Raw genomic sequence first — 56,914 nt, 5'->3', positions numbered from 1 at the left:
TCGACAGCGGCGACGCAGTGGCCCTGCCCCATCAGCCAGCTGCGGGTGCGGCCGGTCAGATTGTTCAGCGCCAGGTAGGCGGCGTAGGCCGGCACCATGTTCAGGGCGCCGCCGGTGTGGCCTTCCGGGTTGGTCTTGAAGTCCTGGGGTGTCAACGGTTGTCCGGACATGTCTACGCGTCGGGCGTAAGTCATGTGCACTACCAGCCACAGGCCGGCACTGGTCAGGCGATCCAGGTCGGCGAGCCGGGCAAAAACGGTGGCGGTGTCTGGCTGGTGGCCGGCCGCCACCAGTCGCTCGGCGAGGAGACGCACCTGATGCCGGGTGGCATCGCTGTGCTGGATGACGCCATAGCCGTCACTCCAGTGCCGGTACTCCGGGCATTCCGGCGCCCGGGGATCTTCCGGTGCCGATTCGGTGGGTGAGGACATGAGTGCCTCCGTGGCGTCAGTGTATGAATGAATTCTAGGACGGCCCCGACGCAGCGCCATTGATGCAGGTCATATGGACATAAAACTGTGTAGGCCCGTGGCAAGAGGCGTCAATGCCCGTTGCTGAGGGTGCCGGTTTCTGAGAGGCTAAAGCGATAACACGCTGACAGAGGAGAGAGCCCCGTGACGCAGGACCAGAACCAGGACAAGCGCCGCAAATACTCCGCACCGGTGGTGGACGGCATCGGCAAATCGGCCAGTCGGGCCATGCTCCGGGCAGTCGGGTTCACCGACGAGGATTTCAGGAAGCCGCAGGTCGGTATTGCGTCAACGTGGAGCAACCTTACCCCCTGCAACATGCACATCAACCAGCTGGCGGAGGAATCCGCTGCCGGTGCCGACGAGGCCGGGGGCAAATCGCTGATCTTCAACACCATTACCATATCCGATGGCATCGCCAATGGCACCGAGGGGATGAAGTACTCGCTGGTGTCCAGGGAGGTGATCGCCGATTCCATCGAGACGGTTGCCGGTTGCGAGGGTTTTGACGGGCTGGTGGCCATTGGCGGCTGCGACAAGAACATGCCCGGGTGCATGATGGGACTGGCACGCCTGAACCGACCGTCGGTGTTTGTCTATGGCGGCACCATCCAGCCCGGCGAAAACCACACCGACATTATTTCGGTGTTTGAAGCGGTGGGCGCCCACGCCCGGGGCGATCTGGATCTGATCGAGGTGAAACAGATCGAGGAGACCGCCATTCCGGGGCCCGGCTCCTGTGGCGGTATGTACACGGCCAACACCATGGCCTCCGCCATTGAAGCCATGGGCATGAGCCTGCCGGGCAGCTCGGCCCAGAATGCCGTTTCCGACACCAAGGCCGCGGACTGTCGGGGCGCCGGGGCAGCGGTGCTTAATCTGCTGGAGAAGGACATCAAGCCCAGCGACATCATGACCCGCAAGGCGTTCGAGAATGCCATTACCGTGGTGATTGCCCTGGGTGGCTCCACCAACGCCGTGCTGCACCTCCTGGCCATGGCCAGTACCGTGGGCGTCGAGCTTGAGCTGGAAGACTTTGTCGAGATTGGCAAGCGGGTGCCGGTGCTGGCTGACCTGCGACCCAGTGGCCATTACATGATGTCCGAGCTGGTCGCCATAGGCGGCATCCAGCCGCTGATGAAAATGCTGCTGGACCGTGGCCTGCTGCACGGTGACTGCCTGACCGTTACCGGCCAGACGCTGGCAGAGAATCTGGCGGACGTGGCGCCCTACCCGGAAGGGCAGGACATCATTCATGCCTTCGATAACCCCATCAAGGCCGACAGTCACCTGCGCATTCTGTTCGGCAATCTTGCGCCCACGGGCGCCGTGGCCAAGATCACCGGCAAGGAAGGCACCCATTTCACGGGCCGCGCCCGGGTGTTTCATTCCGAGGAGGAAGCCCAGGAACGGATCCTGGATGGCACCGTGGTGGCCGGAGATGTGCTGGTGATCCGCTACGAGGGCCCGAAAGGTGGTCCGGGCATGCGTGAAATGCTCAGCCCCACCTCCGCGATCATGGGCAAGGGGCTGGGCAGCGACGTGGCGCTGATCACCGATGGCCGTTTCTCCGGGGGCAGCCACGGCTTCGTAGTGGGCCACGTGACGCCCGAAGCCGCCGAAGGCGGGCCGATCGCCCTGGTCGAGAATGGTGACACCATCACCATCGACGCGGTCAATAACCGTATCGAACTGGACATTTCCGAGCAGGAAATGGAACGCCGCCGGAAGGCCTGGCAGGCCCCTGCTCCGCGGTTTACCCGGGGCGTGCTGGCGAAGTATGCCCGTACCGTCAGTTCAGCCTCGAAGGGCGCCATTACCGATCTGCCATGAAGGTCGCCGGCCCGGAAAACGCTGTTACAATGCGGCATGAATGGGCAGTGCTTGCTGTCTGTACCAACAAGTCAACAAGAAGATGCTGGGGCGTTTGATGATGCAGAACCGAAGTTGGGTGGTGTTGTGGGTGTGCCTGTTGGGGCTGCTGCCCTGGGGGACTCAGGCCCACCAACAGAACTCGTCCTCAGCTGCTGCAACGGCCAGCGAGGCCGCAGGTCCCAATCTGGCATCGGTGAACGCCGCGGTTGCCGTTGTCGGGCAGGAAGAGCTGATGTACGGCAAGAACGCCCATCGCTCGGTGCCCATTGCCTCCATCACCAAGTTGATGACCGCCCTGGTGGTGCTCGAATCCGGGGAGCCCCTGGATGCCTGGCTGACCTTTCACGAGCGCCACACCCCCGCCGCTGCCAACGCCTACAGCCGGATCCGCATTGATTCGCAGATGCGCAGGGCGGATGTGCTGCGTATTGCCCTGATGTCGTCGGAGAACTTCGCCGCCTACACCCTGGCCCGCAGCCATCCCGGCGGTTTCGATGCCTTCATCGAGGCAATGAATAGCAAGGCGGCAGATCTGGGTATGACCGGTACCCGGTTTGTGGATCCCACTGGCCTTTCGGCCGACAACGTATCCACTGCCGCCGATCTGGTGCGTCTGGTGAATGCTGCGGCCCGTCATCCCGAGATCCGGGAATACTCCACCACCGGCTATTTCCGGGGCCAGTTCCGCAACCCCCGTTACAGCCTGTCCTTTGGTAACACCAACGCCCTGGTGCACCGGGACAGCTGGGGTGTCGCCCTGAGCAAGACCGGCTACCTGTCCGAGGCGGGGCGATGCCTGGTGATGGTTTCCCGCATGGACGGCAAGGACGTGGTTACCGTGTTGCTGGATTCCCTGGGCACCCGTTCGCCCATGGGCGATGCCGGCCGCATCAAACGCTGGCTGGATACCGGTGCGCCGGGCTCGGTAGCCGCTGCTGCCCGCCGCTATGAACAGAAAAAGAACGCGGCCTACGCCGATTCCGGCCAGCAGTCAGCCAGCGTGAACTGAGCGCAGAGGAACCCAGCCATGATCCAGATCTTTACCACCGGCGGCACCATCGACAAGGTGTATTTTGACGCCAACAGCCAGTTCGAGGTGGGCCACAGCCTGCTGCCTGAATTGCTCTCCGAGTCCAACATTCACGAGGGCTACCGACTGAACGAACTGCTGCGCAAGGACAGCCTGGAGATGGACGATGCTGACCGTCAGCAGGTGCTTGAGGCGGTGCAGTCGTGTGATTGTGATCGGGTCGTGATTACCCACGGCACCGATACCATGGCCGATACTGCGGCGGTACTGTCGTCCCTCAAGGATAAAACCATCGTATTGACGGGCGCCATGCAGCCGGCCCGGATGCGGCGAACCGATGCGGTGTTCAACATCGGTTTTGCCTGGGCGGCGGTACAGCTGCTGCCCGCGGGCGTCTACATTGCGATGAACGGCGAGGTATTCGAAGCCAGTTCGGTGCGCAAGAACCTCCAGGCCCAGCGATTCGAACGTACCTGAGCTCAGCCCAGGCTTGCCTGCTCCCTCTCGGTCAGTGGCCGGTAATCGCCGGGCTTGAGCGCCGGATCCAGCCGTACCGGCCCAATCTGCATCCGGTGCAAGGCCTCCACATGATGGCCCACGGCAGCGATCATGCGTTTGACCTGATGGTATCGACCCTCGGAAATGGTCAGCTCGATCACCGCATCCCCGGTGACCCGAACCCGGGCCGGCCGGGTTGGTTTCGGATCGTCCCTCAGGTGGACACCTGCCTCCAGTTGCCGTACCGCCTCGTCGGTAAGCGGTGCATCCAGCGTGACCTGATAGGTTTTGGGACACTCCGTGCGAGGAGACGTCACCCTGTGGGACCACTGGCCATCAGTGGTGAGCAACAGCAACCCGGTCGTATCGGCATCCAGGCGTCCGGCTATGTGCAGATCGCGCGCCAGATCCGATGGCAGCAGATCAAGGGCCGTAGGGTGGTCGCTGTCGGTGGTGGCGCTGACCACACCAGCGGGCTTGTACATCATCAGGTAGCGCTCACCCGGTAGTTGCAACGCCCGGCCATCGAGGGCAATCCGGGCCTGCGCGGACAGTTTCTGGTTGGCCGAGACACCGCTTTCGCCATCCACTGTCACCCGTCCCTGACCGATTGCCCGCTTGGCGTCCTTGCGGGAGAGCCCGGCGCTTTGGGCGACGAACTGATCCAGTCGCATGGCCATTAACAGTGTGTCCCGGGCGCCGGCGCGCTCAGGCTTGCCAGGCAGAGCACGGGCGTCTCGCCCGTGGTTCGTGCCCACAGCAGGGCCAGCGCATCGGTGTTCATCGGTGGTCTGGGCATGCGGGTGCTTGCCACCGGTTCTATCTGGCCCTGCTGCTCCCGGGCCAGGACAAAGGTAAATGGATGCGCCCCGGGCAGGCCCAGCCGGATGTCGGTGGCCAGGATCTGATTGTCCGACTGGCGGTAGGCCAGAAATCCCCGGGTGAACCATTCCAGGCGCTGGGCCTGGGGCAGGTGCGCCACCGATTCCGCCAGATCCAGCCGGCGCGGGAACCGCTCGAGGTTCAAGGGGCCATTGCCGTCCAGGAATCCGGTAACGATTTCTATGCGCTGGTCGCCTTCAATCGCCGTGGCGCGCCACAGCAGCGTGGTAAACGGCATCGGTTGAACCAGCAGGGCAGGCGCCTTCATGCCGGCTTCGGCCAGGGCCGGATGTACCCGCTGGCTGATGACCTGTTGCGCCGCCAGGCTCCAGCCCAGGTACAGGGTCGACAGGGCCAGGCCTGTGACCAGTGCGGTTTTTGCCGGTGGCCGTGCCAGGAAGGCGATACACCCTGCCAGCAGCGGCAGCGTGTACAGCGGATCAATAATAAAGATGCTGCTGACCGCGATGGGCCGGCCGAACGGCCAGAACAGCTGGGTGCCATAGGTGGTCAGCGAATCCAGCAGCGGATGGGTGATCAGGATCAGGCCGGTCAGCGCCAGCCAGCGATTGAAGCTCAGCTGCGGTTTCCAGCGCCAGAGCAGCCAGGCCAGCAGTACGGCCAGGGGTGCCAGTATGAACAGCGAGTGGCTGAAGCCCCGATGCTGGGTAAAGTTGGCCACGGCGTTGCCGTAGTCGATGACCACGTCCAGATCGGGCAGGGTGCCCAGTACCGCACCGGTCAGCAGCACTGACCGGCCCAGGGTCTTGCCGGCAACCGCACCGGCCAGGGAGGCGCCGAGGGCTGCCTGGGTAACTGAATCCATAGTCGTTGGTTCCCGCCTTACACCAAGTCGCCTGGAGTCATAGGTTGCCCTTGCGGGATCGGATCACTGGCCGGCATTCACGCCCAGTTCGGCGAGCACGGTTTCGCCTGGATAGCCGTCCGCAACCAGCCCGTTGGCGGACTGGAACTGGCGGATGGCAGCCCGGGTAGCCGGCCCCATAATGCCGTCCGGTTCGCCAGCGTCGAAGCCTCGTTTCTGCAATGCCTCCTGGAGCTGGAGAATGTTGTTACGGGATAGTGCCGGCGCATCCTCCGGGGGCGGGTTCTGGAGCTTGCCGGCGCCGGCGATGCGGTCGGCCAGGTGCCCGACGGCGATGGCATAGAACTCCGAGCGGTTCCAGCCCATGATCACCCGGAAGTTATGGTAGGCCAGGAACGCCGGACCTTCGTGGCCCGCCGGCACCACCAGGGAAGCCTCGATGGGCTCCTGCGGCAGCACGCGGCCAAAGGCGTCGGTGATGCCCATTTCCCGCCACTGCGCCAGCGGCAGGCGACGACCGTCCGCCAGGGCGTAATTGAAGTTCTTCGGCAGCAGCACCTCTCGGCCCCAGCGGTAATCGCCGTCCCAGTTCATGGATTCGAGAAAACGACCCGCAGACATCATGGCGTCGGGCAGGCTGTTCCAGAGGTCGCGCCTGCCGTCGCCATCGGCGTCTACGGCGTGCTGCAGGAACACCGTGGGCATGAACTGCACGTGGCCCATGGCGCCGGCCCAGGAGCCCTCCATTTTGTCCGCCGGTATGGCGCCCTCGTCGATGATACGCAGGGCGGCAATCAACTGCTGGGTGAAGAAATTGCTGCGTCGTGGGTCGCAGGCGAGTGTGGTCAGTGAACTGGGCACCGGCATTTTGCCAAAATAGCTGCCAAAGTTCGTTTCCAGCCCCCAGAACGACACCAGGTAGGGCGCTGGCACCCCCGTTTCCCGGGTCACCCGGTCCAGCAGCTCCTGGTGTTCCTGCAGTAGCTCCCGCCCCCTGGTAACGCGGGCCTCGTTCACCCGCCGGTTCAGGTAGTCGGCAAAGGTGGTGGTGAACTCCGGCTGTCGACGGTCCAGCTCGATCACCCGCTCGAGGTGTTCGGCGCTTGCCATGACGGTGCTGGCGGTTTCACGGCTGACACCGGCGGCAACCGCCTGTTCTTCAAGCCGCGCTTTGCATTCGGCAAAGCCGTCGGGCGCCGGTGACGGGTTTTCCCGGGCCAGGGCTGGCATGGACAGCAGGGACAGAAAACCGGAAATCAGAAGGCCGCGATAAGCGCCACGGATGCGCAGAATCCTTGCAGGTGTGGTCAGCACACAGTACCTCGATCAGGGCAGTGGTGTAGTCAAAACTCCAGGCTCCATGGTAGCGCGTTTTTCCCCGGGGGAAACACCGCTTCGGGCCAGTGGGAGTGACAATTCTTTAACGCTGCGGTTCCCGGAAGCGGCTTTGTGGTCTTTTTGTAGCCGGGAGGTTTCCGGGAACCGGCTTTGTTCTATAGTTGTCCTTGAATCTCGGAAGGCTGAGTGGAAGGTCGGATTTATGGCAATGCTGAAAGCGCTGGTGGTTGACGATGCCAGCTTCGTGCGGGATCTGGTCAAGCGAACGGTGCGTCAGCGCTTCCCGGTGATTGAAACCACCGATGCCCAGAATGGGCGCCGGGCCCAGTCGCTGATGTCGCGCACCGCCTTTGATCTGGTGCTGTGTGACTGGGAAATGCCGGAAATGTCCGGTCTCGAACTGCTCCAGTGGATGCGCCAGCAGCCCCAGTATCAAAAGGTGCCGTTCATCATGATCACCAGTCGGGGCGACAAGGATCATGTGATTGAAGCCGTCAAGGAAGGTGTTTCGGAATACCTCGGCAAGCCATTCAGCCCGGACGGCCTGAGCAAGAAGATCATCAAGGTTATGGGGCGCAGCCTGAAAGACGCCATGGACCGCAGCGGCAAGTCCATGGCCAGCCCGGCGGACGCCTTCATGGAGTCGGCCTCGCTGCTGACACGCAAGCCGGAGGCGGCAGCGGAAGCGCCGGAGCGGGCCGATTCGCCAAAAGCGCCCCCATCGCCATCGGCCGGTGGCAACCGCGCGGCCGCCCCCCGGGGCAGCATGAGTCTTGCCTCGGTGCGGTTTGCCGAGAGCACCCTCAAGTCCGTGGTCAAGGACATCAACCTGACCGAGGTACGGGTGATCGCCAAACGGGACCAGATGTTTCCCGGAATCCTGGATCAGGCAGTGGTGGACATCGAGATCGGGGAAAACCAGATGGCACGGCTTAACGGCTACGTGCATCAGCTCCAGGCAGTGGACAAGCGCCAGGATACGGATTTTGTCAGTGTCACCATCCGCTTTGTGGACGAGGATCCCAAGAAACTGGAGGATCTGTCCCGGTTCATCGCCCGTTTCCGGTCCGGACGTTAATGGTCCGCGTGCTCGGGTAGCCGTTCCACCAGCCGTTCCCGTGGGAAGTGACAGATAAACTCGCTGCCCTCGCCGATGCGGCTGCGGATTTCGAGATTGCCATCGTGGTTGAGCAGCACGTGCTTGACGATCGCCAGGCCCAGGCCGGTGCCGCCGGTGTCCTTGTGCCGGCTGGGGTCGGCCCGGTAGAAACGCTCGGTCAGCCGGGGAATGTGCACCGGATCTATGCCGATGCCGGTGTCCTTCACCGACAGATGGGCGCCGTCGCGGTCGGTACTCCAGCGCACCGTGATCCGGCCTCCCGCCGGCGTGTATTTCACCGCGTTGAAGATCAGGTTGGAGAAAGCGCTGCGCAGCTGGCTCTCGTCTCCCTTGAGCAGACGCCTGTCGCCAATATCCACGGAAATATCATGTTTCCTGTCGCCACTCAGGGCCCGGGCATCGTGGCCAATCTGGGCCAGTAGCTGCTCGACATCGGTGAGCGTGTCGTTCACCGTCTGTTCACCGGTTTCAATTCTCGAGAGCAGGATGAGGTCAGTGATCAGGGCCTCCATCCGTGACGATTGCGCAGCCATGGTATGAATGGCCCGCCGCCACTTGGGCGGAAGCTCGTCGGCACTGTCCACCAGGGTTTCCAGGTAGCCGCTGATTACCGTGAGCGGCGTTCGCATCTCGTGGGAGACATTGCCCACGAAATCCCGTCGCATCTGTTCCAGCTGGTAGAGGCGGGTTACGTCCTTGGCCACGATCAGGCGGTCGTCATCGCCGAACAGGCTGATCTGGATCTGCAGATGGATATGGGGCTTGGCCGGGGAGTGGATCTCCAGTGGCTCCCGGTAGTCCCGGGAGTCGAAGTAGGTCTTGAATGCCGGCGTGCGGATCAGGTTGTGTATGTACTGGCCCCGGTCAGTCCTGCGTCGGAAGCCCAGCAGGTATTCCGCGGAGCCGTTCCACCACTCCATGGCGCCCCGGGAGTCGGTCATGATCACGCCATCGCGCATGGCGTTGGTGGACTCCTGGACCCTGTTGATCTGGGCCCGCAGGCGATCCTGGGTGCGCAGGTGGTTCTGGTGCAGCTTGTGGAGGTTGTCGAAGATATCGCCCCACAGGCCGACACTCTGAGGAGCTTCATCGGTGGCGCTGGGGTTGCCCAGCCACTGATAAAGGCGCCGGGCCTGACGCAGGGTCCACCACAGGTAGACGATCAGCCCGAAGGTGAGACCATAGAGAGGCTCACCGAAGAAAAGCCCTACCAGCAAAGAGCCGAGCAGGCCACCGATGATAAGGCGCAGGTACCGTGACCAGTTGTGCTGCATCCACTACTGCCTTGTGTCGATTCCGGGGCTGATCGCTGCCCAGCTGGCCGGAGTTGCTTACGCGGCTTTGGTCGAGAACCGGTAGCCGGTTCCCCGAACGGTCTGGATCAGGTGGTCGTATTCGTCGCCCAGGGCCTTGCGCAGCCGTCGGATATGGACGTCCACGGTGCGTTCCTCCACATAGACGTTACCGCCCCAGACCTGGTCCAGCAATTGGGACCGAGTATATACCCGTTCCTGGTGTGTCATGAAGAATTGCAGCAGCCGGTATTCCGTTGGCCCCATGGTAAGCGCGCCGTCACGCGTCGTAACCCGATGGCCAACCGGATCCAGGGTCAGGCCCTCCACCTCGATCGGGGTGTCGACCCCCGGCGGAGTGGCCCGGCGCAGGACCGCTTTCAGTCGGGCCACCAGTTCCCGGGGGCTGAACGGCTTGGTGATGTAGTCATCGGCGCCCACCTCCAGGCCCTGGATCTTGTTGTCTTCCTCCACCTTTGCGGTGAGCATGATGATGGGGATATCGGCAGTGGCTTCCTCTTTTTTCAGGCGTCGGGCCAGTTCCACGCCGCTGGTGCCGGGGAGCATCCAGTCCAGAAGCACCAGATCGGGGTTCTTGTCGACAATCAGGGCATGGGCTTCCCGGGCATCCGCTGCCTCCAGATAGTCATAATCCGCCATTTCGAGGGCCACAGCGATCATCTCGCGGATCGGCGCCTCGTCGTCGACGATCAGGACGGTTTTTCCGTTCATGGGCGTTAACCTGTGTCAGACCTTGATTTGTTGCTGGTGTCCCGCCTGGCTATTTTCTTAAGCTACTGCTTGCCTCTGAGGGCTCTGAGCTAGGCACCAGTCTGCAGGTGTGGTGGCCCCACATCAAAGACTGGTAACGCGGTCTAAGAGCCCTCAGAGGCAAGCCCTTCGGGAGCTTCTGAAAAACCGAATAGCGTCGTTGCGCTGCTTTGATTTGGAACCACCAAATCTTCATCAGCACGCCTAGCTCTTCGGTTTTTCAGTAGCTCAGTAGCTTAAGAAAATAGCCAGGCGGGACACTCTCATTACAGCGTTCAAGTGTTACAAGTATATGACAGGTTCAGCCAATGATGAGGTCAATTAAGAGGCCTGCAAAAACCGCGAAACCGGCCCAGTTGTTATTGAGAAACGCCTTGAAGCAGCCCTCACGTTCGCGTTCCCGGGCCAGGTACTGGTGGTAGACGAACAGGCTGGCCATGCCAACCACGCCCAGGTAATAGAAACTGCCGAGTTCGGCCTGCTGACCCACCATCACCAGGATTACAACGACCATGGCCTGCAGAACGCCGATGATGACCCGGTCGGCGTCGCCGAACAGGATAGCGGTGGACTTGATGCCCACCTTCAGGTCGTCGTCGCGATCAACCATGGCGTACAGGGTGTCGTAGGCCACCGTCCACAGCACGTTGGCAGTGAACAGCAGCCAGGTCAGTTGGCTCAGTTCCCCGGCTTCGGCAGCCCAGGCCATGGGAATGGCCCAGGAGAAGGCAGCCCCGAGGAATAGCTGGGGCAGGTGGGTGTAGCGCTTCATGAACGGGTAGATGAACGCCAGCAGGGCACCACCAAAGGATAGGTACAGCGTGAGCCGGTTGGTGAACAGCACCACCATCAGGAACGACACCAGGCAGAGGCCGGCGAACAGCGCCACCGCTTCCCAGGGCTTGACCCGGCCGGCCGTCAGTGGGCGGTCCTTGGTGCGTTTGACGTGCCGGTCCCAGTCCCGGTCGGCAAAATCGTTGATGGCGCAGCCGGCGGCGCGCATGAAGAATACCCCGAGGGTGAATACCAGCAGGTTTCCCAGGCCAGGGCTGCCGTCACTGGCCAGCCAGAGCGCCCAGTAAGTGGGCCAGAGCAGCAGCAGAGTTCCGATCGGTCGGTCAATCCGCAGCAGGCTGGCATAGTCGGCCAGCCGGCGCTGGAGAGGTTCTGGCACAGCATCGGGCAACATGGCACGGGTCCTGTCTGGTAGTCGGCAAATGGAGTCGGTGCGGGGATTATAGCCAGTGGCCAGGGGTCGGTTAAAGCGCGGCGGGGCCAAGCAGGGCTGGCAACAGGTATTCGCCGACCAGCAGTGCGCTGTTGTGTCCGGTGAACAGGGAACGGCGGGCGAGTCGGGGCTGGCTGGGGCTTTCCGGCTGGCAGAGCCCGGTTTCCAGGGGGCCCCGCTGCCAGTGGGGGCTGCTGAACAGGTAAGCACCGAGGGGCCGGTTGCCCAGATGCAGGAGCCGGCGGCCTTCGCCTTCCAGGCAGTCCAGGGGAATCACGGTGCGCGCGAGCACCCAGGGCTGGCCGTCGCCGCACAGGGTCACCTCCCGGATCCAGGCGTACTGGCGGTGCGGGATGGTCAGGCGTAGGGCCTCTTCACGGGTGGGGGTGGCGAACCCCTCCTGGCGCACCTCAACGTGGAACGATTGCGCGCACCGTTTCTGGAGGGCCTTCGTAAACGAGCCTTCAACCTGCAGCCAGTGCCGGGCCGGGCCGTGTACGGCCGGCTCCCGGAGGCCCGCGGCCGTCAGCGAACGATACCAGTCCGTAGGCGGGATGTTGGGGCGGTGATTGATGTCAGAGTCCCTTGACCGCATAGATGCCGGGAGCGTTGCGCCAGTATCCCTTGTAGTCCATGCCGAAGCCGAACAGGAACCGGTCTTCCACCTCCAGGCCGGTGAAGTCCGCCTTCAGGTTGGGCCGGGCCTTGCGGTCGTGCTGTTTGTCGACCAGCACGGCTGTGAGGACCTCGCGGGCGCCATGGGCGCGGCAGTAATCGGCTATGGCGCAGAGCGTGGTGCCTTCGTCCAGAATGTCGTCGACAATGAGCACGGTGCGGCCGTTCATGTCGGCTTCCGGCTGTAGCTTCCACTCCAGGATGCCGCCGGTGGTTTCCTGCCGGTAGCGGGTGGCATGCAGGTACTCTGCCTGAACCGGAAACCGCAGCCGGGTCAGCAGTTGCCCGGTCAGGATCAGCCCGCCGTTCATCACGCAAAACAACAGGGGATTGCTGTCGCTCAGGCGTTGGGTAATATCGTCGGCCAGGGCGGCAATGGCGGCGTGCACCTGTTCTTCAGTGACCAGGCAGTCCGCTTCGGCCATTACCTGGTTCATTTCGGCGACGGTATCGGTCATATCGGTCGGTCCTGTCGTAAAACCGGCGATTATACCGAAGAGGGGCGTCGGAAGGGAGGGGCGAGGTTGTCCCGGGCGTCTGTATTTGTGGCTATTGGCAGAAAAACCCGGGGCCGGCCGTCGGCACTGGCATTGGTCAATGTCGGGCCGATGGGTATGATGGCCCGAATTGAATGCTGTTCGTATCTGTTCGCGGGACAAACGACTTGCGTGCAATATTGTCGGACAATTAATATTGCCCCGATTCACAATGGGAGAGATGGTATGAAAAAGTGGCAGTGCGTTGTATGCGGCCTGATTTATGACGAAGCCGAGGGCTGGCCCGAGGATGGCATTGAGCCGGGCACCAAATGGGAAGATGTGCCCGAGGACTGGGTGTGCCCGGACTGCGGCGTTGGCAAGGAAGACTTCGAGATGATTGAAATCGGCTGAGACCGGCCTGGAACCTCAACAGGAGTATGTGAATGACTGATCAGGCCCCGATCGTGATCGTTGGTACCGGTCTTTCCGGCTATTCATTGGCGCGTGAGATTCGCAAGCTCGACAAGGAGGTGCCGGTGCTGATGCTGACCGCCGATGATGGCGTCAGCTATTCCAAGCCGATGCTGTCCACCGGCTTTACCAAGGGCAAGGACGCCGAAGGCCTGGCGCAGGGAAGCACCGAGGCCATGGCCGAGCAGCTCAACCTGGAAATCCGCACCTTTGCCACGGTTACCGGTATCGATACCGGCGCCCACGAGCTGCATTTGGGTGATGAGTGCGTGCGCTACAGCAAGCTGATACTGGCCTGGGGTGCGGATGTGATTCGCCTCGATCTGGCCGGGGATGGCCAGGAGCATGTGTTCTCGATCAACGATCTGATGGACTATCGTGCCTTCCGCAAGGCCCTGGGCCAGGGACGGCGCATCGCCATCATGGGCGCCGGCCTGATTGGCTGTGAGTTTGCCAATGATCTGCGCAATGGCGACTACGAGGTGGAGGTGATTGCCCCCTCTGAGGTGGTGATGCCGGGCCTGTTGCCGGAGGTGGCAGCGAACGCCGTCCAGCAGGAGCTGGAAGCGCTGGGTGTCCGGTTCCATCTGGGTACGGTGGTGGACCGGATCGACCGCAAGGGCGACGGCGTCAGTCTCACGCTTGCCAACGGCGAGGTGATCGAGGCCGACCTGGTGTTGTCCGCCGTGGGCCTGCGCCCCCGCACCGAACTGGCGAGCGCCGCTGGCCTGGCCACCGAGCGGGGCATTGTGGTGAATCGGGCGCTGGAGACATCGGCGCCGGATGTCTATGCCCTCGGGGACTGCGCCGAGGTGGATGGCCATGTGCTGCTTTATGTGCTGCCGTTGATGGCGTGCGCCCGCGCGCTGGCAAAAACCCTGACCGGAGAGCGTACCGAAGTCAGCTACGGCACCATGCCGGTGATGATCAAAACGCCGTGCTGTCCGACCGCGGTTTGCCCGCCGCCTTCCGGGGCCGAGGGCGACTGGGAGGTGGAGCAGGATGGCACCCACGTCAAGGCTCTGTTCAAGGCGCCGGACGGCTCCACCCTGGGGTTTGCCGTCACTGGCCGCTTTGCGGTCGAGAAACAGACCCTGTCCCGGGAAGTCCCGCCCATTCACAGCTGACCTGGCCCCTGATGCCCGCCGGTGGCAGGGGTCGCTGGCGGGCGCCCGATTCGATGTTTGCGATTGCCAATTTGCCGCGCTTGCGGTAGAAACTCTGTCGTGTGCTAACTAAATCACAGGAGCAGGCATGCTTGAAGTAACCAAGAAGCTGGTGGAATTGCTGGACCTGGTGCCCATCGGCGACGACCACTTCCAGGGTGACAGCGAGGATCTGGGCTTTCCCAATGTCTTTGGCGGGCAGGTGCTTGGCCAGGCGTTGATGGCTGCCAGCCGCACCGTGCAGGGTCGCCTGTGCCATTCCCTGCATGCTTATTTCCTGCGCCCGGGCAACCACAGCATGCCAATCGACTACGAGGTCCAGCGGGTTCGTGACGGCGGCAGTTTTTCCGTGCGTCGGGTGATTGCCCGACAGGATGGCAAGGAGATTCTGACCGGGTCCATGTCGTTTCAGGTTGAAGAGGCCGGCTTCGAACATCAGCTAAGCATGCCCTCGGCACCGGCGCCGGACACCCTGCGTTCCGAGGAGGACTGGGGGCGTATCCTGTCGGACACCCTGGGTGACAAGGTGCCCGAGCGCATGCGCGCCAACCTGAAGCGGGAGCGGCCGATCGAGATTCGCCCGGTGGATCCGGTTAACCCGCTGAAGCCGGAAAAACGTCCGCCCCACAAGCAGGGCTGGTTCCGGGCCCAGGGCCCTCTGCCGGACGACCCGGTGCTGCACCGGTGCCTGTTGACCTATGCCTCCGACTTCCAGTTCCTGGGCACGTCACTGAACCCCCACGGCGTCACCTTCATGAGCAAGAATCTCCAGGTGGCCAGCCTGGACCATGCGATCTGGTTTCACCGGGATTTCCGGATGGACGAGTGGCTGCTGTACGACAAGGACAGCCCGAGCGCTTCCGGAGGCCGGGGCTTCAACCGGGGTAACTTCTTCAATCAGGATGGCGTGCTGGTGGCCTCGACCACGCAGGAAGCGCTGATTCGCCAGCGCTGATTGCCGTCGGGTCTGACTACCCGAGCTTGCGCTGGGCCTGCAGGTCGCTGTTGGCCAGCCACTCCAGCAGCTCATCAAAGGGCAGCGGCGGGGTCAGCAGGTAACCCTGAATCATGTCGCAGCCCATGTCCCTCAGCAGATCGGCGGTTTCCTGGTCTTCCACACCCTCCGCCACCACGTGGTAGCCGAGGCTCTGGCACATGTCGATGGTGGTCTGCACAATCACGCGGTCCTCGGCCTCGGTGGCGAGGTCGGTCACCAGTGACCGGTCGATCTTTACCTCGCTGGCCGGCAGCTGCTTGATGTAGGACAGTGACGAGTAGCCCGAGCCGAAATCATCGATGGACACCGGAATGCCGGTCGTGTTCAGCGAATTGAGCGCTTTCAGCGAGTTTTCCGGGTCCTGCATCATAGAGGTTTCGGTCACTTCGAAGATGATGCTTCCCCGGTGGCTGTAGTGGCTGTTCATGAGCCGCTGGACAAAAATGGGGAAGTCCGGCTCCCGCAGGTTATTCGGGGAAATGTTGATCGATATGTTCAGCGGCCAGCCATGCTCCAGCAACCGGGAACGCAGTGCCAGGGACTGCTCCAGCACCCAGCGCGTCAACGGCTTGATCAGCCCCGTCTGCTCGGCCAGCTGGATAATCTCATCGGGCCGGATCGGCGTGGCCCGCCCCGGCCAGCGGATCAGAACTTCCACGCCCACAATCCGGTTGGTTTTCAGGCTCTGTTTGGGCTGCATGAACAGGGCCAGTTCGTCGTTGCTGAGGGCGTGCCGGAGCTCTGACACCAGGGTCAGTCGGTCGGCGCTGTAGGAATCCCGGGTGGGCTTGTAATAGGCGATGCCCCGCTCTCTGGCGGCCTCGGATCCCTCGGCGATCACTGCACGCCGGATCAGGGTGTTGGCGTCCGTGCCGTGCTCCGGGAAGATGGCAACCCCCAGCCTGGGGTCCAGGGGGATCTGCATACCCAGGTAATCAATCGGGTAGCGAATGCCTTCGAGGCACTTGAGGATGGCCCTCGGGGCAGCGCCGGTGATGTCCGCATCCACGATGAATGCGAAGGTCTGCGGGTCCAGGGATGCCATGAAGAAATTACGGGCATCGCTCTGCTCCACCGGCAGCGCGCCGGGCAGTTCCCGGGCCACGGCGTTGTAGTGCTTGCTGGCCAGTTCCAGGATGCGGTCGCTGTTGCGGTGGCCCAGGGTCTTGGTGACCGACTGCAGGTTGTTGAGGTGGATGATGGCAATGGCGTAGCGTCGTTCCGGGCTGCGCATCATCAGGTCGTTCAGCATCATTTCGTAGCTGCTGCGATTGGGCAGCCCGGTCAGCGGATTGTGCAGGGCATGATCCATCAGTTTCAGCTCCGCCGAGCGCCTTGCCGCCATGGCATTGAGCTCGGCCTCCCGGGCTTCGACCTTGTCCTGGCGCTCCTGGTAGAGGCGCGCGGCCAGGGCGAGAGTGAGCAGTATGGCCTCCAGCGCCGAACCGATCTGCATGCCGTAGCTGGTAATGAAATTGTTGGGTAACAGCCCGTATTTGTTGGCTGCGGTAATGGCACTGCCCAGGGTCAGAGCGGCCCAGGCAATCGTGTAGTAGCCGGCCTGGGGATTACCTTTCCACCACTGCAGCGGCCCCAGCACTGTTAAAAGCAGGGTGCTGGGAATCGCCAGGGCGACGGTCAGGCGGCTGCCGGTACTGTAGTCCAGGAAAAACGTCATCAGTGCCACGGACGCGTTCAGTATGATGGCAAGCATCACCAACCGGTTGAGCAGTGGCCCGGTCCGGGGCAACTTGAGGAACGACCGTGAGAACAGCAGGGTGAAGAGTACCGCCAGGGGCACCGACAGCAGCATGATCTGGTTCTGCAGGGCGGGGCTGGTGGGCCACAGGAACTGAAAGGCGGTGCCGTTGAGGCTGCTCACCAGCACAAGGTAGCCCAGGGTGGACAGCACGTAGAGCAGGTACACCGGCTCCCTCAGGGCGGAAAAGATGAACAGGTTGAAGAAGATCACTGTGATCAGGATGCCGTAGTACACCGCATGCATCTGGTCTTCGGCATTGGTGTGCTCGAAGAACGCCTGGTCGTTCCAGAGCCGCACTGGAATCTGCATGGCGCCCCGGGTATCGACCCTGAGCAGGATCTGGTAGTCGCTGGCGATGCTCTGCTCGAAGGGAAACAGGAAGTGCCGATGGCGGATGGGCCGCTCGGCAAAGGGCTGGAAATCACCGGTTTCGACACGCTTGGCAACCCGGCCGTTTTCTATCAGGAAGAATGAAATGTGGTCGAGCTGGGAGTAACGGACTTCCAGCAGGTTGATGGTTGCCGGCTGGCTGACTGGAAAACGCAGCCAGATGGTGTCGTTGATGTAGCCGAAGTTCGGGCTTGAATCTGCGAGTGACTGCCAGCGGTCCGACGACAGCGCTTCGTCGACGGTAAGGTTGGTATCCGGGGCAATGCGCAGGTACTCGATGGGCGGTACGTAAGAGGTTTCCGCCCCTTGGACGGGGACAGCCAGAACCACCAGCAGCGAGAGCGCTGTGAAAAACCGGAGCCAGTTGTTGGGTGCCACGTTAATCCGTTTTGTTGTCGTTGTTGACCCGAGTATGGCGTGTCGCCGTTAACGGCTCAAGTCATCCAGGGGCCAACACTGGTAACTTTTCCCGGCAGATCCGTGTAAAGCGGTTCACACCTGTTCGAGCCAGGCCCTGACCCAGGGCAGAGCCTCGGTTTCCGGCTCCAGCGTCTCCAGGGCGTCGATGCGCAGGGTCTCCCCGACTTTGCGGGCGGCGGTTTCGTAGAGGGCCTCTTCCATCAGGTCGCCGGCGCCGCAGAAGGTGTCCCCATAGGAGCTGTCGCCGAGCACGATTACACCGAAGGGCCGCCCGGGCTGTTGCGGCAGCTGTTCACGCAGGGCGAGGTAGAAGGGCAGCAGGTTGGCGGGGAGCTCGCCCTGGCCGGTGGTGGACGTGCACACCAGAAGCGCATCCCCGTTGCTGGTGATGTCCTCCAGTTCCGGGTTTTCCAGAACCGTTACCTTGTGTCCCTCGGGTTCCAGCGATTTCTTGATTGCCCTGGCGGTCAGGAGTGCGCCACCGTAGACGCTTCCCACCAGTATCCGGATCTGTGCCATGGGTCTCCCGCAATCTGAGAAAATGTTGTTGATGCCCGGGGTGCCGGGTCCGGAGGTGATCATAGCGATCAGGGCGGGCGCCCTCAAGGCGTGGGGGATGCCCCCTCTTCTTCCTGCGTGCGCACCCGGGGCGCTATCCGGTTCCGGCCGGCTTCCTTGGCTGCATAGAGGTTCAGATCGGCCTGTTTGAGCAGGTCATCGAGTGAGCCGGCTTTGGCGATTGAGCAGACACCGGCGCTGATGGTCACCGGCAGCGCCTGTTCCCTGAACCGGAAGGGATGCCGCGCCACTTCCGAGCGTAACCTTTCGGCCAGGGTCAGGGCCTGCAGCAAGGATGTGTCGGGCAGCAGTATCAGGAATTCCTCACCACCCCAGCGACCGGCCACATCGGTCTGGCGGATCACGGACTGCATCAGCGCTGAAAACTCGCGAAGCACCTGGTCGCCGGCGTCGTGTCCGAACCGATCGTTGATTTTCTTGAACAGGTCAAGATCGATCAGGGCAATCGAAAAGTGATGGCCGGACCGCTGATAGCGGGAGAACTCTCCAGCCAGGCGGTTGTGCATATCCCGACGGTTGGCCAGGCCGGTCAGTTCGTCGGTACGGGCTGCCCGTTCGTGGGTTTCAGCGAGGGTCAGAAGTTCATGGCGGGCCTTCAGGCGGCTGGCCTCCAGAACGAAGCAGAAAATCGACTCGAAGGTCAGGGTAGAGAAGAACCGGATCTTGAAGTCGGTGCTGTACTCGGCCGTCACCAGGGGCAGGCCGGGAAACTGGAAGGCCACCACCGCGACCAGATAACAGAACAGCAGGACAGCCGTGCCGGTCTTCAGGTCGGTCAGGTAGAACAGCAGCGGTGGAAACACATAGAACCACAGCGGACCGGTATTGCTTTCGCCCCCGGATGCGATCAGATAGGCGAACAGCAGCCCCACCACCACGATGAGTCCGGCCTTCTGTCGAGCCTGATTGCCGGTACGGGCGAAATGCGCCATGTTCAGCGCAATGAGCCCAATGAACGACCAGAGCACCCACGCATGGGTGGTGTGACTGGCGAACCAGGCCTTGGCGCCAATGCCTGCGAGCATGGCTATGGCACTGGCAGAGAGCCAGGTCAGTAGACGCGATACCTGAGCGTCTTCCCGTTCGCTCGCCGAGAGCGGGCCTGGGGTCGTGAATTTGGGCATGGTGGCCTTCGGTGTTGTTGTCGTTGTTGGCGCAGCTGGGAGTGGCTGGTAACACGTTAGAGAATTTTTGCGGTGCCGTCTGTGATTTGTTTACCCTGTTTCAAACATGGCCATTTTATTTCAATTCCGTGTCAAAAATTTTATAGTTTGCGCGCGGCAGAGGCTGCGATCCACAAGTCACAGATCATCGACAATCCACCGACACACGAGACCTCATCTGCTATGGCCCGTTCGAGCGGACTCCTGGATACCCTTCTTACCAGCCCTGCCACGGAACGATACAGGGTCGGCATCAGCCTGCTTTTCCTGCTGGGAATCTGGCTGACTGTCGGAGCATTCAGCCAGGGAATGCCCAACGCCATGCTGCTGATGGCGGCAGCGGTCATTGGCGGTTACATGGCCATCAACATCGGGGCCAATGACGTAGCCAACAACGTAGGACCGGCCGTAGGCTCGGGCGCATTGTCGCTGGGTGCTGCGGTGATCCTGGCGGCAATCTTCGAAGCCGGCGGCGCCCTGATCGCCGGTGGCGACGTGGTTTCCACCATCAAGGGCGGCATCATTGATCCCTCCAGCCTTGGTGACAGTCGGGCGTTCGTCTGGCTGATGACGGCTGCGCTCCTGGCCGGCGCCCTCTGGCTGAACCTGGCCACCTGGATGGGCGCGCCAGTTTCCACTACGCACTCCATCGTCGGTGGTGTGCTGGGCGCTGGCATTGCGGCCGGGGGCTGGGGAATCGCCGACTGGGCGGTGATGGGCAAGATTGCCGCCAGCTGGGTGATCTCCCCGGTTCTTGGCGGTGCCCTGGCGGCCCTGTTCCTGTATCTGATCAAAAAATCGGTGCTGTACCGGAAGGATGTGGTGCCGGCGGCCCGTACCTTCGTACCCTGGCTGGTGGCCATCATGGCCTGGGCCTTTGGCACCTACCTGATGGTGAAGGGTGTCAAAAAGGTAGTGAAGGTCGATTTCATGGAAGCCACCCTGATTGGTCTTGCTGCTGCCGCCCTGGTTTTCTTCGCCATGCGCACCCTGGTGGGCCGCAAGGCCGCCACCATGGAAAACAGCTCGGCGGGTGTGAACAGCCTGTTCACCTGGCCCCTCATTTTTGCCGCGGCTCTGCTCAGCTTCGCTCACGGTGCCAACGACGTGGCTAACGCCATTGGTCCGCTGGCGGCGATCAACGACGCGCTGGCGGCGGATTCGGTGGTTACGTCCGCAAGCATCCCGCTCTGGGTCATGATGGTGGGTGCCCTGGGTCTGGCGGTGGGGCTAATGTTGTTCGGCCCGCGCCTGATCAAGACCGTGGGCAGTGAGATCACCGAGCTCGACAAAACCCGGGCGTTCTGTATTGCCCTGTCGGCGGCCCTGACCGTAATTCTCGCATCTCAGCTGGGCCTGCCGGTGAGTTCCACTCACATTGCCATCGGTGGCGTGTTCGGCGTCGGTTTCCTGCGAGAGTACCTGAAGTCCAATTACGCGACCCAGCTGCACAAGATCATGGAACACCACGATCCTGCCGAGCAGGAACGTCTGAAGCCGTTCCTCGATGATTTCCGCAATGCCTCTGTCGAGCAGATGGAGAAGCTGCTCAAACAGGCCAAAAAGAAAAAGCAGGTGCCCCTGGCAAAATCCGAGCGCAAGCGTCTGAAAAAGATTTACCGGGAGGAGATGGTCAAGCGGTCGCACCTGGTACGCATCGCAGCTGCCTGGATCATTACCGTGCCGGCCTCTGCCATCATGGCCGCGATCCTGTTCTACACGCTGCGCGGCATGATGATCTGACCGGGCTGGTTGTATAAACCGAGTTTGGTCATACTATTCTTCAGGGGGTGATTCACCCCTTGAGTCTATTTGTCCGTGGAGCGAAGTATGAGTTCTTCTGTAGAGAGTCGTCAGGCCAAGATGATTGACGAGCTGAGGACCTTCATCAAGAAGGTGCTGAGCGATCCGACCATTGCCGTAAAATCCATGGAGATCGCCCGCAAGCATCGCGGACAGCCGAACGCCGAGGAGTTGATTGCCCGGGAGATCAGTGCCAGCACCAATATCCGGATTCCCGAGAACTGGAGCGAGGCAGACAAGATGTTCCTGGAGATCATCCACGACGTGCTGGATGATGAAGAGGCGCTTTACTGATTGGGTCCCGAACTCGGAGCGATTGGGCCAGAGCCCTTCCCAAAACCGTGCGGAGCCAGGGATGGCGGAGCCGAGCGTACAGGGAGGTATTCACAGCTTGTTTTGGGAAGGGCTCTGGCCCAATTGCGGTCTGGGAAAGAAACGCCATCCATGGCTCTGCACAGTTTTTGAAACGTCCCCCACCCGGCTCACCCTGGCGACGAGTTATCCGCGAAAACGAGCCGACCAGGCTTATAGGATCTTGCCTGATCAGGCTTGCCTGACGTTCGGCTCCCGCTGCTTCAGAACGGCATCCGCCATCTGATGCAGGATGCTCATCTCATCTTCGATACCCTCGTCCCGTGACAGTTCCCTCTGCTCCGCCAGAATGTCTGCCAGGATCTCTTTGGTCGTCAACGGGTTGGCCAGGACCACCCGGAACACGATGCAGGGGAAGTTAAAGTAGCGGGCCGGCTCCAGGCGGGTCCGGGAGACGAACGCCTTGCCCCGTTCCCGCTGGGTTTTCTGGATGAATTTGGTGATGCGGTTCAGGCAGGTGTTGAGCTTTTCTGCCTGCAACGGGTCCGCCACCGCCAGCGCCTGCTGAACGTCTTCCGGGCAGTAACGGTAGGTGAGGATGTTCAGTTCCGGCTTGGTCACCAGTTCGAAATCTGCCTCGGCGTCGATCATCTCGGCGAAGGTTTTCGCTTTCTCGATACCCTGGTCGATCAGGATCTCGTAGCCCTCCCGGGCAAGGATTTTCAAACCCGAGTGGATCAACATGGACATGCCGGGGCGGGAGCCTTCAAGGGTGGTGCTGCCCAGGTCCCGTGAGCCCTTACGGATGATGTACTGGGCGTGGTGTTCCACGGCGCTGGCCAGGCTCGGGTCGCGGAACACCACCAGGCCAACGCCCATGGGCACGTACAGCTGTTTGTGGGCGTCGAAGGTGACCGAATCCGCTTTTTCGATGCCGCGCAGCAGATGTTTATAGGTGCGGGAGAACAGGGTGGGCCCGCCCCAGGCGGCGTCCACGTGGAAATGGGCGCCGAATTCCCGGGCAATATCGGCCATGGCGTCCAGCGGGTCGACGTTGCCGGTTTCGGTGGTGCCGGCCACGCCGCAGATGGCCATGACCTTGATTTTTTGGCGCTGAAGCTCAAGGCACTTGTCGCGCAGGGCATCGGTCTGGATGCGGTTGTCCTCGTCGGTGTCCACTGGCACCAGGGCTTCGCGGCCGAGGCCGAGCACGTCCGCTGCCTTGCGCAGCGAGTAATGGCCACGGCGTGAGACAACAATGGCGGCGCCTTCGTATCCGTAGTACTTCAGCGCCCGGAACAGGCCTTCCTGGTGCAGGCCGCGGAAGCTGCCCTCGGCGGGGAAGGCCCGGTTGCGGGCGACCCACAGGGCAGTGAGGTTGGCCACGGTGCCGCCGGAGCACATGGCCCCCAGGGAATAGCGGGGGTCGTGCATCCACTTGCGGTAAAACGCCCCGTCTTCCTGGTACACCAGGCGATGGATCATACCCAGCACCTGGCGCTCCATGGGCGTAAACGCCTTGGAGGTTTCGGTCTTCACCAGGTTCTGGTTGAGGGCAATCATGATCTTCGACAGCGGCAGCATGAAGTAGGGCAGCGCCGAGGTCATGTGTCCGATAAAGGCGGGTGAGGCGGTATGAACGGAGTTGGCCACCAGCTTGTCGAGCAGGAACTGGGCCTGCTCGGAGACAAACACGGGTTTTTCGGGAATGTTGTAGTCGGAGAAGTCTTTCTCAACGTCCGACAGATCCCGTTCCACCGCAACAATGTGCTCCTGCAGGAAGCCTGCAAGGTTGCGGGAGATGTTCTGGTCGATCCGGCTCAACGTGGATTCCGGCGCCTCGGGCACCGTGAACACGCGATACATCGCCTCTACCGAGGCCTGGGCCGACTTTTTCTTTCCGGTCATAGGCGCCACACACTTTCAGTGGTCATCCGAAGGGCCGGTTCCGGATGCCCTGCGGATACGGCCGGTACGGGTGTCCGGCATTGGTTTCTGGTCGCCTGCCAGGGGCAGGCGCACTGGCATCCCTGAGGGGGCGTAGTATACGGCGTGGCGACAGGTTACGCCACACGGCCCACCCCGGCTGGCGAGGCTCGGTAATGCTCAGAGAATTTCCCGATGTATGTCCAGTATGGCAGCATCCACCCGTTCTGCGATGGCTTTTTCCACCTGGTCGAGGCGCTGGGTGATCTGCTGTGAGGAGGTGCCGAGGGCGGCGATGGTCCAGGTTGCGCAGTCCAGGGCCTCCTGGTCGGCGGTTTCTGCCACTGCCAGGTCGGGTTCTTTGCCCCAGACGGCCTTGAGGGCGGTGAAGACCTTGCGTTTGGCTTTCAGGTCGTCGCAGCCGTAGAGCTGGAAGTGCAGGGTGAGTACGCCCACGTGGGGGGTGATCACGGGCTGCTGGGGCGCTTGGCCTTCTTTGAGAAGTTTTCTGAGTGCTTCAGACATAGGTTTGGGCGAAGGAACCGACGAGGGCGCCCGCTCCAAAACACGCTGTGAATACGTCCCTGTACGCTCTGCTCCGCCATCCATGGCTCCGCAAGGTTTTGGAGCGGGCGCCCCCGCCGGTTCCCTGATCTCTCAGTGGAATTCAGTTGACTCTAGCCTACTACAGGCGTTGCCCGTTTGATAATGGCCGCCGGGTTGGTGCCTGAGGGCAGATTGCCGAAGTTCATGCCGCCATTGGACTGCAGGCGGGAAGCGCAGAAGGCGTCGGCCACGGCGGCATCGGAATGGCGCAGCAGTAGCGAGGCCTGCAGGGCCAGGGCCATGCGGTCGACCAGGTTGCGGGCCCGGTACTGGAAATCGCTGATGTCGGCGAAGTCGTGCTGTAGCTGGGCCAGGAACTGGTCGAAGCGACGGTCGGCGCCCTTGGCTTCGGCGGCTTCGGCGAAGAAGGCATCGAGGGTGTCCGGTTCTTTTTGCAGGGCGCGCAGGGTATCCAGGCACTGGACGTTGCCGCTGCCTTCCCAGATGGCGTTGACGGGAGATTCCCGGAACAGTCGGGGCATGATGCAGTCTTCCATCACGCCGCTGCCGCCGATGCACTCCATGGCCTCATAGGCGTGGTTCGGGGTGCGCTTACAGATCCAGTACTTACCGACAGGCGTGGCCAGGCGGGCCAGCAGACGTTCATGTTCTTTGTCCTGATTGTCCAGGGCGCGGGCGATGCGCAGGGTGTAGGCCAGCGCCGCTTCGCTTTCCAGGGCCAGGTCGGCCAGTACGTTCTGCATCAGGGGCTGGTCGCTCAGGCGGGCGCCGAAGGCGCTGCGGTGGCGGCAGTGGTGGCTGGCCTGGGCCACGGCCTGGCGCATGCCGGCGGAGCTGCCGATCATGCAGTCGAATCGGGTCATGGCCACCATTTCGATGATGGTGGGCACGCCGCGGCCTTCCTCGCCCACCATCCATGCCAGAGCACCGCGCAGCTCCGCCTCGCTGGAGGCGTTGGCGACGTTGCCCATCTTGTTCTTCAGGCGCTGGATCTGCCAGGGGTTCTTGCTGCCGTCCGGGCGCCAGCGGGGCATCAGGAAGCAGGACAGGCCACCCGGCGCCTGGGCCAGTACCAGGAAGGCGTCGCACATGGGTGCGGAGACAAACCACTTGTGGCCCACCAGCTCATAGGCCTGGCCCGGGCCCTGGGCGCCCACCGGGTAGGCCCGGGTGCTGTTGGCACGTACGTCGCTGCCGCCCTGTTTCTCGGTCATCGCCATGCCGATGGTCACCGAGCTTTTCTGGCTGTCCGGAAGGTTGCGAGGGTCGTAGCTGTTGGCCAGGATCCGGGCTTCCCAGTCGGCTGCCAGTTCGGGCTGCTTGCGGATGGACGGGATGGCGGCAAAGGTCATGGTCACCGGGCAGCAATGGGCCGCCTCTACCTGGGAGTGCATGTAGTACTTGGCTGCGCGGGCAACGTGGGCGCCCTGGCCTGGATGGGTCCAGGGACTGCTGTGCAGGCCGTTTTCCATGGCGATTCGCATCAACTCGTGATACGCCGGGTGAAAGTCCACCTCGTCGATCCGGTGCCCGAACCGGTCGTGGGTGTTGAAGGCCGGCTTGTTGGCGTTGGCGCGGAAGCCCAGGTCGATCGTCTGTGCGGCACCGGCAAGGTCTCCGAACGCTTTCAGGTCTGCCGTGGCGCTACCGGCGCCTTCCCGCAGGGTGCCCTCCTGCAGCGCAATGTCCTGCTCGAACAGATTGTAATTCTCCAGCGCCGGCGGCTGGTTGAGTACTTCGTGTGTGGTGGCCAGATAGCGATCTTCGTTCTCGCCGGCTGTCGTTGCTGTTCGGGGTTGATGCGCGTTCATGGCTACCTCCTGATGCCAGTCAACCCCTGCATGCAAAAGCGGATGATGGAATTGACCAGCAGGTCATTGTTGTCGTCTTTCGTTCTCGCCGACTGATGGGCCTGTGTCGGTGACAGCGGGCCAACCAGGCTTTCTGCAATGGCGCCCACCAGGCAGGTACTGCTCTGGCGTGCGTCCTGATCCGGGAAGCAGCCTTCGTCGATGCCCTCCCGGATCGCTGTCTCGAACAGGTTGGCGTAGGCCTTGCGGTAGGCCAGTCGCTCCTCTTCCACTTTTGGATCCACCGGTTCGGCAATCAGCGACCAGGCCATCATCGGGCCCTTGAGTGCACGCTCTGCAAATTGTCGCAGGGCGCGCTCCAGTCGCTCGCTGGCGTTGCCAGTGGTGGCGAGTGCCTCGGCTACCTTGTCCACCTCCCGCTGGGTGGCGAGCCGGAAAATCTCGGCAAACAGGTCTTCTCTGGACTCGAAATGCCGGTAAATGGTTCCGGTGGCGACGCCGGCGAGGCCTGCAATCCGGGTAATCCGTGCGCTCCGGAAACCGCCCTCCGCAACGCATTGGTAGGTGCAGTCCACAATCCGCTTGCGCGCCTGTGCCTTGCGCTGGCGCATTTTCTCGGTTTCGCGATAGGCCATGCCGGCTCCTATAAGTAGTGAATCACTATTCATTCTTTGTGTCAATTCGATCAGGATCTGACGATTATAGAATTCGCTGAGCAAATTCAAATGTTTATTGTGGGTTACAAAAATTTACAAAAAAGGCGTTGCCATTAAATAGCGCCGGCAGAAAAAGCGGATTATAAAGACGCCAAGATGTGGTCGCCGATGGCGTCCCGTCGATACGGAGTGGGCTTCCCCGCGGGGGTGCAGCACTCGGCCCTCTGTTTTCGTTGATGGAGAAAAGACCATGAGTGAATTCGACGAAAGCAACCTGGAGCAGTCCGGAAGCTGGACCAGCGACAACGACGACAACCATTCCATAGCCGGTCGCGCCCGGGTGCGCGCCCAGCTGCAGGCCGACATTGAGGCATTCCTGAGCCAGGGCGGCAAAATCCAGGAAGTGGATACCTCTTTTCGCTCTGATACGCCGCGCAAAGTGGAAGTGGGATTTAACAACCGCTCCCTCTGAGTGCTCGCAGGACCGACCGGGGCCCGGTGCCCCGGTCTGTTTTTGATGCCGGTCTCGGTATCGTTTGCCCCCTTGTCTTATCCTCCTGCATTATTTCCTCTGCCTTGCCACCAAAACCGCAAGGTGCAACCCATTGCTGGCTCGGGAATCGAAAAGTGGCCATGAAAACCCTGACCCGGCTGACCGTCGGCCTGCTGGTGATCAGTGCCGGTGTTGTACTGTTCGGCCTGCTGCTGACGCCCGAGGACACGGCGTCAGACCAGATTGCAGCAAACTCTGAGCCACTGGTCCAGGCGCCGGCGCCACCGGCGGTGTCGCCGGGCAGTCCCAAGAAACCGTCCGCCCTGGTCAGTGACAGTGTGGCTCCCGAGGTGCCCGAGACCCTGCCCGCGTCCCTTCGGGGCACCTCTGTGCCTGATGGCTGGGCGCGAACAGATCGCCTGGGCAATCTCATCCCGAGCGCCGAGCTGAGGGCGTTGTTCGAGTACTTCCTGTCGGCGCTGGGCGAGGAGACGCTGCCACAGCTGGTGGCGCGCATTGAGTCGGCACTCGACACCCTGCCAGAGCCGGCCCGATCCCAGGCCCGATCGGTTCTGGGTGCCTATCTCGATTACAAGCTGGCGGTCTCTGAGCTTGAGCAATCCTATGGCAGCGCCGCTGCCGATGACATCGGCGAAATGCAGCGCCGGATGACCGAGGTTCACGGGTTGCGCCGGACCTGGCTGGATGCGGCTACCGTCGACGCCTTTTTCGCCGATGAGGAAGCCAACGACCGGTTCCAGCTGGAGCTGCGACGTATTGCGACCAATGACACCCTCTCGCCCGATGAGCGGCGTGAGGCCCAGCGCGAGGCCGAACGTCTGTTGCCGGAGCCCCTGCGCGAGGCCCGTGAGCAGACCCGGCGTTTCTCCGACTACGAGCAGGCTCGACAGGCGCTGGCTGATGATCCAAAGGCGCTGCAGGCCTGGCGCGAACAGGCCTTTGGTGCAGAGGCAGCCGATCGGCTTGCCCGGGTAGAGCAGGAGCAGAATGCCTGGCACAGGCGCTGGCAGGCGTACGCCACGGAACGGGACCGGTTACTCGCGTCGGGACTGGCCGAACCGGAACTGGCGGATGCACTTGAACGACTGCGTGGTCGTCATTTCAACGAAACGGAACAGGTTCGGGCCGAGGCCCTGGATTCCATCCGGTAACCGTCCGGTCATGATCACCGGTTAACCTGTTCCGGGAGTCTGCAACCGGCCCCCATGGCCGTGTATGATGGGGGCTCGGGCGTCACTGCGGCGCCGCCACTTTCCATCAGAGTTTCTGTTCAGCCATTCAGGAGGTTGTTCGTGCCGAATCCGATACCCCGAGCGTTCCCGGCGACGCGTCTGCGCCGTAACCGGGCCAGTGAGTTTTCCCGGCGGCTGGTGCGCGAGAACCAGCTTACCGCGGATAATCTCATCTACCCGGTCTTCGTGCTGGAAGGGGAAAACCAGCGAGAGCCGGTGCCGTCCATGCCGGGGGTGGAGCGGTTGAGTATTGACCTTCTGGTGGAGCAGGCCGCCGAGGTGGTGGCACTCGGCATTCCGGCGATTGCCCTGTTCCCGGTCGTGCCGGCGGAGCAGAAGAACCTCTCAGGTTCGGGCGCCTGGGATGCCGACGGGCTGGCCCAGCGCGCAGTGCGTGCCCTGAAAAAACAGTTCCCGGAGCTCGGCGTGATTACCGACGTCGCCCTGGATCCTTTCACGACCCACGGCCAGGACGGCATCATCGACAACGACGGCTACGTGCTCAATGACGTGACTGTCGAGGCCCTGGTTAACCAGGCCCTGTCGCACGCGGATGCCGGGGCCGATGTGGTGGCGCCGTCGGACATGATGGATGGCCGGGTGGCCGCCATCCGGGAGGCGCTGGAGAACGCGGGCCATGTGAACACCCGCATTCTGGCCTATTCTGCCAAGTATGCGTCCGCCTACTACGGACCGTTCCGTGATGCCGTGGGCTCCGCCGCCAACCTGGGCAAGGGCAACAAGGCCACCTACCAGATGGATCCGGCCAACAGTAACGAGGCTCTGCACGAGGTGGCCATGGATCTGGCGGAGGGCGCCGACATGGTGATGATCAAGCCGGGCATGCCGTACCTGGACATTGTGCGCAGGGTGAAAGCCGAACTGCAGGTGCCGACCTTTGTGTATCAGGTCAGCGGCGAATACGCCATGCACATGGCGGCGGCCGAGAACGGCTGGCTGGATGGCGATGCGGTGATGATGGAGAGCCTGATGGCCATGCGCCGGGCCGGTGCCGACGGCATCCTGACCTACTTCGCCGTGCGTGCGGCCCGTCTGCTGCGGGATCGTCGGGGCGGGTAGCGAAATGTATGTATCGCCACTGAAGGCGATCTGACTGGAATCGAGGAATCATGACGACGGAAACGGCGAAGCAACAGGTGGCAACGGAGGAGCGAAGTGTTCCGGCACCGGTGGACGTGCCCCCGGTGGGCGAAGAGGTCAATCTCGACGCCCCGGAAAACTACTTCAACCGGGAGCTGAGCCAGCTCCAGTTCAATTACCGGGTGCTCAAGCAGGCCCTGGATACCACCCATCCGCTGATCAATCGCCTGATCTACTGCTGCATTTTCAGCAGCAACATGGACGAGTTCTTCGAGATCCGGGTCGCCGGCCTGCGCCAGCAGATGAAGTACGGCCGGGAAACGGTGGGTGCCGACGGCATGATGCCGGAACAGGCACTGTCGGAAATCAGCCGGGTGGCCCACGATTACATCCGCGAACAGTACGACATTCTCAACAACGTGCTGATTCCGGAAATGGAACAGCAGAACATCCATTTTGTAAGGCGCCGGGAATGGACGCCGGCGCAGGCCGAGTGGGTACGGACCTATTTCGAGGAAGAAATCCTGCCGGTGGTCAGTCCGATCGGGCTGGACCCGTCGCACCCGTTCCCGCGCCTGGTCAACAAGAGCCTGAACTTTATCGTCGAGCTGGATGGCAAGGATGCGTTCGGTCGGGAAACCGGCATGGCTATCGTGCCGGCGCCGCGCTCGTTGCCCCGCCTGGTAAGACTGCCGGATGACGTGTGCAGCGGCGGCGATAACCTGGTGTTCCTGTCCTCGATGATCCACGCCCATGCGGACGAACTATTCCCGGGCATGGAAGTGAAGGGCTGTTACCAGTTCCGCCTGACCCGCAACGCCGACCTTGAGCTTGAGGATGACCTGGAAGATCTGGCCTCGGCCCTGCGGGGCGAGCTGCTGAGCCGGCGTTTCGGTGACGGTGTGCGTCTGGAGGTCGCCGACAACTGCCCCGAGGAACTGGTGCATTTCCTGTTGAAGGAATTCGGCCTGACCGAGCGCGACCTGTATCAGGTCCACGGCCCGGTGAACCTGACGCGCCTGATGGCCGTGGGCAGCCTGGTGGACCGGCCGGATCTGACCTATTCAGGCTTCTCGCCCTCGATTCCAAAGCAGATCCGCAGCAAGGAGTCGATGTTCGATGCCATTCGAAAACAGCCCATCCTGCTGCTGCACCCCTTCGAGAACTTCAGTCCGGTGGTGGATCTGTTGCGTCAGGCGGCGAAGGACCCCCAGGTGCTGGCCATTCGTCAGACCTTGTACCGGACCGGCGCCGATTCCGAGATCGTCGAAGCCCTGGCTGATGCCGCACGCCGGGGCAAGGAAGTAACGGCGGTCATTGAGCTGCGGGCCCGCTTCAGTGAGGCCGAGAACCTGGAGTTGGCCAGCCGCCTGCAGGAGGCGGGGGTGATTGTGGTGTACGGCGTGGTGGGCTACAAAACCCACGCCAAGATGATACTGATCGTCCGCCGGGAGGAAGGCCGGCTTCGCCGTTATGTACATCTGGGGACCGGCAACTACCACGCCGGCAATGCCCGTCTGTACACCGACTACAGTTTCATGACCTGCGACGAGTCCATTGGTGACGACGTCAACAAACTGTTCCAGCAGCTGACCGGCATGGGCAAGGCCCTGAAGATCAAGAAGCTGTTCCACTCGCCGTTTACCCTGCATTCGCGCCTGCTCAGCCTGATTGAGCGTGAAGCCGGCCTTGGCGAAAAAGGCCGCATCATCCTCAAGTTTAATGCGCTGACGGAATTGCAACTGATCAAGGCCCTGTACAAGGCGTCCCAGGCGGGGGTGAAAATCGACCTGATTGTCCGGGGCATCTGTTGCCTGCGTCCGGAAGTGCCGGGCCTGTCCGAGAACATTCGGGTTCGGTCCATCATTGGCCGGTTCCTGGAGCATACCCGGGTCTATTACTTCGGCAATAACGGACGGCCGGATATCTACTGCACCAGCGCCGATGGCATGGAGCGAAACCTTCTGAGCCGTGTCGAGACCGCGTTCCCGATTGACGACGCCGACCTGGCGGCCAGGGTACGTGAGGACCTGGACACCTACCTGGCCGATAACTGCCAGTCCTGGATGCTGCAGCCCGACGGCAGCTACCTCCAGAACCAGCCAGCCGAGGGCGAGGAGCGCATGGCCTCGCAGCTGGTCCTGCTTGAACGATTGACCAGCAAGCCCTGACCTCAATCCCCAACGGAGAACGCAGTTTGAATGCCAAATGGATGATTGCCGGCGCGGGTGTGCTGGTGCTGGCCGGAGCCCTGCCCTGGGGGGTGGGGTATCTCACCCAGCAGCAGTGGCAGCAGGCAACGAAAGAAGTAAACAGCAACCAGCCCTTTGTCCGGCTGGAAACGGGGGATTACCAGCGGGGAATCCTGAGTTCCGACGTTACTGGCACTGTCAGCGTGATCAATCCGGATACCGGTGAGTCGCGACGTTTCGACTTCCAGGCCGATGTTACCCATGGTGTGACCGGCAGCCTGATGGATTTCGAGCCACTGGGTGGCTGGTCGCCAAGTGGCGAGGACTGGTTTCCTGATCAGGAACCGCAGCTGACGCTGGAAACCCGACTCTGGGGTACCGCAGTGTTGGAGTTCGAGGCGCCGAGCATGGAGATGGTGGACGTCGACACCGGCGAGTCGCTTTCAACCAGCGGCGGTCTGGTTCGGGTCGAAATCAGCGACGCCGGGGGCAGTGCCGATGCCCTGGTGGTCTGGCCCGCGCTTGCACTCACGGGGCCGGACATCAATCTGCGGCTGGCCGATCTCCGGGTAGAGCAGACCATGAACCACCTTACCGGCGAGGTATGGACCGGTTCGGGTGAAATGGCCGTCAACTCCCTGAGCCTCAATGCGGCCCAGGAACCGCCCGTGACGCTTGATCGCATTTCGGTTCGCAGCCGCACCGAGGCAGGTGATTCGGGGCAGCGCCTGGATTCGCGGGTGGCGTTCGAGGTGGAGGGTGTCTCCCTGGCCGATGACACGTACGGTCCGCAACGCCTGGTGTTTGCCCTGGAAGACCTCGAAGTCGAGGCCTGGAATGCCCTGATGACGGGATTTACTGAGCTGCAGAGCGCGGCATTGGCCTCCTCCGGGGCCGGGCCAGAGGCGTTCGAGCAGCAGATGGGGGCCATGCAACAGGTGAATGAGGCGGTCCGTGACCTGGCGGCCGCCGGCTTCAGCCTCGGGGTTCCCGAGTTGCTGGTGACCACGCCAGAGGGGCAGGTGACCGGCAGCGCCGAGATTCGGCACCCGGAGCTGACCGCCGATGAAAAAGCCGAGATGCTGATGGTGATGCAGCGGCTGACCGGCGACCTGAACCTGAGCCTGCCTATGGCCCTGGTGGAGAAGTATCCGGAGGTCCAGCTTCAGTTGGCCCCCCTGATCAAGCAGGGGTTGCTGGTACAGCAGGGCGATCGTCTGGTCATGAACGCCGCCCTTCAGGATCTTGTGCTGGATGTGAATGGCGAGGAGATTCCCCTGCCGCCGCTGCTATAGCAGCAAGCAGCCTTCATGGAACAGAAAGCCCCGGATCCGGGGCTTTTTCTTTTCAGGCCTTTTCGAATTTCTGCTTGAGGGCTGCGGCGACCGCCGGATCCACGAATTCCGAGACGTCGCCACCGAGGGAGGCGATCTCGCGAATGAGGGTAGAGGAGATGTAGGACAGGTGGTTGGCCGGGGTCAGGAACAGGCTCTCGACTTCCGGGGCCAGGCGGCGGTTCATGTCGGCCAGCTGGAATTCGTATTCGAAGTCGGAGACGGCGCGCAGGCCCCGGAGGATGACCGTGGCGCCCTGTTCCCGGACAAAATCCGCCAGCAGGTTGCTGAAGCCGGTCACGCTGACGTTGGGGATGTGCGCGGTGGCCTGGCGGACCAGTTCGCAGCGCTCTTCCAGGTTCAACAGTGGCTGTTTCTTGGGGTTGTAGGCGACGGCGACGACGATGTGATCGAACATGCGACCGGCCCGTTCTATGAGGTCGGTGTGGCCGTTGGTGATGGGGTCGAAGGTGCCCGGGTAGATGACTTTCGGCATGCACAGCTCCTTATAAATCAGGAACACAGGATAGCAGGATCAGGGGGTGTGCTGTAGTCCGGGGTCCCGGCGAATGCTGTCAGAGTTCGGTGCCCTGCATCGGGGCCGGCTGCTCTGCCGGGAACCGCTACAAGCACATCCCTGTGCGCTTGTCTCAGGCCATCCATGGCCTTCGACATTCCCGGCAGAGCAGCTGGCCCCGACGCGAGCGAACTTTTGGAGTGGCCGCCCCGCGGCTACCTCGCGCCCCTTAAGCCCTGCTCAATCTTTGCGCCAATCTGGTGCTGTTTCTCGCGGCCAGTGCATACACAGACAATTGCGGGTTGGCGCCGATGCTGGTGGGGAAGATCGAGGCGTCGTGGATGCTGAGGTTGCTGACGTGGTGGTGTTCGCCGAAGCCGTTGACCACCGAGCTTGCCGGGTCGCTGCCCATGGCGCAGCCGCCCATCTGGTGGGCGGTGAACAGGCGTACCCGGTGGGGTTCCATGGGTAGCTCGTTGATGGCGGCTTTGGCTTCCGCCCAGCTGCTGTACCAGCCGGAGTCCAGGTGCATCAGGCGGACTTTTTCGGCGCCGGCGGCGAACTGGATTTCAGCCATGGTGTGGAAGGCCTGGCGCAGGCCGGTCCAGAGGTAGTCGGTGATCGGGTAGTCCAGCACCGGGCTGCCATCGTCGCGCAGGGAGACGGTGCCGCCGGGGCTGTCCGGGTGGAAGCCGTCCCGCAGCAGGGCGATGACCGACTGCATGTGCGGCAGGCCGGCCATGTTGTTGAGCTGGGCTTCGCCATGGCCGGGAATCACGCCGCTGGACATTCCGGGATGCAGTGGCGGTACTTCAAGCTTGTACCCGACCGGACCGTCGACGCCGTTGCGGAAGTTGAATTCGTCGGAGTAAATGGATTGGGGCGCGCCGTAATAGGGCTCCACCTTCTGAGGCATCTGGGCGACCGTGGCGTTGACCGGATGGATGAACGAGCGCTTGCCAACGCGTCCATTCGGGTCCGGAATGTCGGATCGCAGCAGCAGCCCCGGGCTGCCGATGGCGCTGGCGGCGACCACGAAGTGGCGGGCTTTCAAAGTCACCCGGATGCCGGTTGGCGTGATGCCGTCAGTGGCGAAGGCCGAGGCTTCCAGGTGATCAATCCGGTCCTGCTTCATGACCAGCCGGTCCGCCCGCAGGCTGTGGAACAGTTGCGCGTTATTGTCCAGCGCTCCGGGGATGGTGGTCAGCAGTGCGCCCTGCTTGGCGTTGGTCGGACAGCCCACGCCGCAGTAGCCCAGGTTCCAGCAGCCCTTGACGTTGCGCGGGATGATTTTCCAGCTGTAGCCGAGCTTCTCGCAGCCCTGGCGCAGGATGTCGTTGTTGACGTTCGGGTCCACTTGCCATGGCGCCATGTTGTGGCGTTCTTCGCGCCCCGCAAACCAGGGAGCGAGGGTGGCCGGGCGGAGATCCTCCAGGCCAAACCGGTCGGCCCAGTGGTTCAGGGTTGGGGCCGGCGTGCGGAAGCTGCTGGTCCAGTTCACCGTGGTGGATCCGCCCACGCACCGGCCCTGCAGGATGGCAATGGCGCCGTCGGCGGTGACCCGGCTCATACCTTCCTGGTACAGGCTGGCGTAAGCCGATTGCTCGTCCATCTTGAAATCTTTCTGGTAATACAGCCGGCCTTCCTCCACCAGGATTACCGACAACCCGCTGCGGGCGAGGATCTCGGCGGTGGTGCCGCCGCCGGCACCGGTGCCAATAACCACCACGTCTGCTTCTAAGGTCAGGTTTTCCGTGAGTTGGGCGCCGTCGGTGACATTCCAGCCTGATGCCAGGCCCTGGGCAATACGATCGGTTAAAGACATGCTTGGCTCCGTCAGATCAGCTGGCGATCAGGCGTTTTTAAATTGGGGCAGGGCATTCACGGCATACTGCGGAGGGCCGGGGTAGCCCGACAGGTGCCAGAAATCGGGGTAGCCATAGAAGGCGACATTGCTGATCTTGGTCAGCGCAATGTAGCCGTTGTTGAACAGCCCGATGCCGCTGGTGCGCCAGCGTTCGAGGAAGGCATCTGCTTCCGCCGTGGTTACATTGGGCCAGCCCGACCACACCCGGGCAACGGTCACCCGGGTGGGCGCAAAGTTGAGCAGATCGAACAGCCGGCGCAGTTCTTTCTGGTTGGCAGGCCCGAAGTGGTGAATACCGGCATCAATCCGTTCGATGGTTCCGGCAATGGCCCGTTTCCGAGCCTGCGGCTGCTCCGGCAGGCCGGGCCCGACCATGGCCGGCAGCAGGGCCTCGAACAGCACAATGTCGTCCCGGGTCAGGAACTGGAATTCGTAGCGGGCGTCCGTCCGGGAACCCACGGCATCGAGCCGCCCGGCCGGCTGCGTGGCACATCCGCCAAGGCCGGCGGTCACACTGACGGTGCCGAGGAACAGGGCACCGCCAAGGCCTGTTTTCAGGAAGCTGCGGCGGTCGAGATCGGTCGCATTAGACCGATCCGCTGACGTGAAGGTCGAACTCTTCATGGGGGGCTTAGGCTCTTTATTGTTTTATGGAAGGCCTGAGTATCAGCGAATAAACAGCTTATAAACCATCTTGTGCGCCGCCGTGCCGTGGGGCGCATAGACAAACTTGCCGCTGTTGAACTTCTGCTTGGTGAAAATAGCCCGGTGATGGGAGAAGGTGAGGAACCCTTCCTTGCCATGGTAATGGCCCATACCCGAATCGCCGATGCCACCGAACGGCAGGTCATCCTGGGCTACGTGCATCAGGGAGTCGTTGATGCACATGCCGCCGGAGTGGGTCTGATCCACAACCTGCTGCTGCTGATCCTTGTCGTAGCCGAAGAAATACAGGGCCAGGGGCCGCGGACGGTCATTGATGTAGTGGATGGCCTCATCCAGATTACCGTAACTCACCACCGGCAGGATCGGCCCGAAGATCTCATCCTGCATCAGCTTCATGTCCGGCGTGGTTTTCAGGGCCAGTGTCAGCGGAATCTTCCGGGTGCCGTCGTTCAGGTTCTCCCGAGCGGGGTTGATCTCTACAAGCTCGGCGCCCTTGGCTTCGGCATCATCCAGATACCCTTTCAGGCGGTCGTACTGGCGCTCGTTGATGATGGCGGTGTAGTCGTCGTTGTCCCGGAGGCTCGGGTACATCTCCGAGAACTGCTTGCGGAACTCATCAACAAAGGCCTGGACCCGGTCGGCGGGGCACAGTACGTAATCCGGTGCCACGCAGGTCTGGCCGGCGTTGAAGGCCTTGCCGAAAGCGAGGCGCTGGGCGGCGTCCTCCATCGGTACGTCCGGCGACACAATGGCCGGAGACTTGCCGCCCAGCTCCAGGGTGACCGGTGTCAGATTTTCCGCGGCGGCACGCATGACCAGCTTGCCCACGGAGGTAGAGCCGGTGAACAGGAGATGGTCGAACGGGCGAGAGGAGAAATCCGCGGCCACATCGGCCTCACCGGTGATCACCGACACCAGGTCCTCAGCGAAGCTGCTTTCGATCAGTTCCTTGAACAGGGCCGAGGTGTGGGGTGTAAATTCTGACATCTTGATCATGGTGCGATTGCCGGCGGCCAGCGAGGCAACGAGCGGACCCACCGCCAGGTACAGAGGGTAATTCCAGGGCACGATCACGCCGACGACGCCCTTGGGCTGATAATGCACCTTGTTGCTGGCCGGCTGGAAGAGGACGGACACATGCCTCCTGGACGGCTTCATCCAGCCGGACAGGTTCTTCAGGGTGTAGTTGATGCCCTGGATCGAGGGCATGACCTCGGCAATCAGGGACTCGTCCCGGGAGCGGCAACTGAAATCGCGATCGATGGCGTCCAGCAGGCGATCCTGGTTGTTCAGCAGCACCCGCTTGAGTCGCTTCAGGTTTTCCTGTCGCTCGGTCAGTGAGGGCATGGGGTTGTTGCGAAACGCCTTCTTCTGGTCGTCGAACACCCGGTGGGTGTGCTGGATCTGCTTCTTGCTCTCGGTGAGCTGAACAACGGTGGCTCCCATGATGCTCTCTCCTGTGTCGCGCGCTCGCGGGTGGCGCTTTTGTCTGGCGCCGCCGGATTGGCGAAAAAGTGTGCAATTTGCGTCTGACCGTATTATTAGAGTATATACTCTAGTGAGTCAAGCAACGTCGGGTGGCGAATCGGGCCATCTGTGAACGACACAACAACGCGTGCCGAAACCTCTATGAAAACCAGAGACAAGATACTGCTCGCCAGCCTCGATCTCTTTAACGACCGGGGCGAGCGCAATGTCACCACCAACCATATTGCGGCGCACCTGGCGATTTCGCCCGGCAACCTCTATTACCACTTCCGTAACAAGTCCGACATCATCTACGAGATCTTTCTCGAGTATGAAAAGCTGGTGGATTTTTACCTGGACATTCCGGAAGAGCGGGCCATGACCCTGGATGACATGACCTTCTATCTGGAATCGGTGTTTGATGGCCTCTGGAGCTACCGCTTTTTCCACCGGGACCTCGAGTACCTGCTCGACAGCGACCAGCGGCTGCGCAACGACTATCGGGACTTCACCAACCGCTGCCTGGCGGCCATCAGCCGGATTTTCGAGAAGCTGGCCGAGGCGGGAATCATCGAGCCGCAGGAGGAGGATCTGCGTTCGGCCATGTCCCTGAACGTGTGGCTGGTGATCACCAACTGGATGGCGTTCCTGAAAACCGCCCATGCTGCGGAAGAGCCGGCCAGCCTGTCACTGACCGAGCTCAAGCAGGGCATCTACCAGGTATTGACCCTGGAGCTGCCCTACCTGACGCCGGCCTATCGTTCTCAGGTACTGGCGCTGCGGGAGAAATACCGGCCGTCGTTGCCCGAGGCCGGATTGATAACATGTACGTGAAAACCGAAATAACGGTCAAAAAATGAACATTTCCGGAACTTTTGAGGACTGGGCGACTCAAAGGAGTGACGTTGGGAATTCGGACATTCCTTGCGTCTCCTGAGTGAGTTCTCAGGTTTTAGCACGTCGCAAACCCTGACGTTTCACCGGTCTGTCCTATGGCAGGCCGGTTTTTTTTGAGCCGGGTTATCCCGCGCCTCTCTCCGTAATCTCCCCGGGCTTGTAAGTGGTTTGCGAATTCGATAGTCTGCAGATGTTACCGGTAACATACGCCGGCAAAACAACAATCAGGAGATCCGACCATGTTTCTGACCCGAGTTGCCGCAGGCCTGCTGTCTGCGACCTTCGCAGTGAGCGCCGTTGCGGCCGATTACACCTTCAAGTTCCAGTCATCCGACCCCTCCGGCGTCAAGAATTTCCAGATCCAGCAGGAATGGGCCGACCGCGTCGAAGAAATGACCGGTGGTCGCGTAGCTATCGACCTGTTGCCCGTGGGTAGCGTTGTCAGCCATACCGAAACTCTCGGCGCCATGAACATGGGTGTTCTGGACGGCCATGTGTCCGTGACTGGCTACTTTTCCGGTAAGGATCCCGCATTCGGTCTGATTGGCAACACCGTCGGGGCGTGGTCAAGCCCGGATCAACTGATCGATTACATCAACTATGGCGGTGGCTATGAGCTGATGAACGAGCTTTACGCCCCTTATGGCGTGAAGTTTGTGGGTGGCGGCGGCACCGGGCTGGAGTCCTTCGTTTCGAAGAAGCCGCTGAATGGCGTCGATGATTTGCAGGGCCTGAAGATGCGCGCCCCGGAAGGCCTTGTGCAGTCGGTGTTTGCCGCCGCTGGTGCCGCACCGGTGAACCTGCCGGGCTCGGAAGTGTACACGGCCCTCAGCAAAGGGGTGATTGATGCCGCGGACTACACCGTGTTCTCCACCAACCACGAGGCGGGCCTGCATGAAATCGCGCCACACCCGGTCTACCCCGGTTTCCATTCGCTGCCGCTGATCGAGATTGCCATGAACCTGGAGGAGTGGGAGAAGCTTCCGGAGGATATCCAGGCCATCATGACGGTATCAGCCCGTGACTTTGCCCAGGATATCAGCACCCAGCTGGCCATGGCCGATAAGAAAGCGGTCAAGGAGGCCCGGGCCAATCCCGACATCACGGTTCATGACTGGTCGGCGGAGGAGCGTCGCAAATTTCGCACCATTGCCCGGGACCAGTGGAAGAAATACGCCGAACAGTCTCCCAACGCCCAGAAGGTCTATCAGTCGGTAACCAGCTACCTGGAATCCCAGGGTCTGCTCTGACAACCGAAACACGTCATCAGGCGCCGACCGGTATCCGTTGGTCTGGTTGGCGCTCGGAGTAGCCTATGTCTTCTGCACAAAGTACGGCCCGCCCGGAGCCGGGTCCGGACCGTCAGGATCTGCTGCCCGAATCCGATGAGGATGTCGGTTTCACCGGTCTCGACCGGGCCATTGTCTGGCTCGGCAAGAAACTGAGCCTGGTGTTCGCGCTGATCGTGGTGGTGTCTTTTTACGAGATCGTACGGCGATACGTGTTCGATTCGCCAACCCTTTGGGTGCACGAAACCGTTACCTTCGCCGGCGCCACATTGTTTGTCCTTGGTGGTCTTTACGCCCTGGCCACCGATCGCCACGTCCGGATTGTTCTGGTTTATGACGCAGTGTCTTCCGTCACCCAGCGCTGGTTGCGGGTGTTTCACCACCTGTGTGGTCTGGCTTTCTGCGCGATGATGCTCTATGCCAGCTGGTTCATGGCCAAGGATGCCGTGCGGGCGCCCTGGGGTGGCTGGCGCCTGGAAACCTCGGGTTCCGCCTGGAATCCGCCCTTTCCGGCGTTTCTCAAGGTCATCATTCTCTTGGCCATCGTTATCATGACGGTCCAGTTCGTGCTGCACCTGATCAGAGACCTCCGACGCCCGACTCCACGGGGGGAGACCCATCATGTTTGAGCTCGCCGCCCTCGGAATCGGCTACGGCAGCCTGGCCATGCTGCTGTTGCTGATTGTGTTGCTGCTGACCGGGATGCAACTCGCGTTTGCCACCGGCCTGGTGGCGCTGATCTTTGCCCTGGGCTGGTTCGGCCCCGAGGCACTGCCCATTGTCAGCAGTCGACTGTACAGCTTTATCGGTAACTATGTGTTCCTGGCCGTCCCGATGTTCGTACTCATGGCGTCACTGCTGGATCACTCGGGGATTGCCAGGGACCTGTTCGACGCCATGGCCCGCGTTGGCCGCAAGCTCCGTGGTGGTGTTGCCCTGCAGACCCTGGTGGTGGCGGTGATTCTGGCGTCCATGTCAGGGGTCATTGGTGGCGAGACGGTGTTGCTGGGGATTCTGGCACTGCCCCAGATGCTGCGCCTGGGGTACGATCGCCGGCTGGCTATCGGGACCACCTGTGCCGGTGGTGCCCTGGGCACGATGCTGCCACCGAGTATTGTTCTGATTATCTATGGCCTGACTGCGAACGTCTCCATCGGCGACCTGTTCAAGGGTGCATTTCTACCAGCACTGATTCTGGCACTTCTCTACATGGGGTATGTTCTGGTCCGGGTCTGGTTGAAACCGGAAATGGCACCCATTCCCGCAGACAGTGATGAACCAGAGCGTCCCGCTCCCAACTTCTTCAAAGCCCTGTTATTTCCGATTCTGTCGGTGGTTGTGGTTCTTGGCAGTATCTACGGAGGCATCGCGTCTGTGACCGAAGCCTCGGCGCTGGGGGTGCTGGGCATCGCGATCAGCACCTGGATTCGCGGGGAGCTGTCGCTGCCGATGGTGCGGAAGGCCACCATCAGTACCCTGCGGGTATGTGGGATGATCATCTGGATCGGTATTGGTGCCACCGCCCTGGTGGGCGTTTACAACCTGATGGGCGGCATCGAGTTTGTCCGGGAGCTGGTCTTCACCGTCAGCGGCGGTGACGGACTGGCGACGATTCTGTTCATGATGCTGATCCTGTTGATACTGGGTATGTTCCTGGATTGGGTCGGCGTGGCGTTGTTGACCATGCCGATCTTCGTACCCATTGTGGTGGAGCTTGGTTACAGCCCGATCTGGTTCGGGGTGGTGTTCTGCATGAACATGCAGGTGTCCTTCCTGTCACCTCCGTTCGGGCCGGCGGCGTTCTACCTGAAAACCGTGACGCCCAAGGATATTTCCCTGGGTGAGATTTTCCGGTCGCTGTTGCCGTTCATTGCGCTTCAGATTGTCGCGCTCGGTCTGCTGATCGCGTTCCCTCAGTTGGCGTTATGGTGGCAATGACATGACTGCGCTGAGGATTGTTGTGATGGGTGTGTCCGGGTGCGGAAAGAGCCTCATCGGCGGGCGTCTGGCCGATGAACTTGAAGTTCCCTTCTTCGATGCTGATGATTTCCACAGCCCGGCCAATGTCGCGAAAATGGCCAGTGGCACGCCACTGACCGACGCTGACCGCAGCGGTTGGCTGAGTGACCTGGCAGGGCTGATCCGAACGCAGGACTCGGGGCTCGTACTGGCCTGTTCGGCGCTGAAGCGGGATTATCGGGACCGGTTGCGATCCGGGAACGCCGGCGTGCGCTTCGTCTATCTGCGCGGAGAGATAGGCACTATCTGGTCCCGACACGCCAGTCGCACAGATCATTACTTCAATGGTCGCGCCATGCTCGAGAGTCAGTTTCAGACCCTGGAGGAACCGGGGCCTGAATCCGAGCCTGATGTGCTTGTGGTGGACGTGCGAGAGCCGCCTGAGCGCATTGTTGACCTGTGCCTGCAATCGCTGGGTGGCGACACCGGCGTTGGTGGAGCCGATCAGTGACCGCTCGCGTATCATGGGTGCCCAGTTGTTTCAGGGAAATTGAATGGTGAAGAAAAGACGCCCCACCTTGCAGGACATTGCCGACCGGGTTGGCGCTACCAAGATGACCGTGAGCCGGTGTCTTCGCGGCGGCAACAATGTTTCCGAACGCATGCGGGAACGCATTTTTGCGGAGGCCGAAGCCCTCGGCTACATTCCAAACCGCGCCCCGGACCTGTTGTCAAAGTCCACCAGCCACGCCATCGGCGTGCTCCTGCCTTCACTGACCAACCAGGTCTTCGCGGATGTGATCAAGGGCATTGAGTCGATTACCGAGCCCGCCGGTTATCACCTGATGCTGGCGCACTACGGCTACAGCCCGCAGATTGAGGAGCGGAGTCTGGCCTCGCTGCTGTCGTACAACGTGGACGGCGTGATCCTGTCCGAGAGCCACCATACCGAACGCACCCTCAGAATGCTGGGTACGGCGGGGGTGCCCACCGTGGAGATCATGGATACCCATACTCAGCCCTTCGAGCAGGCCGTCGGTTTCAACAATGTGCAGGCCGCCTATGACATGGTCCGGGCCATGCTCGATCGGGGGCGCCGTCGTGTGGTCTATCTGGCCGTGCGGCTTGATGCCCGGACGCTGCAGCGCCAGGAAGGCTACAACCGGGCCATGGAAGAACGGTGGCTGACGCCGGTGACCCTGCGCAGCGAACAACGCTCCTCATTCAGTGTCGGTGCAACCCTTCTTGAACAAATACTGAGTGAGGCGCCAGACACCGACGCCATCTTCTGTACCAACGACGACGTGGCCATCGGTGCCTTTTTCGAATGTCAGCGTCAGGGAATCGCGGTGCCCGAGCGGATGGCCATTGCCGGCTTTCATGGCCATGATGTGGGCCAGGTGATGGTGCCCAGGCTGGCCAGCGTGGTAACCCCCCGGGAGGACGTGGGTCGCAGGGCCGCAGAAACCCTGCTGGCCCGAATTTCCGGCGCGGGCCCTGAGCCCCGGGTGATCGACCTGGGTTACCGGATCGAGCCTGGCGGGACGCTCTGAGCGGTCAGTCGCTCTCCAGCCAGGCGGTGAGGGCGTCCCGACATTCGTCCACACCCCGTTTTGAGGTGGCCGAAAACATGATCAGATGCTCGACGCACTGGAACGACTGCAGCTTCTTGCCAATGGTCAGCATGCTGGTTTTCGCTTGTCCGAATTTCAGCTTGTCGGCCTTGGTGACGAGAATCATCAGCGGCAGGTTGTTATGTTCGCACCATTCCACCATCATTTGGTCGAAATCCGTGAGCGGGTGGCGAATGTCCATCACCAGAACCAGGCCGCGCAGGCAGCGCCGATCGTTCAGGTAGTGACCCAGATGTTCCTGCCAGTCGTCTTTCATGTCCCGGGAGACCTTGGCGTAGCCGTAGCCGGGCAGGTCCACCAGCCGGCACTGCTCCCGGTTCAGAGAGAAAAAGTTGATCAGCCGGGTGCGTCCGGGCGTTTTACTGGTGCGGGCCAGTTTGCCGTTGGCGGTGATCGCGTTCAGTGCGCTGGATTTGCCGGCATTGGAACGGCCGGCAAACGCCACCTCGGCACCCACATCCGGCGGGCATTCGTCCAGGCGGGAGGCGCTGATCAGGAACCGGGCGCTGTTGAAGGAGAGGCTTTTGGAGGTCAGTTCGGGGTCCACAGCGGTTGGCTTTCCTTTGGATTTCAGTTATCAGGGATTAATGTATAATGCTACACCAATTCCGGGCGGAGCGCTGAGCGCAACCGCTGTCAGCCCCGGTCTTGAGCCTGCCTGGTCAGAGCCTGCCGGTTGTACGACGAAGAATACCCTTTAAAAAAGATGAGAGAAGCGGAGCGAGCATGAAAAAACTGATCGCAGGAGTTGTTCTCGGTTTGGGCCTGACAGCGATGGCCCACGGGGCAGGAGATCCTCAGGCAGGCGAGCAGAACGCGGCGGTGTGTGCCGGTTGTCACGGTCAGGGTGGCCAGAAGCCGGTAATGGGTGTGTACCCGAAGCTGTCAGAATTGGGCGAACGCTACCTGTACAACCAGCTGACCCTGATCAAGAGCAAGGAGCGCATGATTCCTGAAATGACCGGCATCCTCGACAACATGTCGGATCAGGATCTGCAGGACCTGGCGGCCTACTTTGACAGCCAGGAGATGATTGTCAGCCAGGCGGATCCCGATCTGGTAGACGCGGGCGCGCAACTGTATCGCGGTGGCAACCTGGCCACCGGCGTGCCAGCCTGTGCCGGCTGTCATAACCCCCAGGGCAAAGGTAACGAGCCCGCCGGCTATCCGCATCTTGGTGGCCAGAACGCCGAGTACGTATCGAAGCAGCTGAAAGCCTATCGAGAGGGCACCCGCGACGCTGGTGCCAATGCTTCCATCATGATGGACGTTGCCTCCAAGCTGACCGATGCTGAAATCGAGGCGGTCGCAAGCTACATTTCCGGCCTCAACTGAGCCGGCGGCTCCAGCCTGAAAACCCCGCGCCACGCGGGGTTTTTTTATGCCCTTTCAACTCTGTAACCGCCGGCGTGTGGAACTTTTCAGCCCCGGTAGGTCATAATCCCCCGACGAGATATTCAGATGAGCGGAGATTTTTCATGATTCGATTCTTCAGACTGGCCCTGCTGGCGTTGCTGACCGTGGGTGTTTCCGCGCTGGCCAATGCTGCCGAGTGGCAGGAAGGCACCCACTACAACCGGCTGGACAATCCGGTGCGCACCAGTAGCGACTCCGGAGTCGAGGTGGCCGAGATCTTCTGGTACGGCTGTCCGCACTGTTATAACTTCAAGCCGCTGGTGGAGAACTGGGAAGCCAACGCGCCAGAGTACGTGAACTTCGTGAAAATTCCGGCCGCTCTGGGGCGCAGCTGGGAACCCCACGCCTACGCGTTTTATGCGCTGGAAGCCATGGGACAGCGGGAAAAAGTTCACGATGCGCTGTTTGATGCCCTGGCCGGAGAGCGCCGTCCGCTGAACACGCCTGAGGCGCTGGCGGACTTTGTGGCCCAGCACGGCGTGGACCGGGAAGAGTTTCTGAAGAATTACAAGAGCTTTGGCGTGAACGCCAGGGTTCAGAAGGCGCAGTCAAAGATTCGGGGCGCGCGCGTAACCGGAACTCCGACTATGCTGGTTAATGGCAAGTACACCGTGACTGCATCCATGGCCGGCAGCCATGAGGCGGTTCTGGACGTGGTGGACTATCTTGTTGCCAAGGAGCGTGGAGAGGTCGAATAACCGTCGTCTCTCTGGACGCCGGGAAATCTGGGTGGCCGGCCGGTTGAGACTGCCCCTATGTACAAGCGGATCCGACAACAGCTGAACGGTATTCTGAAAACGGATGGCGCCCCACGGGGCGCCTGCTCCGGCATGGAGCATGTGCCGGAATTCGAGCCGCATCGGCACATCCGCCTGCTGACCTTCAATATCCAGGTCGGCATCAGTACTTCGTCCTACCGGCACTACCTGACCCGAAGCTGGCAGCACATCCTGCCTCACCGCAATCGCATCGAGAATCTCGACCGCATCGCCTCGTTGCTTCGGGGGTACGATGTGGTGGCCCTGCAGGAGTGCGACGGTGGCAGCCTGCGCAGCGGCTACATCAATCAGGTTCAGTACCTCGCCGAGGCAGCCGGCATTCCTTACTGGTACCAGCAGCTGAACCGCAATCTCGGGCAGATCGCCCAGCACAGCAACGGCCTGCTGAGCCGGTATCGGCCACTTGATGTCACCGAGCACAAGCTGCCCGGCCTGATACCCGGCCGTGGTGCCATCATCGCCCGCTACGGCACTGAGCATGACCCGCTGGTGCTGGTTCTGATGCACCTGTCCCTGAGCAAGGCGGCCCAGCAGCGTCAGCTGGGTTATATCCGAGAGCTGATTGCCGATTACCAGCACGTGGTGCTGATGGGTGATATGAACGCCCACGCCGAGCAGCTTCTCACCCAGACCCCTCTGAAGGAAACCGACCTGGTTCCTCTTCCAGACACTGCCCACAGCTTTCCGAGCTGGCGCCCGGAGAAGGCCCTGGACCACATTCTGGTGAGCCCGTCGCTGGAGATCCGGCGCTCGGAGGTGGTCAGCTATCCAGTCTCTGATCACCTGCCCATTGCCATGGACGTGGCCCTGCCGGAAGGCTACCTGGAAAAATTTTGACTATGTCCGGTCTCAGGTTGGACATACCGCGCCCCACTAGACATACTTCTGGGTGTTTGACGGTGGCTGCCCTAGAGGTAAATGGTCGGCGACGCTAAGATCGTCTGAACATATACATAAGTCGTAGAAAAATGAAATGTAGCTGAAAATTCAGGTTCGTTTCAGGTTTCTGGGTCATTATGGATTGCCGCTAGACAGGCGCACCTCAAATAGTGCAACAAATACAAAAAACTTGGCCAATACGAAAATTAAAATAGGGAGTTTCAAGTGAGCAGACTACTCAAATCAATCGGCGCTCCGCTTGCGATAGCAGTTGCAACAACACCGGCATGGGCTGCAGAGCTGGTCGGCAGTGCATCACCCTCTGTGGACGACTTGAAGACCGAAATCAATCAACTGACGGCAGCGAAATCAATCAACTGACGGCAGAAGTTGAGAAACTCAAGCAAAGCGATTCGCCCTTCAGTGTGGGCGGTTATTACCGCCTGCAGGCGACCTCAGAAACACAAAATCTGGCCGCGCGTGGAGAAGAGTTTGGCGCGCCCAGTGATAGCAGCAATGCCTTTGTTGACCAGCGCCTGCGTGCAAAGATCACCGGCGATCTCAATGATAACGTGAGCCTGGTCTGGTTCGGTGAGTTCGATTCTCCCTGGGGTGAGACGGGAAGCTGCCAGGGTGACAACTGTGGCAAACTCAGCGCCGACGGCGTTGGCGTCGAGACCAAGAATGCTTACGCTGAACTGAAAGTGCCGAACAGCGACTGGAAGGTGCGAGCGGGTATCCAGGGGTATGGCTTCGGCAAGTACGAGAGTTTTGTCACCAATGACGACATGAACGGCATCTCCTTCGCCGGTAATGTTGGTATGGCCACACTCTCAGGCGGCTGGTTCAAGTGGGAAGAAAACGATAGAGATTCCGCGGACGACGTAGACTTCTACATGTTGAACGCCGAACTTCATCCCAGCGAAGTGTTCCACTATGGTCTGACCGGGGCCCAGATCAGCAACAAGAGTCAAGTTGCCCTGAATGGGACGGCGGCTCGAACCGATGATAATTATGTTGGCGTCTATGCCGACTTTACCGCTCAGAGTCTGGCTTATAGCGGCTCGGTACTGTACAAAAAGTCGTCTGGAGTCGATTCTAGTGCGACCGATGGTGATACGTATATGCTGAACCTTTATGCCAAAAAGCACTGGGACGGCGGTAACATCAAGGTTCACGGCATCTACATTCCGGCTGACGACAGCAGCAACGGTGCCGACCGCTTTGCGGCAAACCAGTCGGGCTGGGAGCTGAACAGCGATAACCTGCAAATCTTCGGAACAGACGTCTACTACAACAATGGTGCCCAGGGTGCTAGGTCAGTTAAGGATGCGGCTTACCAAGGGTATGGTCTGATGGGGTTGATGGTCTCAGGTGATCAGGAACTTTCCAACGACTACTACCTGAAGTACGGCACCGGTTATTTCCGCGCTGCCGATGATGCGCCCGACAGCGCACCTCAGGCCAACGGCTCAAGCCTTGGTACTGAAGTTGCTGCCCAGGTTGGTAAAAAGTTTGCGGGCCTGTACGACATCAGCCTACGCGGCTCCTACGGCTTCATGGGAGATTTCTACGGAGATGATCCGGAGGATACCTATAAGGTTGTCGCTATGGTCAACATCAGCTACTGATCAGCGCGCTATTTCATAATCCGCTTGAGCGGCCGGACTTTTGTCCGGCCGTTCTTCTTTGTGCCAAACATTTAACCTCAGGAAGATTCCAATCTTCCAACGCTCGTACCCGTTCAGTTTCCAGGCCCCGGAGCGCACTAAAAATGGGCGCCCTTGAGGGTGCCACTCCATGATTGCCTCAAATTCGGGCCTACTTGCCACCCCTCGTTCTCTCACGCACCCGAATGTTTCTATAACTATATGTATTAAAATGTTTTTATGAATTATGGCAGCATAAGTGCATATCGTTCAGTGCCATCAATTCAATACAGGGTGTACTATGAAGAAGCATAACTTGAAAAAACGCGGACTCCTCGGCATTGGCCTGCTTGCTGCCTTGCAGGCGACCCCTTCGATGGTCAGCGCAGAGGTGAGCGCCAATGTGAGTGCAGCCAGCAACTACCTGTTCCGCGGCGTGACCCAAACCGACGGAGCCACCGCGATTCAAGGCGGACTGGACTACGAGCATGCGTCAGGATTTTATGCCGGCGGCTGGGGCTCAAATGTGGATTTCGGCGATGGGACGAGCTATGAGCTCGATCTGTACGCAGGGTATTCCGGCGCCGTTGACGACATCGGGTATGATGTCGGATATGTCTACTATGCGTATCCGGACGCGCCTGATTCGATCGACTTTGGAGAGATCTACGGGGAACTCAGCTATGGCATCGCCGCTCTGGGTTTTGCATACACTGCCAACAGTGACGCAAGCGGGGAAGGCCTGTTTGTGGAAGGCGACATTTACTACTACCTGTCGGCTAGTGTACCGCTGCAGAACGACTACAGTGCAGGCGTTACTGTTGGCTACTACGACTTCACCGATGACGGCAAAGTCTCTGTGGGTGAAGCCAACTACAGTCACGCTGCGGTCAACGTTACCAAGGACGCCGGGGATTTCGGATCGTTCGGCGTCAATCTTGAATATGCGGATATCGACCAAAGCGATGCACTCGGCTCCATCAATTCGGACGACCCCAGATTTTGGCTCGGTTGGAGCAAGAGCTTCTAAGTCCGCTAGTCAAAAGCCTTCGCAGGTGAATGACCCAAACGACCCCAGCCTCGGGCTGGGGTCGATTCATTTAGCGAAGTACAAAGTCGACAGGATTCGTACTCAATTCAAAGCCTGGGCTGAGATGGCTCAAAACCACCACCTGACACCAGCAACGAAACTTGAGGACTCAGAGTCCTCTCCCTCCCCTTCCCGAAGATCTTTGGTGTCGCCCAAAAAGCGCGTGTAAGCAACCCCGATATAAGGTGCGATTTCTCTGGCGAAGTGATACCTCAACCGAAGTCCAAGACCCACGTTATTGACTCCGGAGCCTACTCCCCATTCCTCGACTTCACTGAACGCAACCATTGTTTCACCCCGGCCCTGAAGGATCAGCCTTTGGGTAAGCATCCAATCGTATTCAGCTTCGAGATCGTAGGACACGTCACCGTCCTCGGTCACTCTGAGATTTGTATCTACCTCGAACCAATAGGGCGCCAGCCCCTGGAAGCCAACGATGGCCGAATAACGCTCCTTATTAGGGCCGGGACCAAAGGTTGCCTGGGCGCCCAACCCGGCTTGCAGATCCCAGAAGGGGGCAAGACGATAACTGTACTGAACATCGAAATTTTCGATGTCGCCACCTTCACTGGAGAGATCGGTTTCTCCCTCAGTCTCGATCCAGAGTCGCTTACGATCCTTACCGGCCCAGGCTTGAGCATCCCATAGAGCGATTTCATCACTGCCATCCCGCTGGTATTCCATTCGATCGAACAGTATCTGACCGAATACCTCGCTATCATGGACAGGTAGAGGCCAATCTTGCTCAGCCTGTATTCCAGTGCCAGCGGCAAAGGCGCCCGAGGCAACAGTGAAGGCGCAAAGGCCAATAACCGGTTTCATTCGCTTCATCATAGTAACCACCCCTATTTAGCCCTCAAACGACCGAAACCACACGAAACATGCCTGCATCCATGTGGTAGAGCAGGTGGCAATGAAATGCCCAGTCTCCCGGCGCATCCGCTGTAATCAATGCGGACACTCGTTCGCCTGGTTTCACAGAAATAGTATGTTTGCGCGGGCGATACTCACCCGCTCCGGTTTCCAGCTCCATCCACATGCCATGGAGGTGGATTGGGTGATCCATCATGGAATCGTTGACAAGAATCAAACGGAGCCGCTCGCCATGGTAAAACCTGACAGGACCATCCACCTCGGAGAACTTCTTGCCATCGAACGACCACATATAGCGTTCCATGTTGCCCGTGAGATGAAGCTCAATTTCCCGCTCCGCATTGCGCTTGTCAGGCCAGCCGTCGACGCTTTTTAGCTGAGAGTACGTCAGCACCCTGTGATCTACCGTTTCGAAACCGGGGCCTGGGTCATCCAAGCGTGATTGTGGGTTAGAGGCAACCATGGCCGCTCCGGGACCGTGATTCTCCGGCCCATGAGAGACCGGTCTTCCGGCCGTTGGAACTGGCGCCAGGGCACCATCGTCCATTGATTCACCCATGCCGTGCTGACCATGCTTCATTGCCATGCCGCCTGCTCCCTTTGGCATTTCGCCATGGTTCATCGGCATGTCGCCGTTCATGGCCGAGCCGCCATTTCTACCCATCGCCATGCCGCCCATACCCATGGCAGCCATGCCTCTTTCCATGCGCGGGTACATGTCGGGCACCGGAGCTTCCAACCCCTTACGGCTGGCCAGCGTTCCGCGCACGAAACCGGAACGGTCCTGGGACTGAGCAAACACCGTGTGAGCGATGTCTGTTGGCTCGACAATGACGTCATAGGTTTCAGCCACACCAATACGGAACTCATCAGTGTCGACTGGCTGCACGGGCTGACCGTCGGCGGAGATGACGGTCATCGGGAGGCCGGGAATTCGAACATCGAAGAAAGTCATGGCCGACGCGTTGATAAACCGGAGACGAACTTTCTCGCCCGGACGGAACAAACCGGTCCAGTTGTCAGCTGATGTGGAGCCGTTCAAGAGATAAGTGTACTCAGAGCCGGTGACATCCAGTATGTCCCGCGGGCTCATCCGCATACGGCCCCACATGCCCGCCTTGCGCCATGCACCATCCCAGCCCATGGTTTCGACGTCATGAAAAAAATCGCCCACGGTACGCTGGTTGTAATTGTAATAGCCTTCGGCTACTTTCAAATTGCGGAACACGCTGGCCGGAGAATCAAAGGTCCAATCGGACAGGACCACTACGTAGTCGCGGTCATAGTCGACTGGCTCTGGTTCGGCCGGGTCGATAATAATGGGGCCATAGTGACCGAGTTGTTCCTGGAAACCTGAATGGCTGTGATACCAGTAGGTGCCATGCTGTTCGACCGGAAAACGGTATTCGAAGGTTTCGCCCGGCATGATGCCCGGAAAGCTGACCCCCGGAACGCCATCCATCTGGTACGGGAGTATCAGGCCGTGCCAGTGAATGGATGTTGCCTCAGGCAAGGTGTTGGTGACCCGCATAACGGCTTCCCGTCCCTGTTTAAGTCGAATCAGGGGGGCGGGCAATGTGCCATTAATTGTGATGGGCTGGTTTGATAGTTGGGAGCCAATCGTGAGAGGCGTTCTTGCAATGGTGAGGTCATAAATGTCTGCGCCATCACGCACGGTGTGGAACACATTGGAGTTATCCAGCTTGCCACTCGCATAAGCAGGTAAAAGGCTGTCAAATCCTGCGAGCAGTCCCATGGCGCCGACACCCTGAAGCAATTTACGCCGGGACATGCCCACGTGAGAGCGAAAATGAGCCATAGATGATTCTCCTTTTTGAATCTTCAGCCAGTATGTTACAGATCAAAACTGAAACAAGCCTGAAACAGGCGGTCGACCTTCAATCATCGCTTGAGCAAAGACTTGCTTCAGTTCATGCCTCGAATGGCTCAATAAGGTGGTCCGCCGAATCTGATGTATGACCAAACAGGATCAGCGAGGTACTGTGGATCATTTGTAAACAACCTGTAATCTTTGTCGAATAGGCTCTCTCCTGATGGTTCAATACCCACAGGCAAATCGAAAGGAAAAAACGACTATGAGCAAGAAATATTTGGGCTTGGCTTTGGCGATTTCTGCAGCGTCTGCCGCACAGGCCGGAACGGTTACGTCCAGCGGCAAAGACCTTGTGATCGATACCGACAGCGGTATCAAAGTGAAAGTGTCGGATAACTCTGCGTCTTTTCAGCTCGGCGGGCGCCTTCAATGGGATTACGACGCCACGCAGTCTGACGACAACGGTGTTGACACTACCGATTTCGACGTGCGCCGGGCACGCCTCTACGCCAAGGGCCACTTTGGCGACTGGGCGTACAAAACCCAGTTCAACGTGGCTGAGAGTGATGGCGCCGACGGCGGGACCGCTGAGGACCTGTACATTCGCTACCTGGGATTTGGCTCGACGGCAACCGTGACTATTGGTAAGCAGAAAGAGCCATTCGGCCTGGAACAATTAACGAGTTCAAAAGACATCTCGGCCCTTGAGCGATCCGCCATGACCGAGCGTTATACCCCCGGTCGCAGCGGCGGCATCCAGCTCAGTGGCAAAGGCGACAACTGGACCTACGGTATCGGCTACTTCGAGGCAGACGGCAATGGCGACGACGACTTCAATAACACGGCAGTAACCGCACGGGGCACGGTTGCACCGATTCAAACGAACAATATGGTTGTTCATCTTGGTGCGGGTTATACCACGCGTGATGCCGACACTCAGGCCGATGAGGTCGATACGTTTAATCTGGAGCTCGCCGGCGCTTCCGGGCCCTTCCATGCCCAGGCCGAATATTTCGATTCCGAGGAAGGCCAGGTGGATGTTGATGGCTATTACGTACAGCTTGGCTGGATCATCACCGGCGAAAGCCGTCCTTACAAAGCCGGAGCATTCAAGCGGGTAAAACCGGCATCACCCAAAGGGGCCTGGGAAGTTGTTGCCCGCTTTGAGGATGGTGACGGAAAATACAGTGATGTGGGGCTGGCCACAACTGACGGCGAGCAAACGACACTGGGGCTCAACTATTACGCCAACAGTAATGTCCGACTTGGCGTGAGCTATATGGATGGGGAAGAAGCCAATGGCGCTAGTGGAGATGAAGTGCGTGCAAGATTGCAATATGCATTTTGAGCGAATCGGGGGGGGCTTAATTGAGCTTGCCACTTGATAGGGCGCTGGTGAGGGAATCGTTGTGATTAAAAAAATTTCGGACGATTCAGCTAGAGTTCAGTTTGGCTTGATACAGTTCAATTGAGTTAACGAAGTACTCAGGTTTTTAGGGCGGATACTAATCCGCCCTTTTTTTTGCCTGTCTCGCTCATGCGAGAAACCCCGGCTGCAAACCGGGGTTATGACTCGAAGAGAATGCAAAGGCGAAATCGCCCGCCGGTCGAGTTGGCTTTGAGTTGTTGATCAGAAGTTGACGCTTAACCCCAGTGAAGCGGTGCGCGGCAGGTTCGCCATGGCGCCATCGGGCAAACGTGAAACAATTTGCTGTTCATCGAACAGATTGTCCACTTTCAGGAAGACATCCGCACTGGCGGTCAGTGCGTAGCGGCTGATGAAATCGACCAGGAACAGGGACTCGGTTTCATCCAGTTTTGTGGCGGTGTTGTTGCACCCCGCGCTCACACACATCTCATCGACGTAGGTGGCCACAAGGTAGTTGTCCCAGCCACTCGGGTGTTCCATACCTGTCCGGAAGCTCATCTGGTTTTCCGGTACGTCCTTGAGTTGCTCGCCTTTTTTCAGACCCGAAGCGGCATTGTCCTTGCTGATTTCCGCCTGGGTAAAGGTGTAGGTAAGGCTGACCGGAAGGTAGAACTCGCCTGCCCGGGTGCCGGTCTGGAGCTGGAACTCAACACCGGAAATTTCAGCCTCGCCGGTTACAAAACTGCCAGAGGTGGCGCCATTGCTGCACGGCGAGCCCACGGAACAGTTTTCGGCCTTGTTGGAGAAGTCGCTGTAGAAGCCGATCATTTCCGCGAAGAACGCATTGCCAAAGTACCGGAGGCCGGCCTCCCAGTTCTTGCTGGTTTCCGGATCTTCGTTTGCCTTGGCACCACCTCCGAGAGGGGAGAAACCCCGGTGCACGCCACCCAGAACCTGCCAGCTTTGGGACAGGTCATAGGTAAAGGAAGCGCCGGGCAGGAGTTCAGCACTGTCATTGGCGCGGGTGCTGTCGACGGTTGTGCGGCCGGGATCCGCGTATTGGGTGCGGCTGGTCTGTACATCCTCGTAGCGCAGGGCGAGGTTAACGCTGAGCTTGTCCGTCGCCTGCCAGGTGTCGAGGGCCCAGAAGCTCAGGGCTTCGCCGGTCTCAAAGCGATTATTGCTGCCCGTGGGGGCGACCGTGTTCTGGAACACCAGAGAGCCGTTGACCTGGTCATAAACATCGGCCGGCTGGAAGCGATCCATTTCATCTTCGTGGGCGCGGGCGCCGAAATCAAACTGGTGGCTGCCCATGTCGACATCAAAGTTTACCTGCACGCCCTGGGACAGGTAGTCCCTGGCGTTGTTTTTGTAATCCAGGCCGCTGGCGTCAACTGTGCCGTCCAGAATACCCTGGGCATTGGCGTCGCCGCCGTTTGCCGCGTCGATGATGCTTCCGCCATCGCTGAGCTTGAACCAGTTCCGCTTGAAGTCGTTGCGGTAGAGGGTAGCGGTGCTGCTTACGGTGTTACTCCAGTCGAACTGATGGGTCAGGCTGATACCGGAGTGGGTGTTGTTCATCTGGTCGATACTGGATAGCCCGTAGCGCCGGTTCGGGTCCTGGCTGAAGTCCGCATCGGTCAGGCCGAGGTAACTGGAGTTGGAGGTTTCCTCGGAGTATTGCAGCTTGGCGGTCACGCTCTGGCGCTCTCCCTGCCAGCGCAGCTTGCCGACGTAGTCCTCGATATCAAAGCCGGTATCGCGGCCGCTGCGGTCAATCTCCTTGAAGCCTTTCGCGGAGCGCTGGACGGTCTCAAGCAGGTAGCCCCAGTCGCCGGCCGTGTCACCATAGGTTACATGAACGTCGGTGGAGCCGCGGTCGTTGGTGACTGTCTCGACATAGCCCTGCCGCTCATTGGGAATGGGTGTGGAAATCAGGTTGATGACACCGCCGGTGGTTTGTGGGCCATAGCGCAGCAGCGGGGCACCCTTGAGCACTTCCAGCGAGGACATGCGTTTAAGCGTTGGGAAATAATAGGCGGCCGGATTGGAGTAGGGAGCCGGTGCGATCAGAATGCCGTCTTCCATCAGGGTGATATTGCTGCTGCGCTCGGCCGTGGCACCGCGAATGCCAATGTTAGGGCGCAGGCCCAGACCTTCCTCTTCCCGTACATACACGCCCGGGACGGTTTTCAATACCTGGTTGATGTCTGCCTCAACCTCGGTTTTCAACTGTTGATCGCCAACAACGTAGCCTGACCCCGGCAAGGTCTGGGCGGCAGACGCATCGCCAATGATTTCCATGGGTTCAAGCATCTGGGGCTGGTCATCGCCGGCGGCCCAGCTCATGCCCGGGGCAAAGCTGATCGCTACTGCCAGTGACAGTCGGGAAGGTTTAAACATGTGTTTCTCCGCAATTATTCGTATTTGAAATTCTAAATAAAAACGCGTTTCATTTGCGGATACGAATTTAAGGACTTTTCATAATCAAGTCAATAACCAATGTTAATGATAATGAGAGAGTGTCACCAGGCTGAAAAGGTTGAATTTCTCTCAAACGGGCAATTCGGAGGTCGGAGCGGGTTGGGCGGAGGGTGAGGGTATCAACTGGCCCGCAATCCGGGGCCAGCTTTTCTGAAGGCCAAACAAGCCGCCGGTGGTCTGCTCGCAATGTCGGTGATCATGGTAACCCGGTTCGATCCCTTACTCCGTCCACAATCTTGCCCGGAAAGAGCTTTGCCGCCAGAGCAGCGCAACCCAGAGCGCACGAAGGTTTATGAGTAGCGCCAATACCCATTCAAAGGCATTGTCTAGTTGACTGTACAAGGCAGGTACTGCGGCGGTGAGGATAACGGAGAGAATTCCCACCGCCAGTAACGCCCTGTACGGCTGATACTGGTGCAACTGTCCCAGTAGGGTATGTACCAGGATATGTAGCCTTCGAAGACAGCAATGACAAACGTATCATGAATGGTGAGCAGCAGGCTTAACGCCGCTGCTAATGCTAACCACCACAAAGGAATGCTGCGGCGCCGGATTGCCCTATTCATCCCGCCCCCGACAACTCAGACCTCCCCCAACTGTCAACAACAGTGAACATTGACCGCATTGGGGGCGCGGCGCTTTACGGACTTTTAGCCCGGATTTCTCATGAAGGGATAAAAGAAAGCGGCTGAAAGTGCTATAGTTTCAGGACCTTACACCGTTCACCAAGCACCAACAGCCGCTATCCAAAATGGTACCTGAAAAACTGACCTTCTCGCCACTGTCTCGCCGTCAAATTGAAGCCGATTTCTCCGGTGGTCATATCACCTCCGATGCCGGCCTGCTTTTGCTTCGCGAAGTCGACAACCAACACCAGCTCACTCAGCGCCTGGCTACGGTGCTGGACGATGCCCGTAATCCGGTACTGGTTCGCCACAAGCTTCAAACCATGATCCGGCAACGGGTCTTTGGCGTAGCCGCCGGATACGAAGATCTGAACGATCACGAAACGTTACGCGCTGACCAGGCACTTCAGACCGCGACTGGCGAAGCGGCCATTCTAGCGGGCAAATCAACACTGTGCCGAATGGAGCAGCGCGTGGACCGGCAGGCCGTGGTCAAGGCCCACGAACTGCTGTGGCATCACTTCATTGAGCAGCACGACGCCCCACCCAAGGAAATCGTGCTGGACTTCGATGGCACCGACGTTCCGGTGCATGGCGACCAGCCCGGCAAGTTCTTTAACGCCTACTACGATCACCATTGTTACTTCCCGCTGTACGTGTTCTGCGGCCGTCACCTGTTGGTGAGCTACCTGCGCACCAGCAATCGAAGCGACAGCCGCCATAGCTGGGCCATTCTGGC

50 protein-coding genes and 1 pseudogene (1 of these 51 cut by a window edge) are annotated in these 56,914 nt (G+C 60.4%); 27 read left to right on the top strand and 24 right to left on the bottom strand.

Translation table 11 applies throughout. The annotated features are described in order from the left end of the window. Window positions 1-431, bottom strand: the 5' portion of a protein-coding gene (locus ACFC20_RS12600) for a xylulose 5-phosphate 3-epimerase (protein WP_375193307.1). It extends 1,987 nt beyond the left edge of the window; 431 of the gene's 2,418 nt are visible here — the first part of the coding sequence; it begins with the start codon at window positions 429-431; its stop codon lies off the left edge, out of view. A 183-nt stretch (window positions 432-614) separates the two neighbouring features. Between ACFC20_RS12600 and ilvD the strand changes: the two genes are divergently transcribed. The 3 genes from ilvD to ACFC20_RS12585 all read left to right on the top strand — a co-directional run bounded on the left by ilvD (window position 615) and on the right by ACFC20_RS12585 (window position 3,852). Then, on the top strand, window positions 615-2,303 hold the full coding sequence (ilvD, locus tag ACFC20_RS12595) for a dihydroxy-acid dehydratase (protein ID WP_375193306.1): 1,689 nt from the start codon (window positions 615-617) through the stop codon (window positions 2,301-2,303). A 97-nt stretch (window positions 2,304-2,400) separates the two neighbouring features. Continuing rightward, a complete protein-coding gene (gene pbpG, locus ACFC20_RS12590) occupies window positions 2,401-3,354 on the top strand; it encodes a D-alanyl-D-alanine endopeptidase (protein ID WP_375193305.1) in 954 nt (317 codons plus the stop codon). Between the two features lie 18 nt (window positions 3,355-3,372). Beyond that, window positions 3,373-3,852, top strand: a complete 480-nt coding sequence (locus ACFC20_RS12585) for an asparaginase domain-containing protein (RefSeq protein WP_375193304.1) — start codon at window positions 3,373-3,375, stop codon at window positions 3,850-3,852. Between the two features lie 2 nt (window positions 3,853-3,854). Here ACFC20_RS12585 and ACFC20_RS12580 read toward each other — a convergent pair whose 3' ends face one another. From ACFC20_RS12580 to ACFC20_RS12570, 3 genes are all read right to left on the bottom strand, one after another. Then, window positions 3,855-4,547, bottom strand: a complete 693-nt coding sequence (locus ACFC20_RS12580) for a pseudouridine synthase (protein ID WP_375193310.1) — start codon at window positions 4,545-4,547, stop codon at window positions 3,855-3,857. Window positions 4,548-4,552: 5 nt separating this feature from the next. Beyond that, the gene (locus ACFC20_RS12575) at window positions 4,553-5,581 is read right to left on the bottom strand and encodes a metal-dependent hydrolase (protein WP_375193303.1); all 1,029 of its coding nucleotides are present in this window, start codon (window positions 5,579-5,581) and stop codon (window positions 4,553-4,555) included. Between the two features lie 63 nt (window positions 5,582-5,644). Next, window positions 5,645-6,895 (bottom strand): lytic murein transglycosylase, encoded by a 1,251-nt coding sequence (locus ACFC20_RS12570; RefSeq protein WP_375193302.1) that lies wholly within the window; start codon window positions 6,893-6,895, stop codon window positions 5,645-5,647. A 226-nt stretch (window positions 6,896-7,121) separates the two neighbouring features. On the opposite strand from ACFC20_RS12570, the gene ACFC20_RS12565 reads away from it, so the two are divergent. Beyond that, window positions 7,122-7,997, top strand: a complete 876-nt coding sequence (locus tag ACFC20_RS12565; protein WP_375193301.1) for a response regulator — start codon at window positions 7,122-7,124, stop codon at window positions 7,995-7,997. Here the strand turns inward: ACFC20_RS12565 and phoR are convergent. The 5 genes from phoR to ACFC20_RS12540 form a co-directional block, all read right to left on the bottom strand. Continuing rightward, window positions 7,994-9,313 (bottom strand): phosphate regulon sensor histidine kinase PhoR, encoded by a 1,320-nt coding sequence (gene phoR / locus ACFC20_RS12560; protein ID WP_375193300.1) that lies wholly within the window; start codon window positions 9,311-9,313, stop codon window positions 7,994-7,996. The genes ACFC20_RS12565 and phoR overlap by 4 nt on opposite strands. Window positions 9,314-9,370: 57 nt before the next feature. Beyond that, window positions 9,371-10,063 (bottom strand): phosphate regulon transcriptional regulator PhoB, encoded by a 693-nt coding sequence (gene phoB / locus ACFC20_RS12555; protein WP_091988446.1) that lies wholly within the window; start codon window positions 10,061-10,063, stop codon window positions 9,371-9,373. A 340-nt stretch (window positions 10,064-10,403) separates the two neighbouring features. Beyond that, the gene (gene ubiA, locus ACFC20_RS12550; RefSeq protein ID WP_375193299.1) at window positions 10,404-11,291 is read right to left on the bottom strand and encodes a 4-hydroxybenzoate octaprenyltransferase; all 888 of its coding nucleotides are present in this window, start codon (window positions 11,289-11,291) and stop codon (window positions 10,404-10,406) included. Window positions 11,292-11,361: 70 nt separating this feature from the next. Then, entirely contained in the window at window positions 11,362-11,925 is a 564-nt protein-coding gene (locus tag ACFC20_RS12545) for a chorismate--pyruvate lyase family protein (RefSeq protein WP_375193298.1), read from the bottom strand. Continuing rightward, window positions 11,906-12,463, bottom strand: coding sequence for a hypoxanthine-guanine phosphoribosyltransferase (locus tag ACFC20_RS12540; protein ID WP_375193297.1), 558 nt, complete (start codon window positions 12,461-12,463; stop codon window positions 11,906-11,908). Before ACFC20_RS12540 ends, ACFC20_RS12545 begins: the two co-directional genes overlap by 20 nt. A 264-nt stretch (window positions 12,464-12,727) precedes the next feature. On the opposite strand from ACFC20_RS12540, the gene ACFC20_RS12535 reads away from it, so the two are divergent. The 3 genes from ACFC20_RS12535 to ACFC20_RS12525 all read left to right on the top strand — a co-directional run bounded on the left by ACFC20_RS12535 (window position 12,728) and on the right by ACFC20_RS12525 (window position 15,076). Further along, complete coding sequence (locus ACFC20_RS12535; protein WP_008173532.1) at window positions 12,728-12,895, top strand: rubredoxin; 168 nt, start codon at window positions 12,728-12,730, stop codon at window positions 12,893-12,895. 32 nt (window positions 12,896-12,927) lie between these two features. Next, window positions 12,928-14,082, top strand: a complete 1,155-nt coding sequence (locus ACFC20_RS12530) for an NAD(P)/FAD-dependent oxidoreductase (protein ID WP_375193296.1) — start codon at window positions 12,928-12,930, stop codon at window positions 14,080-14,082. Between the two features lie 127 nt (window positions 14,083-14,209). Continuing rightward, window positions 14,210-15,076 carry an acyl-CoA thioesterase gene (locus ACFC20_RS12525; protein ID WP_375193295.1) on the top strand — a complete coding sequence of 289 codons (867 nt, stop codon included), beginning with the start codon at window positions 14,210-14,212 and terminating at the stop codon, window positions 15,074-15,076. A 16-nt stretch (window positions 15,077-15,092) separates the two neighbouring features. Here ACFC20_RS12525 and ACFC20_RS12520 read toward each other — a convergent pair whose 3' ends face one another. The 3 genes from ACFC20_RS12520 to ACFC20_RS12510 form a co-directional block, all read right to left on the bottom strand. Next, a complete protein-coding gene (locus tag ACFC20_RS12520; RefSeq protein ID WP_375193294.1) occupies window positions 15,093-17,648 on the bottom strand; it encodes an EAL domain-containing protein in 2,556 nt (851 codons plus the stop codon). Between the two features lie 114 nt (window positions 17,649-17,762). Beyond that, window positions 17,763-18,209, bottom strand: coding sequence for a flavodoxin (locus tag ACFC20_RS12515; RefSeq protein WP_375193293.1), 447 nt, complete (start codon window positions 18,207-18,209; stop codon window positions 17,763-17,765). A gap of 83 nt (window positions 18,210-18,292) precedes the next feature. Continuing rightward, window positions 18,293-19,393, bottom strand: a complete 1,101-nt coding sequence (locus ACFC20_RS12510) for a GGDEF domain-containing protein (protein WP_375193292.1) — start codon at window positions 19,391-19,393, stop codon at window positions 18,293-18,295. A gap of 222 nt (window positions 19,394-19,615) precedes the next feature. On the opposite strand from ACFC20_RS12510, the gene ACFC20_RS12505 reads away from it, so the two are divergent. Both ACFC20_RS12505 and ACFC20_RS12500 read left to right on the top strand, forming a co-directional pair. Further along, window positions 19,616-21,175, top strand: coding sequence for an inorganic phosphate transporter (locus ACFC20_RS12505; RefSeq protein ID WP_375193291.1), 1,560 nt, complete (start codon window positions 19,616-19,618; stop codon window positions 21,173-21,175). Between the two features lie 87 nt (window positions 21,176-21,262). Then, window positions 21,263-21,529: a hypothetical protein gene (locus ACFC20_RS12500; protein ID WP_091988419.1), complete on the top strand. Its 267-nt coding sequence runs from the start codon at window positions 21,263-21,265 to the stop codon at window positions 21,527-21,529. 249 nt (window positions 21,530-21,778) lie between these two features. Here the strand turns inward: ACFC20_RS12500 and panP are convergent, their stop codons facing one another. From panP to ACFC20_RS12480, 4 genes are all read right to left on the bottom strand, one after another. Continuing rightward, the gene (gene panP, locus ACFC20_RS12495; RefSeq protein WP_375193290.1) at window positions 21,779-23,455 is read right to left on the bottom strand and encodes a pyridoxal-dependent aspartate 1-decarboxylase PanP; all 1,677 of its coding nucleotides are present in this window, start codon (window positions 23,453-23,455) and stop codon (window positions 21,779-21,781) included. Between the two features lie 198 nt (window positions 23,456-23,653). Beyond that, window positions 23,654-23,998, bottom strand: coding sequence for a DUF503 domain-containing protein (locus ACFC20_RS12490; protein WP_091988413.1), 345 nt, complete (start codon window positions 23,996-23,998; stop codon window positions 23,654-23,656). 152 nt (window positions 23,999-24,150) lie between these two features. Further along, window positions 24,151-25,851 (bottom strand): isovaleryl-CoA dehydrogenase, encoded by a 1,701-nt coding sequence (locus tag ACFC20_RS12485; RefSeq protein ID WP_375193289.1) that lies wholly within the window; start codon window positions 25,849-25,851, stop codon window positions 24,151-24,153. Between the two features lie 2 nt (window positions 25,852-25,853). Then, window positions 25,854-26,486, bottom strand: a complete 633-nt coding sequence (locus ACFC20_RS12480) for a TetR/AcrR family transcriptional regulator (protein WP_375193288.1) — start codon at window positions 26,484-26,486, stop codon at window positions 25,854-25,856. Between the two features lie 271 nt (window positions 26,487-26,757). Between ACFC20_RS12480 and ACFC20_RS12475 the strand changes: the two genes are divergently transcribed. The 5 genes from ACFC20_RS12475 to ACFC20_RS12455 all read left to right on the top strand — a co-directional run bounded on the left by ACFC20_RS12475 (window position 26,758) and on the right by ACFC20_RS12455 (window position 32,841). Then, window positions 26,758-26,979 (top strand): hypothetical protein, encoded by a 222-nt coding sequence (locus ACFC20_RS12475; protein ID WP_091988402.1) that lies wholly within the window; start codon window positions 26,758-26,760, stop codon window positions 26,977-26,979. Between the two features lie 161 nt (window positions 26,980-27,140). Continuing rightward, window positions 27,141-28,172 carry a lipase secretion chaperone gene (locus ACFC20_RS12470; RefSeq protein ID WP_375193309.1) on the top strand — a complete coding sequence of 344 codons (1,032 nt, stop codon included), beginning with the start codon at window positions 27,141-27,143 and terminating at the stop codon, window positions 28,170-28,172. 141 nt (window positions 28,173-28,313) lie between these two features. Next, window positions 28,314-29,333 carry a porphobilinogen synthase gene (gene hemB / locus ACFC20_RS12465; protein WP_375193287.1) on the top strand — a complete coding sequence of 340 codons (1,020 nt, stop codon included), beginning with the start codon at window positions 28,314-28,316 and terminating at the stop codon, window positions 29,331-29,333. A 50-nt stretch (window positions 29,334-29,383) separates the two neighbouring features. Next, window positions 29,384-31,525, top strand: a complete 2,142-nt coding sequence (gene ppk1, locus ACFC20_RS12460) for a polyphosphate kinase 1 (protein ID WP_375193286.1) — start codon at window positions 29,384-29,386, stop codon at window positions 31,523-31,525. Window positions 31,526-31,551: 26 nt separating this feature from the next. Beyond that, entirely contained in the window at window positions 31,552-32,841 is a 1,290-nt protein-coding gene (locus tag ACFC20_RS12455; RefSeq protein WP_375183343.1) for a DUF945 family protein, read from the top strand. Window positions 32,842-32,893: 52 nt separating this feature from the next. Here ACFC20_RS12455 and coaD read toward each other — a convergent pair whose 3' ends face one another. From coaD to ACFC20_RS12435, 4 genes are all read right to left on the bottom strand, one after another. Beyond that, window positions 32,894-33,376, bottom strand: a complete 483-nt coding sequence (gene coaD, locus ACFC20_RS12450; RefSeq protein ID WP_091988391.1) for a pantetheine-phosphate adenylyltransferase — start codon at window positions 33,374-33,376, stop codon at window positions 32,894-32,896. Between the two features lie 250 nt (window positions 33,377-33,626). Next, on the bottom strand, window positions 33,627-35,222 hold the full coding sequence (locus ACFC20_RS12445) for a GMC family oxidoreductase N-terminal domain-containing protein (protein WP_375193285.1): 1,596 nt from the start codon (window positions 35,220-35,222) through the stop codon (window positions 33,627-33,629). A 27-nt stretch (window positions 35,223-35,249) separates the two neighbouring features. Beyond that, window positions 35,250-35,888 (bottom strand): hypothetical protein, encoded by a 639-nt coding sequence (locus ACFC20_RS12440; protein ID WP_375193284.1) that lies wholly within the window; start codon window positions 35,886-35,888, stop codon window positions 35,250-35,252. A gap of 42 nt (window positions 35,889-35,930) precedes the next feature. Beyond that, window positions 35,931-37,376, bottom strand: a complete 1,446-nt coding sequence (locus ACFC20_RS12435; RefSeq protein WP_375193283.1) for a coniferyl aldehyde dehydrogenase — start codon at window positions 37,374-37,376, stop codon at window positions 35,931-35,933. Window positions 37,377-37,559: 183 nt separating this feature from the next. On the opposite strand from ACFC20_RS12435, the gene ACFC20_RS12430 reads away from it, so the two are divergent. From ACFC20_RS12430 to gntR, 6 genes are all read left to right on the top strand, one after another. Then, window positions 37,560-38,231 carry a TetR/AcrR family transcriptional regulator gene (locus ACFC20_RS12430; protein WP_375193282.1) on the top strand — a complete coding sequence of 224 codons (672 nt, stop codon included), beginning with the start codon at window positions 37,560-37,562 and terminating at the stop codon, window positions 38,229-38,231. Between the two features lie 302 nt (window positions 38,232-38,533). After that, window positions 38,534-39,544, top strand: coding sequence for a TRAP transporter substrate-binding protein (locus tag ACFC20_RS12425; protein ID WP_375193281.1), 1,011 nt, complete (start codon window positions 38,534-38,536; stop codon window positions 39,542-39,544). Window positions 39,545-39,609: 65 nt separating this feature from the next. Next, entirely contained in the window at window positions 39,610-40,212 is a 603-nt protein-coding gene (locus tag ACFC20_RS12420) for a TRAP transporter small permease subunit (protein ID WP_375193280.1), read from the top strand. Continuing rightward, the gene (locus ACFC20_RS12415) at window positions 40,205-41,521 is read left to right on the top strand and encodes a TRAP transporter large permease subunit (RefSeq protein ID WP_375193279.1); all 1,317 of its coding nucleotides are present in this window, start codon (window positions 40,205-40,207) and stop codon (window positions 41,519-41,521) included. Before ACFC20_RS12420 ends, ACFC20_RS12415 begins: the two co-directional genes overlap by 8 nt. Window position 41,522: 1 nt before the next feature. After that, the gene (locus ACFC20_RS12410; RefSeq protein WP_375193278.1) at window positions 41,523-42,053 is read left to right on the top strand and encodes a gluconokinase; all 531 of its coding nucleotides are present in this window, start codon (window positions 41,523-41,525) and stop codon (window positions 42,051-42,053) included. Between the two features lie 43 nt (window positions 42,054-42,096). Continuing rightward, complete coding sequence (gene gntR, locus ACFC20_RS12405; RefSeq protein WP_375193277.1) at window positions 42,097-43,095, top strand: gluconate operon transcriptional repressor GntR; 999 nt, start codon at window positions 42,097-42,099, stop codon at window positions 43,093-43,095. A 4-nt stretch (window positions 43,096-43,099) separates the two neighbouring features. Here gntR and yihA read toward each other — a convergent pair whose 3' ends face one another. Next, window positions 43,100-43,723: a ribosome biogenesis GTP-binding protein YihA/YsxC gene (yihA, locus tag ACFC20_RS12400; RefSeq protein WP_375193276.1), complete on the bottom strand. Its 624-nt coding sequence runs from the start codon at window positions 43,721-43,723 to the stop codon at window positions 43,100-43,102. 179 nt (window positions 43,724-43,902) lie between these two features. Here yihA and ACFC20_RS12395 point away from each other — a divergent pair, with 179 nt between their 5' ends. The 5 genes from ACFC20_RS12395 to ACFC20_RS12375 all read left to right on the top strand — a co-directional run bounded on the left by ACFC20_RS12395 (window position 43,903) and on the right by ACFC20_RS12375 (window position 48,929). Then, window positions 43,903-44,511, top strand: coding sequence for a c-type cytochrome (locus tag ACFC20_RS12395; RefSeq protein WP_375193275.1), 609 nt, complete (start codon window positions 43,903-43,905; stop codon window positions 44,509-44,511). A gap of 143 nt (window positions 44,512-44,654) precedes the next feature. Next, on the top strand, window positions 44,655-45,290 hold the full coding sequence (locus ACFC20_RS12390; RefSeq protein WP_375193274.1) for a thiol:disulfide interchange protein DsbA/DsbL: 636 nt from the start codon (window positions 44,655-44,657) through the stop codon (window positions 45,288-45,290). Between the two features lie 57 nt (window positions 45,291-45,347). Further along, window positions 45,348-46,208, top strand: a complete 861-nt coding sequence (locus tag ACFC20_RS12385; protein WP_375193273.1) for an endonuclease/exonuclease/phosphatase family protein — start codon at window positions 45,348-45,350, stop codon at window positions 46,206-46,208. A gap of 329 nt (window positions 46,209-46,537) precedes the next feature. Continuing rightward, window positions 46,538-47,881 (top strand): hypothetical protein, encoded by a 1,344-nt coding sequence (locus tag ACFC20_RS12380; RefSeq protein WP_375193272.1) that lies wholly within the window; start codon window positions 46,538-46,540, stop codon window positions 47,879-47,881. Window positions 47,882-48,200: 319 nt separating this feature from the next. After that, the gene (locus ACFC20_RS12375) at window positions 48,201-48,929 is read left to right on the top strand and encodes a TorF family putative porin (protein WP_136631462.1); all 729 of its coding nucleotides are present in this window, start codon (window positions 48,201-48,203) and stop codon (window positions 48,927-48,929) included. Between the two features lie 129 nt (window positions 48,930-49,058). Here the strand turns inward: ACFC20_RS12375 and ACFC20_RS12370 are convergent, their stop codons facing one another. Further along, the gene (locus tag ACFC20_RS12370; RefSeq protein WP_136631463.1) at window positions 49,059-49,823 is read right to left on the bottom strand and encodes a copper resistance protein B; all 765 of its coding nucleotides are present in this window, start codon (window positions 49,821-49,823) and stop codon (window positions 49,059-49,061) included. A gap of 22 nt (window positions 49,824-49,845) precedes the next feature. After that, entirely contained in the window at window positions 49,846-51,681 is a 1,836-nt protein-coding gene (locus ACFC20_RS12365) for a copper resistance system multicopper oxidase (protein ID WP_375193271.1), read from the bottom strand. A 277-nt stretch (window positions 51,682-51,958) separates the two neighbouring features. On the opposite strand from ACFC20_RS12365, the gene ACFC20_RS12360 reads away from it, so the two are divergent. After that, window positions 51,959-53,044: an OprO/OprP family phosphate-selective porin gene (locus ACFC20_RS12360; protein ID WP_375193270.1), complete on the top strand. Its 1,086-nt coding sequence runs from the start codon at window positions 51,959-51,961 to the stop codon at window positions 53,042-53,044. 282 nt (window positions 53,045-53,326) lie between these two features. On the opposite strand, the gene ACFC20_RS12355 is transcribed toward ACFC20_RS12360, so the two are convergent. Further along, window positions 53,327-55,468, bottom strand: coding sequence for a TonB-dependent receptor family protein (locus tag ACFC20_RS12355; RefSeq protein ID WP_375193269.1), 2,142 nt, complete (start codon window positions 55,466-55,468; stop codon window positions 53,327-53,329). Window positions 55,469-56,300: 832 nt separating this feature from the next. Between ACFC20_RS12355 and ACFC20_RS12350 the strand changes: the two are divergent. After that, window positions 56,301-56,914: pseudogene (locus ACFC20_RS12350) on the top strand (IS1380-like element ISMaq4 family transposase); the annotation flags it as partial.

Origin of the sequence: Marinobacter sp. (assembly GCF_041984545.1) — a bacterium.
In the GTDB taxonomy this organism is placed as follows: Bacteria; Pseudomonadota; Gammaproteobacteria; order Pseudomonadales; family Oleiphilaceae; genus Marinobacter.
The sequence above is the reverse complement of the archived record's forward strand: the minus strand, read 5'-3'. Positions and strand labels throughout refer to the sequence as shown.

Coding starts and splice junctions, on each gene's coding strand:
- pbpG (WP_375193305.1), top strand. CDS start 2,401: ATGATGCAGAACCGAAGTTGGGTGGTGTTGTGGGTGTGCCTGTTGGGG.
- ACFC20_RS12585 (WP_375193304.1), top strand. CDS start 3,373: ATGATCCAGATCTTTACCACCGGCGGCACCATCGACAAGGTGTATTTT.
- ACFC20_RS12580 (WP_375193310.1), bottom strand. CDS start 4,547: ATGCGACTGGATCAGTTCGTCGCCCAAAGCGCCGGGCTCTCCCGCAAG.
- ACFC20_RS12575 (WP_375193303.1), bottom strand. CDS start 5,581: ATGGATTCAGTTACCCAGGCAGCCCTCGGCGCCTCCCTGGCCGGTGCG.
- ACFC20_RS12565 (WP_375193301.1), top strand. CDS start 7,122: ATGGCAATGCTGAAAGCGCTGGTGGTTGACGATGCCAGCTTCGTGCGG.
- phoR (WP_375193300.1), bottom strand. CDS start 9,313: ATGCAGCACAACTGGTCACGGTACCTGCGCCTTATCATCGGTGGCCTG.
- phoB (WP_091988446.1), bottom strand. CDS start 10,063: ATGAACGGAAAAACCGTCCTGATCGTCGACGACGAGGCGCCGATCCGC.
- ubiA (WP_375193299.1), bottom strand. CDS start 11,291: ATGTTGCCCGATGCTGTGCCAGAACCTCTCCAGCGCCGGCTGGCCGAC.
- ACFC20_RS12545 (WP_375193298.1), bottom strand. CDS start 11,925: ATGCGGTCAAGGGACTCTGACATCAATCACCGCCCCAACATCCCGCCT.
- ACFC20_RS12540 (WP_375193297.1), bottom strand. CDS start 12,463: ATGACCGATACCGTCGCCGAAATGAACCAGGTAATGGCCGAAGCGGAC.
- ACFC20_RS12535 (WP_008173532.1), top strand. CDS start 12,728: ATGAAAAAGTGGCAGTGCGTTGTATGCGGCCTGATTTATGACGAAGCC.
- ACFC20_RS12530 (WP_375193296.1), top strand. CDS start 12,928: ATGACTGATCAGGCCCCGATCGTGATCGTTGGTACCGGTCTTTCCGGC.
- ACFC20_RS12525 (WP_375193295.1), top strand. CDS start 14,210: ATGCTTGAAGTAACCAAGAAGCTGGTGGAATTGCTGGACCTGGTGCCC.
- ACFC20_RS12515 (WP_375193293.1), bottom strand. CDS start 18,209: ATGGCACAGATCCGGATACTGGTGGGAAGCGTCTACGGTGGCGCACTC.
- ACFC20_RS12510 (WP_375193292.1), bottom strand. CDS start 19,393: ATGCCCAAATTCACGACCCCAGGCCCGCTCTCGGCGAGCGAACGGGAA.
- ACFC20_RS12505 (WP_375193291.1), top strand. CDS start 19,616: ATGGCCCGTTCGAGCGGACTCCTGGATACCCTTCTTACCAGCCCTGCC.
- ACFC20_RS12500 (WP_091988419.1), top strand. CDS start 21,263: ATGAGTTCTTCTGTAGAGAGTCGTCAGGCCAAGATGATTGACGAGCTG.
- panP (WP_375193290.1), bottom strand. CDS start 23,455: ATGACCGGAAAGAAAAAGTCGGCCCAGGCCTCGGTAGAGGCGATGTAT.
- ACFC20_RS12490 (WP_091988413.1), bottom strand. CDS start 23,998: ATGTCTGAAGCACTCAGAAAACTTCTCAAAGAAGGCCAAGCGCCCCAG.
- ACFC20_RS12485 (WP_375193289.1), bottom strand. CDS start 25,851: ATGAACGCGCATCAACCCCGAACAGCAACGACAGCCGGCGAGAACGAA.
- ACFC20_RS12480 (WP_375193288.1), bottom strand. CDS start 26,486: ATGGCCTATCGCGAAACCGAGAAAATGCGCCAGCGCAAGGCACAGGCG.
- ACFC20_RS12475 (WP_091988402.1), top strand. CDS start 26,758: ATGAGTGAATTCGACGAAAGCAACCTGGAGCAGTCCGGAAGCTGGACC.
- ACFC20_RS12470 (WP_375193309.1), top strand. CDS start 27,141: ATGAAAACCCTGACCCGGCTGACCGTCGGCCTGCTGGTGATCAGTGCC.
- ppk1 (WP_375193286.1), top strand. CDS start 29,384: ATGACGACGGAAACGGCGAAGCAACAGGTGGCAACGGAGGAGCGAAGT.
- coaD (WP_091988391.1), bottom strand. CDS start 33,376: ATGCCGAAAGTCATCTACCCGGGCACCTTCGACCCCATCACCAACGGC.
- ACFC20_RS12445 (WP_375193285.1), bottom strand. CDS start 35,222: ATGTCTTTAACCGATCGTATTGCCCAGGGCCTGGCATCAGGCTGGAAT.
- ACFC20_RS12440 (WP_375193284.1), bottom strand. CDS start 35,888: ATGAAGAGTTCGACCTTCACGTCAGCGGATCGGTCTAATGCGACCGAT.
- ACFC20_RS12435 (WP_375193283.1), bottom strand. CDS start 37,376: ATGGGAGCCACCGTTGTTCAGCTCACCGAGAGCAAGAAGCAGATCCAG.
- ACFC20_RS12430 (WP_375193282.1), top strand. CDS start 37,560: ATGAAAACCAGAGACAAGATACTGCTCGCCAGCCTCGATCTCTTTAAC.
- ACFC20_RS12425 (WP_375193281.1), top strand. CDS start 38,534: ATGTTTCTGACCCGAGTTGCCGCAGGCCTGCTGTCTGCGACCTTCGCA.
- ACFC20_RS12420 (WP_375193280.1), top strand. CDS start 39,610: ATGTCTTCTGCACAAAGTACGGCCCGCCCGGAGCCGGGTCCGGACCGT.
- ACFC20_RS12415 (WP_375193279.1), top strand. CDS start 40,205: ATGTTTGAGCTCGCCGCCCTCGGAATCGGCTACGGCAGCCTGGCCATG.
- ACFC20_RS12410 (WP_375193278.1), top strand. CDS start 41,523: ATGACTGCGCTGAGGATTGTTGTGATGGGTGTGTCCGGGTGCGGAAAG.
- gntR (WP_375193277.1), top strand. CDS start 42,097: ATGGTGAAGAAAAGACGCCCCACCTTGCAGGACATTGCCGACCGGGTT.
- ACFC20_RS12395 (WP_375193275.1), top strand. CDS start 43,903: ATGAAAAAACTGATCGCAGGAGTTGTTCTCGGTTTGGGCCTGACAGCG.
- ACFC20_RS12390 (WP_375193274.1), top strand. CDS start 44,655: ATGATTCGATTCTTCAGACTGGCCCTGCTGGCGTTGCTGACCGTGGGT.
- ACFC20_RS12385 (WP_375193273.1), top strand. CDS start 45,348: ATGTACAAGCGGATCCGACAACAGCTGAACGGTATTCTGAAAACGGAT.
- ACFC20_RS12380 (WP_375193272.1), top strand. CDS start 46,538: ATGGGCTGCAGAGCTGGTCGGCAGTGCATCACCCTCTGTGGACGACTT.
- ACFC20_RS12375 (WP_136631462.1), top strand. CDS start 48,201: ATGAAGAAGCATAACTTGAAAAAACGCGGACTCCTCGGCATTGGCCTG.
- ACFC20_RS12370 (WP_136631463.1), bottom strand. CDS start 49,823: ATGATGAAGCGAATGAAACCGGTTATTGGCCTTTGCGCCTTCACTGTT.
- ACFC20_RS12365 (WP_375193271.1), bottom strand. CDS start 51,681: ATGGCTCATTTTCGCTCTCACGTGGGCATGTCCCGGCGTAAATTGCTT.
- ACFC20_RS12360 (WP_375193270.1), top strand. CDS start 51,959: ATGAGCAAGAAATATTTGGGCTTGGCTTTGGCGATTTCTGCAGCGTCT.
- ACFC20_RS12355 (WP_375193269.1), bottom strand. CDS start 55,468: ATGTTTAAACCTTCCCGACTGTCACTGGCAGTAGCGATCAGCTTTGCC.